The following is a 56,348-nucleotide window of genomic DNA, read 5'->3' as shown; positions in this document are numbered from 1 at the left end:
AGCAGTCCCTATGCTGGCGCGACCGGCGGCGACAGCCACCTCGACAAGCACTTCAGCGCAACCGGCACGGCAACCGCTGGCAGCGACCGCCCTCTGAGTGGCGCGCACACCGGCGACGGTGCCCACATCGGCAATACAACCGCGCCCGGCGCCGATCCGACCGATTACAACGACCGCAGCTCGGCCGACACCGGTCGCTATGACATCGGCGGCGCGGCCAAGCGCGCCGGCACCGACTACCCGGAAACCACCGCCACCACGGCACCCACCGGTGCTGGCGCGACCGGCCACGGCAGCAGCCCTGACACGCCGGAAGTGGCACCCGGCGTCGGCACCCGTGACGCCGGCCTCTGCCGCGACCGCATTTGCGTGATCCAGCGACCGAGCTGACCGCTGCTGCGCAGTACCACGGGCCGCATCACGCGGCCCGTTTTATGTCATGTCCCGACCGGGCAGCCGCACCCTGACGACGCGCAATCCATCACGGCTTAAGCCTGCTGCGACGATTGGCGCAGGGCCGGACTGCTGAGTGCTGGATGCACCTGGCGTATTCTGGCGCTTCAGGCGGCCCGAGCGCCGCCAAGCATGTAGAGGGCCACGCCATGCCTACGCTGGGAACCATCTCGTCCTGTCTGATGCTCTGCCTTGCCGCTTCGAGCGCCTGGGCCGCACAACCCGCCATGGAGCAGACGGAAGGCGACTCGAAGAGCGCCTTCGTCCTGCATGAAGGCGGCAACATGCACACCGACCAGGCGGCCCTGCGCGAGCGTCGCGCCAAGGCGTACGAAGTGGAGCTGCGCGAAGCCCATGACGAGCTGATGGCCGCCAAATACGCCATCACTCAAAAGTACCTGGCCAAGCTGCCCGCCCACGAGCGCGAAGCACTGCGGGCCGAAGTGGCCGCGCAACACGCCACCTTCGCCTACCGCTACCCCGAAGCCCACGCGCGCTTGCTGCAGAGCAATCCGCACAAGACCGAGATCAGCCAGGACTGACGGGTCCCGAGGGCAACCCGCGTAGGGTGGAAAACGGCAACGCCTTTTCCACGCGTCCACATCACCGCCCCGCGAAACGCGCGGAGTACATGGCTTCTTACCGCCCGCGCCGACCCTCGCCCAACGCCCGCCGCAGCCCGGCTCGGCCAATCACCAACGCCAGACATTCCTCCACCGCACCCAGGGCCGCATTGACCAGCGGCCTCGGTTGATAGGGCTTGCGCAGGCTCAGCCCGACCCTGGATGCGACCAGCGCCGCCGTCGCACCGAGCAACGCCGGCACCAGCACCGGCTCGCGACGGACACCCGCCAACGCGGCCGCGCTGACGCCGCCGGACAGCGCACGAAACATCATCGACGGCACGATGGTGCGATCCGGCGCAAAGGGCATCTTGTCGCCGATCATCTCGCTGGCCGCGAGCGTTGGCAGAAAGGTCTGCGCGGTGTCCGACGTCAGCAGTTGCGCGGCCTCCCCCGCCCCGGCGAGATCATCGCGCTCGCTCAACGCCCGGCTGACCAGTGTCGGCGCCAGCATGCTGCGCATGCCCGTCACTGCCCCGATCGCCAGGGCGGCCCATAACAGATTGCTCGAAGTCGACATCGTCAGATCTCCCGGTGGTTACCAATACCGACCGGGCGCCCGCCGCCAGCGTTCGGCTGCGCAGCGCAGCCAGCGACGGATGAATCGCTCGCAGTGCTCACCACTGGTAAAGCCCGTAAGCAAACACGCCAAGGCCAAAGCCCATCTGCGCCAGCAACAACGCGCGGATAGCGAAGGTGTAGCTGATCACCCGGCTCTGCCCCAGCGCATCGGCAGCGAACAGCCGGTAACTCTCGGGATACTCGGCTTCCATCTCCTTCAGCGCCGTGATGGTCAGCTCCAGCAACTGCCGGCTGCGTGCATCCACCAGCCAGAACACCTGCGCCAGCAAGACGGTAAAGGCGCCGAGCAGGATCAGCAGCCCGGGCGAGAAGCCGCGCTGCAGCGCCGCCAGCACGCCGCCATCGGCAAAGATTGCCAGCACCACGAAGAAGTTGAAGCCACGCAGGCGCTGCTCGGCATTGAGCTTGAAATGCGCCCAGACAAACTCTCGACCATCCACGCGCTTGCCCTCAGAGGAAACCAGCTGCTGAAGCGACGCCACGCGGCGCAGCGGCAGCGATCACTCAGATAAGAGCGTCGGCTCCGGCAATAAATCCCGCCGGAAGGTGCGGCGCTCAGGCCGGATCGACCAGGTCCTGCCATTCCTTGTGGCGCTCGATGTAGCTGGCGATGAACTCGCACTGCGGCACCACACGCTTGTCGCGGCGCCGTGCATCCGCCAGCGCGGCCTTGGCCAGCACACTGCCCAGCCCCTCCCCGGACAGGCTGGGGTCGACCTCGGTATGGGTAAAGACCATCCGCTCGCCCTGCTCGTTGTACTCGGCAAAGCCGAGCGGCTGGCCGTCGACCAGCAACTCATAGCGCTGCTGCGCGGCATCGTGGCGGACGCTGGCTTGTCGATCGCTCATGGTGGGCTCCCTCTCAGTTAATGACTGCGCTAGAGGTACGAGTGAGCGCAGTGTATGAGGGTTCAGGTGGCGCGACGACGAACCGGAATGTGCCGTGCGCGTTGCTCAGGGCCTTGCAAGCCCGCGCCATGCCACTGCTCCAGAGGTAGCGGCGGCAAGGTCATTTGGTAACTGATAGAGGCTTGGCAGAGCAGCAAGCCTTGAAGCTGGCGTTAGCCTCGTTTGCCGCTCGTTTGGATTTCAGCGTGACCACCCGACACGACGATCGCCTGGTTATTGCTGAATGGGCGAAGCGCCAATGCCTGCCCATACTCCTTCAGCACCTGCTCGACGGCCTCGTCGAACGGCGCATTCCGGTAATGCGGCAGCGGGTAGAAATCGACCAGCCCCAGTGCGGTGTAGGACTCCAGCTCAGGCGCCGCAGTGACGTCGTCCAGCGCCCGAATATAGTCAATGCTCGGGGCGAGTATCGCGGAGCCGGCGGATTCGCCGATATAGCACTTCCCGGCCCTGACCTGTTCCGCGATCAACCTGTCCGCGCCTGTGCGCTTCAGCTCCTGCAGCAGAAAGAACGTGTTGCCGCCGGACACATAGATGTAATCGCCACGTTCGAGCTTGCTGACGATCTCGTCCTGAGTTGCAGTTGAAACCTCGAGCTCATCGATCACCAGACCGGCTTTGATAAGCGCCTCCCTGGCCGCAACAAGGTAGGAATTGACCTCCTCGGCAAGGCTTGCCGTAGGAATCAACGTAACCGTCTTGCCGCTGCACTCGCCTTTGGTGAACGTGACAAACAAGTCCACGACTTCAGCAAAGGAGGATGTCAGGAAAATATTCATGGTTACCTCTGCGCTCGATTGAATTTGGGCTTGCTTCTTGAGAAAACGGCCGGACAGCTGATACAGACCTGCTGCGCTGCGTGGGAGTGCCGCGAGCATCATGTTCCTGCCGCCTGTACGAACTCACCCGCTACCAACCCCACGCCCGTTCGAATCAATCTACCCCGACGAACCCACCGGTCTGGTGCTGCCACAGCCGCGCATAGAGGCCACCGCGGGCGATCAGCTCGGCGTGGGTGCCGGTCTCGATCACCTGCCCCTTGTCGATCACCACCAGCCGATCCATGCGCGCGATGGTCGACAGCCGGTGGGCGATGGCGATCACCGTCTTGCCTTCCATCAGGGTATCCAGACTCTCCTGAATCGCCGCCTCGACCTCCGAATCCAGCGCCGAGGTGGCTTCGTCGAGCACCAGGATCGGCGCGTCCTTGAGCAGCACCCGGGCGATGGCGATGCGCTGCCGTTGCCCGCCGGAGAGCTTCACGCCGCGCTCGCCCACCATCGCCTCGAAGCCCTTGCCGCCCTGGCTATCGTCCAGGGTCTTGATGAACGCATCCGCGCGGGCCTTGCGCGCCGCGGCCCAGAGTTCTTCCTCTGTGGCGTCGGGCTTGCCGTAACGCAGGTTGTCGCGGATCGAACGGTGCAGCAGGGAGGTGTCCTGGGTGACCACGCCGATATTGGCGCGCAGGCTTTCCTGGCTGACCTCGGCGACGTTCTGCCCGTCGATCAGGATGCGCCCGCTTTCCAGGTCATAGAGGCGCAGCAGCAGGTTGACCAGTGTCGACTTGCCCGCGCCGGACGGCCCGACCAAGCCGATCTTCTCGCCCGGGCGAATGTCGATGCTTAGCCCGCTGATCACCCCGCCGCTTTTGCCGTAATGGAAATGCACATCCTCGAAGCGCACGCCGCCCTGCTCCACCTGCAGCGGCCTGGCGTCCTCGGGGTCGAGCACATCGCGCGGCCGGACGATGCTCTTCATGCCGTCCTGCACAGTGCCGACGTTCTCGAAGATGCCGTTGACCACCCACATGATCCACTCGGCCATGTTGTTGATGCGGATCACCAGGCCCAGCGCCAGGGCGATGGCGCCTGTGGTGATCAGCGCCTCGCTCCACAGCCACAGCGCCAGCGCGCCGGTGCCGACGATCAACAGGCCGTTCATGCAGGTGATGAGGAAATCCAGGCTGGTGATCACCCGCGACTGCAGGCGGAACTTGCCAAGCAGCTCCTGCATCGCCTCGCGGGCGTAGCTCTCCTCCTCCCGCGAATGGGCGAACAGCTTCAGCGTGGCGACGTTGCTGTAGCCGTCCACCACCCGCCCCATCACCTTCGAACGCGCCGCGGACGCCGCCGCCGAGCGCGCGCGGATACGCGGCACGAAGTACCAGAGTGCGGCGCTGTAGCCGACGATCCACAGCAGCAAGGGCACGATCAGGCGCAGGTCAGCAGCGGCGAACAGATACAGCGCGCTGCCGGCATAGACCACCACATGCCAGAGCGCATCGATCACCTGCATGGCCGAATCGCGCAGCGACGGCCCGGTCTGCATCACGCGCTGAGCGATGCGCCCGGCGAAATCGTTCTGGAAGAAGTTCAGGCTTTGCTTGAGCACGTACCGATGGTTCTGCCAGCGGATCAGATTGGTCAGCCCCGGATTGATCGCCTGATGCGTCAGCAGGTTGTGCAGGCCGAACACCAGCGGCCGGATGACCAGCGCCACCGCCGCCATCCACAGCAACTCGTTGCGGTGCTCGGCAAAGAAGGTCCGCGCGTCATCGGTCGCCTGAGCCATATCGATCAACTGGCCGAGAAAGCTGAACAGCGCCACCTCGATCAGCGCCGCGAAAAAGCCCACCACCAGCACAGCCGTCATCAGCGGCCAGACCTGCTTCAGGTAATGGGCATAGAAACGCAGCATTCCGGCCGGCGGCGCAACGTCCGGGCTGGGCTTGAAGACATCGATCAGGTTTTCGAAACGGCGGAACAACATGGGGAGGTCTGCTTTGTGGCGAGGTGGGCGAACATCGTTCGCAAATACGACCGCGCGGGCGCGGCATCCCGGTTGGACGCCCCAAGCCAGCGAGCGTTTCGCCAACCACCTGCTCTGCCCGTCGATTCGCATCGGTGGACAAGCGCAGCGTTGTCCACCCTACGCCACTCCGCCTCCTCTGCCGACCCCGCGCATGCGTAGGGTGGAAAACGGCGAAGCCTTTTCCACGCGTTACGTCCGGGCCACCTCGTTAGCCCTTCGGAATCGATTCCGCCCGCAGATACGGCAGCATATGGGTCACGTAGTCCGCCTTGCCCAGCTCGATCCCTTCCTTACGCAGGATCGAATACGCGGTCATCACATGGAAATAGAACTGCGCCAGCGTCCAGTCACGGGCGTACTGGTCCGCGGTCAGGTCGAAGATCATCCCATTCGCCAGCTCGTGGGCGATTGGCTTGTCCGCGTCCATATCCAGCGCATCGGCAGCGAGGCCTTCGAGCAGCGCCACCGTCTCATCGATCCGGGCATACGAATCGGCCAGCGAGCCTGGCCGCTCTCCAGCCTGCCGCCCCTCGTCCAGCAGCTCGTTGATCACAGCCGGAAAGGCCTCGCGTCTCAGCCGGCACACAGCCTCTCGCGCCTGCACGCAGGCAAAGCGAACCTGGGTCGACAGCGGAAACATATCCGGCGCCAGCCGCGCGGATAACAACGCCTGCGCCTCCGCTTCCGGTAGCTGGGCCTGCGCCTTCTTTAGCCAGGCGGAGAGAGTTTTGAGCATTTGCGTGAAGGTGGGAACTAGGAGGGTTGTTAGGTGCATGGGTGCTTACCATTGTGAATGGAGGTGGAAAACCTAAGACGATGAAGTCATAAGGTGCTATGAAGCTAGCCACCTGAAAATAAATCTAACCCGTTTTTCCATGAGCTGGCATCTGAACGTTAAATAGGCTTTCCAATATCCTTGGACTGAGCGCTAACTAATAACCCTTACCTTTCAAGTATTTTTCCTTTGCTATATCTATATCTATATCTATATCTTTATTTATAGATTGAGACCAACCCCGTTCGAATGCATCATATTCTGTAGATCCTAACGGGTACCTATTTTCGTATCTTCCTTTATTAGAAAAGTAGCTTTCTTTGCCTTCTTTATATGCCGCATGATCATGAATGCTGTTCATTAGCTATCACCATTTGAAACGACGGGAATCAATTGAACCATTTGAAACGCGAGTCTTCATATCGCTGAAAATGGAATCACGCATTCTCGTGCCGTCGTAATTGACACTAATTGGTAGAGAAATTGACGAGGTGTTAAGCTAACAAACTCACTCACTAATGGGCGGAGATCACCCTCCAGCAAAGATCTTATCTCTAATGGTCGATAACGTGCTGCGCTGCCAAGGTAGAACATCGCCATTAAAGAATATGCAAGATGTGGGACATCTCCAGGGCGGAGGTCTATGTAGTATCGGTAGCCCTGCTGGGTGAGTATTGGAACCACATCGAGCGCAGAATACTCAGCTAATATGTTTTTATATTTCCGGTCAAGGTTATCTCTGGTAAAAGACTTTCTGCGTTTTGCTCGATAAACGACTTGCTTGTCGCGTGGATAACCTTCCTTAAAATATGCCGATCGATTACCTTTTAGGAATCGACTAGTATCTACTTTTGCCTCTTGCTCTTTATCAAAAATTAGCTCAGTGAAAAGGAAATCTCTATTTGAGTTCACTTGGAACTCTATTTTTACCGGAAGTAATTTTCGCTTGGTGATGTGACCAAGGCTGGCATAGATGCCATGAACCTCGGGCACATGAGATAGGGCTTGTCTGAAGTCGACCTCAAGAGGAGCCTTTATTTCTCTTCCAAGTTCGGCACAGAAATGCGAAAAGACATTGAAAGCGTCCTTCATTTTCGGCTTAGCTTCTATAGTCAGCCTTTTTCCAAGCGGAAGCATTAGTCCATGATGCTCAAAAGTTGTTTCTAAATCAGCACCGCGAAGAGATAGAAACGATTTTACAAGATCAAGCATGCCGTAGTAGAAAAGTGTTCCTTGGGCAGGGAGAGGTACGCTCTGTGCTGCGCGGTAAAAATCCTCAGCAAGGGAAGCATAATAGATTGCGCGCTCAATGCGCTCACGGTTGGCACCACGCTTACCTGCAAGTTTTGTTTGCAGATGAGAACTGAGGAAAGCCCAAGGATCGCTGGATAGGACTTGCTGTTCTCCGGCCCCCAACTCTACAAATGAGTATCGAAGCCGATTATACTTGTACAGGGCTATCTCACCTTTCTCAATTACACGCGGCATAATTGTCCTTGAAAACTAAATTTTATTAACGGAGCGGACATTAGCCATCCATGCAAGCGGAGCGAACGATTTGATCCAGCCATGTGACTCATAGCTCAATTACTCGAACTTTACGTTTTTTATCTTTCGACTCACGCCACACCATTACACGAAACTGCTGTCCAATAGGTTGCTCTGGCGTAGGTTTAGGTATTCGCGGCTTCTTGTTTATAACCTTTTTAAATATTTCACTTTCGACGCCACTCAAAGGCAAATTTAACTGCTTCGCAAGTATTGGCGCATTTTCAAATAATGTTCTTAGCTCACTTGTGAAATCTGGTTCGGAGCGTAAATCCTCTCCAAATATTGCCTCAGCCTCTATCATGGCTTGCTGCGCAGTTATTTTTCCCTGCTGAACTTTTAAAAATAACCTGTTAAGTTGACCCAGCGACCCACTATGTTTTTTTATTTTTGCTTTAGTTTCTCTGCTTGTAAACGGGGCAACCGCATGATTCGCCAAATAGTCACTCGCAGCACTAATTTGACTTTGAATTGTTTGGGACCCAGCCATGAATGAGCCGTACTGTCCAATCCCAATATAGATCGCGTAAAGGCATGCAGCAACTTTTGCATTTACCTTAATTGATCCCTCTTCAATTTCTAAAACTAGTGCGTAATCAGGGACCTTTAGAACCTTCCCGATATATGACTCCCACTCATCAAACAAATTTGTTGAGTAGTGCTCAAATTCTTTCCGGGGCAGGCTCGGCACGTTGATGTATAGGTCTGTTCCCCCGAGATCAATCATGCTTCATCCATTTATTCACAAATGTCACAACTATGATTAGACGCAACTGGTGCATAAAACAACGAACAAATAAGCAGTAAAATGAAACAGGCTTATTTTCTTGTTCTTGCTGTAGCAGGTCTTTCTTGAGCACCATGCCGACATCAACGACATAGGAGCGCGCCTGCAGCATCGGGTTGGCGACGGTCTTCAGGCCGCTGCTGGTGTACAGGGTGACCTTGCCGTGGGTGGCGCTCTGGATGGTGGCGAGCTTCCAGTCCTTGACCTCGAGCACGAGGATGCCGCGCCGTGGGTGCAGCACGACAAAGTCGGGATAGCGCGCCTTGGGCCCGACCGGGACGTTGCTCCAGCAGAGGTAGTCGTCTTCGAGTAGCTTTTCCAGCCGCTCGGCGAAGCGCCGCTCGCCGGGTGTGTCGAACTGGCATTGCGAGCGGACAGGGAAAAAGCGCGCCATCTTTACCTTCCTTGGTAGCGGGCCGGTGCAGATCGTAGCGTCGCAGCGGAACCGTGATCGAGTGCGCAGTTGCTGCGCGTGATGGCACATTAGCCACTGCTTCCGTATGGGTAAAGCAGACGATGGATTAATCCTCGGTTTTCACGCCGTCGCCTGACGCGCGGTCACTGGCGCCGTATGCACTTTCCGCCCACCTACCCTGTCCACCCTGCATGGCTCAGTTGCGGAGGTGATCGTGGAAGGCATGTTTTTCAGTAGCGCAACGACGTTGATTCGCACGCTGGTGGTGGGCGTGCTGGCCTATATCAGCCTGGTGTTGCTGTTGCGTCTGTCGGGGCGGCGGACGTTGTCGAAGATGAATGCATTTGATCTGGTCGTGACGGTGGCGCTGGGTTCGACCTTCGCGACGATTCTGCTCAATCGCAATGTGTCGCTGGCCGAGGGGGTGCTGGCGTTCGCGCTGTTGATCGGGCTGCAGTATGTGGTCACCTGGTCCAGCGTGCGGGTGGCGTGGGTGCGGCGGACGGTGACGGGCGAGCCGGCGCTGCTGTTCTTTCGCGGGCGTTTTCTCGGCGATGCCATGCGCGCGGCGCGGGTGACCGAGGATGAGGTGCGGGCTGCGGCGCGCAGCCAGGGGCTGGCCGCGCTGGATGGCATCGAGGCGGTGGTGCTGGAGACCGATGGCAGTTTCAGCGTGATCACCGATGGCGCAGGCGACGGCCGTTCCACGCTGGACGGGGTGAATGTACCGGGCCCGAATGAAAAGGGCGTTTGAGGCCGTGACGCGCCTCGGCGGCGACTGATCGACGGGCCTGCCGCCGGGGGCCCGCGCCGGTCCGGTTGCCGCCACGCGGCGCTGCCGCCAGACTCGTTGCTCCTGCCAACCCTTCGATGCGACTCCCACCGATGAAAACCAACCTCGACGAAATGCTCGCCTTTATCAGCGTGGTCGACAGTGGCTCGATCAGCGCTGCGGCCGTGCAGCTGGACCAGACCGCTTCGGGCGTCAGCCGGGCGTTGAGTCGGCTGGAGGACAAGCTGGCGGTAACGCTGTTGCGCCGCACCACACGGCGCCTCGAGCTGACCGAGGAGGGCGAGGTGTTCCTGGCGCAGGCGCGGCGCATTCTGGCCAGCGTGGAGGAGGCCGAGGAACAGATGGCGCTGCGGCGGCAGACACCGGCGGGGCGTCTGCGGGTCAACACCGCTTCGCCGTTCATGCTGCACGTGATTGCGCCGCTGATCGGCGACTTTCGCGCGCGCTACCCGCAGATCGAGCTGGAGCTGTACAGCGACGATCGCATCATCGACCTGCTGGAGCGGCGCACCGATCTGGCCATCCGCATCGGCCCGCTGCCGGATTCCAGCCTGCATGCGCGGCCGCTGTGCCACACCATGCGCCGGGTGCTGGCGAGCCCGGCCTATCTGCAGCGGCATGGCGTGCCAGAGAGCGTCGAGGCGCTGGCCGGGCACAGCCTGATCGGCTTTACCGAGCCGGATCGACTCAACGACTGGCCGTTGCGCCATGCGCTGGGGGAGAGCTGGCGGATCACCCCGGCGCTGCGTGTCTCCAGCGGCGATACCGCGCGTGAACTGGCGCTGGCCGGCGAGGGGTTGGTGTGCCTGTCCGACTTCATGACCGAGAAGGATCGCCAGCGCGGCGAGCTGGTGGAGGTGCTGGCGGCGCAGCGTGTCGACGTGCGCCAGCCGATCAATGCGGTGTACTACCGCAACAGCGCGCTGGCCTCGCGCATCGCCTGCTTTATCGACTTTCTCAGCGAGCGCCTGGGCGCGTAGCCGGCCACGCCTCAACCGTTGCCGAGCATCTCGCCGACCTTGCTGGCGAAGACGTCGATGGCGAAGGGCTTGGTGATCACCGCCATGTCCGGGCCAAGAAAATCGTTGGCGGCGAAGCTTTCGGCATAGCCGGTGGCGAACAGCACCTTCAGACCGGGGCGTTGCTGGCGGGCGATATCGGCCAGTTGCCGGCCGTTCATGCCGGGCAGGCCGACGTCGGAGATCAGCAGGTCGATGCGCTGCTCGCTCTCGGTGATGCAGAGCGCTTCGCTGGCTTCGCCGGCCTCCAGGGTTTCGTAGCCCAGCTCGTTCAGCACCTCGACCACCAGCGAGCGGACCACCGGCTCATCCTCGACCACCAGGATGGTTTCGCCAGCGCCTGTGGGCGTGCGCTCGGGTTCGTGGGCGAGGGCGGTGGCTTCACCCTGATGCACTGGCAGGTAGAGGTGCACCCGCGTGCCGATGTCCGGTTCGGACTCGATCTGGATGTAGCCCTTGGCCTGCTTGATGTAGCCATACACCATCGATAGCCCGAGTCCGGTACCCTGGCCGATCGGCTTGGTGGTGAAGAACGGCTCGAAGGCTCGCGTCATGACGTTCGGTGCCATGCCGGTGCCGGTGTCGGTGACGCTGAGCAGCACGTACTCGCCGGCGCTCATGCCGCGCTTCTTCGGATCGGGCGTCTCGCCCATGGTGAAACTGGCGGTCGACAGGGTGATACGACCGCCGTAGGGCATGGCATCGCGCGCATTGATGACGAGGTTGATCAGCGCGCTTTCCAGCTGGTTGACGTCCATGCAGGCGGGCAGCAGCCCGGCGCTGAGGCGCGTCTCGATGGTGATGTTCTCGCCCGTGGTGCGATGCAGCAGATCCTCCAGCGAGGCCACCAGCTGGTTGACGTCGACCGGCTTGAGGTCGAGCGCCTGCTGCCGTGAGAAGGCCAGCAGCCGCTGGGTCAGCGCGGCGGCGCGCTGGGCGGACGTCACGGCGGCGCCGATGTAGCGCTCCAGTTCCAGCGACTCGTTGCGCTGATGACGCCGCTGCATCAGGTCGAGGCTGCCGATGATGCCGGTCAGCAGGTTGTTGAAGTCGTGGGCGATGCCGCCGGTGAGCTGGCCCACGGCTTCCATCTTCTGCGCCTGGCGCAGGGCTTCTTCGGCGCGGCTGCGCTCGGCGACCTCGGTGGCCACCCGCGCTTCGAGGGTCTCGTTGAGCTGGCGCAGGCTGTTCTCGCTGACGCGCAGGGCGTCTTCGGCACGCCGGCGGGCGCTGATGTCGGTGCAGGCGCCGGCGACATAGGCGAGCGCGCCGTTGGCATCGCGAAAGGCCTTGGCCTTGCAGGCCAGCCAGCACTCCGCGCCGGCACGCAGCAGGCGAAACTCCGCGGTGTAGTCGTCGCCCCTGGCGTAGTGAGCGAAGGCCAGCCGTACATCGGCGCGGTCTTCGGGATGGACCTGCTCGACGAAGGTATCGACGCTGGTCACCTTCAGCCCGAGCGGCAGGCGGAAGAGCTGCTCCAGCCCGCTGTCCAGGCTGAGGCTGCCATCGCTGAAGAGCCAGGTGAACGTACCAATACCGGAGCCGAGCAGCGCAGCGCGAAAGCGCTCCTCGAAATGGCTGAGACTGGCGCTGCCCTGACGCAGGACTTCCTCGGTCACGTCTTCGACCTGATGGATGATGTAGAGCACGGCGCCGTGCTCATCGAGCACCGGGACATTCAGCGGCCGCCAGTAGCGCAGCTCGAAACCGCCGCCCTGCGCCGCGGGCCGGGGGATGTCGTAGCGGGTAATCGCCATGCGGTCCGGCGCGCGGCTGCGCAGGACGCGCTCGAGCGAGTCGCGCAAAACGCTGGTGCCGAACTCGGTCGGGTCGTCCGGGTTCTTGCGGAACACGTCGAAGACCGGTCTGCCGATGCTTTCTTCCCTGCGCGTGTAGGTAGCGCGCAGCTGCGCATCGCTTGCAGCGAGGATGGTGAAATCCTGATCAGGCGCGAGGATCAGATGCAGGTTGGGGACGGCTTCGAATATCGCCTGATAGTTGAGCGTCTGCGTCATCGGACAAACGGGCCCTTTGAATGAAACCCCGGCAGGGCGGTTCGCCACCGGCCAGGGGCTGCATGGTTTGAATGAGCGTGTGTTTTCTCGCTGCGCCAGGCCGGAATCGGCTGAGTCCCGGCTCGGCCTGGCGCATTTGTCATATTCAGCAGAGGCGGCGAGAGCGACGATGGTTCCGGCCACCTGACGGAGCGCAGGCGAATACCGGAATAGGGCGACGCGCGGGCGTAGGCAGGTGCAGGTAGCGCCCGCAGGGAGATCAGGTCAGCGGTCGCGCAGCCGGCTCGGGGCAGGGCGAGGGCAGGAAGGTGTCGGGAGGTGACGGGTGATCGGAACGCCGCAAACGCCCTAAAGCGACACGGCCCTGCCCAGCGAGGTGCTGAACAGGGCCGCGGGGTTTTCTGTCACTGCGGACGCATCCGCAGGCTGACGCTTACTGGCCGAGCAGACCGGCGTTCTGCGCCGAACCGAAGGCGAAGCCGATGAATTCCTGCACGCTCATTTCGCGGCCGTTGAAGGTCACCCGGTTGTCAGCGTAATGCAGCGAGCTGACCAGGCGTTCGCCTTCCAGGCGCGACCAGCCGGTGTCCAGCGCCATGCCGCTGAACAGCTCGGTGGCGGCGTCGGTTTCCTGCTGCAGTGCCGCCTTATCGAGCTGGCCGTCAGGCTGGTTGTTCTGCGCGACCAGCCCGGCGATGTCGCGCACCAGGTCCTTGTCGATACCGGCTTCGGCCTTGAGCGAGGCGAGCATGCTGGTGATCATCGCATCCGGGGTGAAGGCTTCTGCGCTCGGCGATTGCAGGTCGAGCACGACGGACAGGCGGGCCGAGCCGTGGGCAGTCTCGAAGCCGAACTCGTCGAGGGCCAGGGTGGGTTTGTGTTCCAGCAGCTGCAGGCCATGCGCCTGCAGTTCCTGCTGCTGGGCGGCGGTCATGCCGACGAAGGATTCCTCCGGCGTGGCGCTGCTGTCGAGGATTGCCTTGTAGCTCGCGACCAGCGCCTTGAGGCTGCTTTCCTCGAGGTTGCGCAGGCTGAAGGCGAGGGCGAGGTTGCGCAAGGTCTGGCCTTTGGCGCTGACCTCGCCGATGCGGTAGGCGATGGTCTGGTCGAGGCCACGGCTGCCGCGGCTCAGCGACTCCTCGACGGAGGCCTGCTGGATGACCACGGCAGGTTCGTCGCCGGCCTTGATTTCCATGCGTTCCAGGGTGATGGCGGACGGGCCGAAGCCGAAGCCCGCGTCATAATCCTGCTTGTCGGCGCTCAGACCGATGCCGCGCAGGCTCACCTGTACCGGGTGGCCGCTGTCGCTGCGCTGCAGGTCGATGTCGACTTCCGCCAGTTCACCGTCCATGCGTACGTCGCTGCCGTCCTTGTTCGCCTCGAAGTTGAGGTTGGCCGGTGCGATGCGCACGCTGCCGTCTTCGTCCTCGATGTTCAGCGCGGCGGTGCGCAGATCGCCGGCCTGGCCGCCGTCGTAGCCGATGGTCACGTCACCCACCAGCGGCACTTCGCCGGAGGCGGCGTCGAACAGCTTTTGCGTCAGCGGCGTGCGTTCGAGTTCGAAATGGCTCTGCGCGGCGACCGGCATCAGCTGACCACGGGTCAGGCGCGAGATGGGGAAGGGGCCGTGTTCGAGGCGATCCTGCAGCAGCAGAGCGTAGTGTTCGGTGTTGCCTTCGTCGTCCGCCACTTCGATGTCGATCTGGTAACGCGCGGTGCTGGAGAGCAGGCCGCGTTCGAAGCTAAGCAGGGTGAGGCCGACCTCTGCACCGGCGCCGACGCTCATCTCGCGCAGCTTGAGGTTGGCCTGGTCGACGGCATCACGGGCGGTCGATTCGACCTGGGTGCTGGTGTAGAAGGTGGCGGCGCCGAAGAGGGCCAGAGGTACGGCAACGGCGAGTGCGAGCTTTTTCATGGAGGCATCCTGTGCGGTGGCTGGGCAGACGTCCTGTCAGCCGATGGTTGGCAAGCTGCGGCACTCTAGCAGCGCGCAGCGGCAGGCTCCAGCGCGCCGGGGCAGAGGATGGGAAGGGTGAGAACGTGGCAGCAGATTCGGGCGGGACGACGCCTGCTGCGCCTTCGCCGCCCTGCCTGCGTGGTTAATGCATGTTGTCCGATTTCGGCATGGGTATCGCCACACTGCTTTCCACACTGCCGGCCTCGGCGTCGCCTTCCTTGTAGAAGGGTTCGATTTCCTCGCGGGCCTGTTGCCAATGCTCGCTTTCCTTGCCTTCCGGCTGGCCTTCGGCTTGCCAGATTTCATAGGCGCGTTGGCGGATTCGCTCGTCGACGTTCATGTGACAACCTCCTGGTCACGGGCTCGCGAACGCGAGCCGCTAAGCAGTGGAAAGGGGGCTGCGGCGGAGGTTCCGGCGGGGCGACGAGCGCGCATGGCCAAAACGTCGCAGGCTGGATAACGCCGCGTATGGAACCGCCGGCGCTGATGCGGTCGAAGCTCTGGATAAATGGCGCCGACTGGCGTTTCATTCGCTTCGCGCCACGCCCGCCTGGGCCGGCGTACCGCCTTTTCGCACAGGACTGACCGATGAGTATCGCCGCCAACGCAGGACGCCTGCCCGACCCGCACACCCTGACCCACCTGCCACGCCTGGTGGCGCGTTACTACAGCGACCGGCCGGACCCGTCCGACCCGGCGCAGCAGGTGGCGTTCGGCACCTCCGGGCACCGCGGCTCCTCGCTCAAGGGCAGCTTCAACGAGTGGCATATCCTCGCCACCACCCAGGCGATCTGCGATTACCGCCGCCAGGAAGGCATCGACGGCCCGCTGTTCATGGGCATGGACACCCACGCGCTGTCCGAACCGGCATTCATCTCGGCGCTGGAAGTGCTGGCAGCCAACGGCATCGAGACGCGCATCGACGCCGGTTGTAGCGAAACCAACGGCGAGCCGGGCTACACGCCGACCCCGGCGATCTCCAACGCGATCCTCAGCTACAACCGCGGCCGCACCAGCGGGCTGGCCGACGGCATCGTCATCACGCCGTCGCACAACCCGCCGGGCGATGGCGGCTTCAAGTACAACCCCACCAACGGCGGCCCGGCCGACACCGGTGTGACCAAGTTGATTCAGGAACGCGCCAATGCGCTGCTGGTCGCCGGTCTCGATGGCGTCAAGCGCATGGATTACCGCCAGGCACTGAAGGCCTCGACCACCCAGCGCTTCGATTTCATCGACGCCTATGTCGGCGGGCTGGAGCGGGTGATCGACCTCGACCCCATCCGCGGCTCGGGCCTGAAGTTCGCCGTCGACCCGCTGGGCGGCGCCGGCGTGCACTACTGGCCGCGCATCGCCGAGCGCTTCGGTTTGCCGCTGGAGGTGCTGTCCACGGTGGTCGACCCGACCTTCCGCTTCATGCGCCTGGACTGGGACGGCAAGATCCGCATGGACTGCAGCTCGCCACATGCCATGGCCGGGCTGATCGAGAACAAGGACCGCTTCGACGTGGCCTTTGCCTGCGACACCGACCACGACCGCCACGGCATCGTCACCCGCTCCGGCGGGCTGATGAACCCCAACCATTACCTGGCGGTGGCCATCGAATACCTGTTCACCCATCGTCCGGGCTGGAGCGCCGAGGCCGGCATCGGCAAGACGCTGGTGTCCTCGTCGATGATCGACCGCGTCGCCGCCGGCATCGAGCGCCGCCTGGTGGAGGTACCGGTGGGCTTCAAGTGGTTCGTTGACGGTTTGATGGATGGCAGCCTCGGCTTCGGCGGTGAGGAATCGGCCGGTGCTTCGTTCCTCGACAAGCAGGGCGGCGCCTGGTCCACCGACAAGGACGGGCTGATCCTCGGCCTGCTCGCCGCGGAAATCACCGCAGTCACCGGCAAGGACCCGAGCGAGCGCTACAAGGCGCTGACCGACCGCTTCGGCGCGCCGGTGTATCAGCGCATCGACGCCGCCGCCAACCGCGAGCAGAAGGCACGCCTGGGCAAGCTCTCTGCGTCGCAGGTCAGCGCCAAGGAGCTGGCCGGCCAGCCGATCACCCGCATCCTCACCGAGGCACCGGGCAACGGCGCGGCCATCGGCGGGCTGAAGGTGGAGACGGCGAACGGCTGGTTCGCCGCACGGCCATCCGGCACCGAGGACGTCTACAAGATCTACGCCGAGAGCTTCGAAGGCGAAGCGCACCTGGCGCGCATCCAGGCCGAGGCCAAGGCGCTGGTGGATTCGGTACTGGCGGGCTGAAAGCCAAGGCCCGGCGTCAGGCGTCGGGCTCCAGCTGCTGGCGGTCACTGATGCTGACCGCCAGCTGCGCGGCTTCGATGTCGTCGGTCAGGTAGCGGCTGTTGCCATCGGCATCGGTGACCCGATAGACCATGGCGATATCCGGGTGGCGCAGATGCTCGGGAATGTCGTCGCCTTCGAGCTTGGTCACGGTCACACTCATGGCTCGGCTCCTGTTGGCGGTGTCTGTCAGGCATGTGACTGCGCCGCGGCCGATCCGATCCGCTGAAACCGGGCGCCGAGCATCCGCTGCGACGCGAGCGACCGCTCAGGGTCGCGCATCCAGTGCCTTTTCCACCTCGATTTCCAGCGCATAGGCCGGCTGTTCCACGGCGCGATGATCCAGCGTGTAGCGTCGGGCGAACTCGGCGACGCCCCAATCCAGATACTGTTCGACGTGCTTGAGCTCATGGGCCCAGAGCGCGACGTTGTCCTGCGCATCGCCGGCGTGGCGGAAGACGATGACGTCGATCAGGGTCACGGCGTTCACGTCCGGATTACGCAGCAGGGTGTTGCCGGCATTCAGCGCCACCTCGTCGCCGACGCGGTAGTGCGCGCTTTCCAGCACGGCCAACTCGAAGAAGGGTTCGAGCTGCGAGCGGATATGCAGCGGCATCGGCTCGACGCCGCCGGCCACCAGGCGATCCCGCGATTGCTGAATCCAGTTCTGCAGCGCCAGCGCGGCCATGCGCTGCACGCGGTCGTAGACGGCCTGGGTGTCGCTTGCCGAGCCGGGCACGCAGAGGCAGCTGCCGCTCAGGCAGATCGGCTGCTGGCCGGGCGGGCAGGCCGTCTGTGCCAGAGCCGGAATGCCGGCCCACACCACGCATGCGAGCAGCAGCGAGAGGCGGCGAAGAAGCGGGGTGAACGACACGCGAAGTCCTCGAAGGCGAGGGCGAGCCCCGGGCCGGTGCGCACTATAGCCGTGCGCCCGGGGCTCGCGAAGAGGGCCTTCAGATCACCGGCGATGCGGCGCTCACCACGCGCAGGGCCAGGCCTTCGTAGGGGTCGAGGTTGAAGGTCAGCTCGCAGTTCTCGGTGAGGTCACCTTCCACGCGCTCGTGGATGATGTCTACCACCGGGCCGGGCGCCACGCCGGGCAGACAGACGGTTTCGCTGATGGTCTCGGCGCTGAAGTTCAGTGCGGTGATCTGTACGCCTTTGCCGGCCGGCAGCTCGTGAACCATGATCAGCAGCCCCGGCGCCTGCACATCGGGAATCAGGATCTGCTTGCTCGCGGCGATGTCGTAGGCCTGACGCACGCTGAGGATGCGTTTGAGCTGGCAGGCGAAGGAGCCGCCGTGCTGCAGCTGCTCGGCCAGGCTGCCGTACAAGGCGCGGGCTTTCGGCAAACCTTCGGCGGACGTCGACGCCTCGGGTGCCAGGTCCGCCAGGTCATAGCCGCCGCGGTTGATCCAACGGGTATCGCCGTCGCCCATCAGGTGCTCGACCTGCTCGGGCGCCAGCGGCAGGGCGCCGACCAGATCCCAGCCGGATAGGGCGAACACGCCGGGCTGCATGGCATTGAACATCACCAGCAGGATATGCAGGCGCTGGATCTGCTCCACTTCAGCCGGGCCGATGGCGTCCAGATCGCGGATATTCAGCGCCGCCGCGATCACGCTGGCGGTGGTGCAGGCCACGCCGTTGGTGACGAACTTGAGGTTGTAGGGCGCATGCTCGCCGGTCAGCCGTTCGTACAGCTCCTCGCGGATCAGCTCGCGCAGGTGTCCGCCGGGCAGCGTCTGGCCCTTGTAGTGGTAGTGGTCGTAGGCGTGCAGCGTCCAGAAATGCACCAGTTCCAGGGTCAGCTCGTCGTGGTTCTGCAGTGCATGGATCAGCGAGGCCGGGTCGATGCCGAAGGCGTGCACCTCGCGCAGCATCATGCGCAGGAACTCGGTGTCGCCGGTCACCAGCGCGTGGTGATAGGCCGGACGGGTGATGAAGTCGTAGGACAGGTCGGCGCCGCCGTGGGACATGGCGGCGATGTCGTCGATGGTCAGGTTCAGCTCCTGGAAGCTGAAGCCACCGGCCTTGCGAATCGCGCCAGCGAGCAGCTGGTTGCCGGTGACCGACAGCGGATGGCCCTCGGACCAGGCGGTGCCATCGGCCCTTCGCTCGACACCGAGAAAGCCGTTGGCATCCAGGCGCAGCATGCGGGCGCCGGCCACATCGATGGCATGCAGAGCATCGCCAATGATCAGCTGCTGGGCAGCAAAGGTCGGATCGAGCCAGTTCAGCGACGGCTGGCCTTCCTTGAAGTAGTGCAGGTAGACCCAGCGCCTGACCTTGCCGTCGACCCCGGTGACTTCCCCGGTGACGCTCCAGTCGGTGTCCTTGATGCCGGGCTCGAAGAAGATCACCCGCTGCAACTGGCCGACGATGTAGTGCTTTTCATGCAGGCGGTCGACCACCGGCGGTTCGAGGTTGACCGAATCGCGTCCCGGCGGTACCTCGGGCAGCAGCTCCCAGTCCTCCTCGCGGATCTCCACCATGTGGTACAGCCCCGGGTAGTCGCCGTAGGCCATTTCCGCGAGGCGGAAGTCGGCGCCCTTGCCGGTGTGCGCCGGGACGATGTCGTCGATGACGATGGCGTTGTGCGCGGCGGCGACCCGGCTGAGCTGCAGCATCTGCTCTTCGGTGCCCAGCTTCGGGTCGATATCGAAGCTGATGCGGTCGAAGTTGCCATCGATGGTCGGCGTGAACTCGCGTCCGCTCAAACCACCAGAGCGCTTCATCGGGCCGTTATGGATACCTTGCACACCCAGCTCGGAGAGCGCGCTCCACAGGCGGTCGTTACCCAGCGCTTCGAGCACTGTACCGCCCTCGGGGGTGATGATGGCTGCCGGGTAGGCGGTGAACCACACCGAGCCGATGGCGCTGGCATCGCGCGGCCGCGCCTGGGCGTAGGGCCGCTGCCAGAGCCGCGCCTGGCCGGCATAGAGGCGCGACCGCTCGCGCGCCGCGTGCAACATGGACTGGTCCACCAGCCACTGGATATAGCTATCGTCTGGGGTGCTCATTCGACGTCGGTTCCCGCTGTGCTAAGGGAAATGTAGTCGTTTGAGTCGGGTGTTCCGTCATCGTTGCATCGAATCGTCCGCCGAAGTTGCCTGGGCCAGCCGCGACGACCGGGCATCCGGCGCGGTCCGTGGCCTGACGCGTCGTGGCCGACCACGCAGGCGGCGCCAGCCCAGCAGCACGCCACTGACGGCGATCGCCAGCATGCCGGCGCTGAATGCCAGCAGCAGGCCGTCACGCAGCAGCGGCCGTTGCAGCAAGGGCAGCCAGTCCCAGCTGTGCAGCAGCTTGAACACCCAGCGCACGGCACGCCGGCGCTGGTCCAGCTGTTCGATGACGGTGCCGCTGTACGGGTCGAGATGCAGCCAGGTCGCCGCCGGATCGTCGAAACGCACCCGCAGCATCGGCAGCCGTCGCGGTAGATGGCTGTAGAGGCTCGGTTCGCGGCGGGCGTAGTAGTGGAAGTCTTCCTGTTCCAGCCATTCGAAGCGCAGCTGCTGTTCGGGCCAGGCCTGGCGGACCTCGCGTTCCAGCAGGGCGCGCTCAAGGCGTTCCTGTGCCGGCTCGGAATGGGTGGCGGGCTGAATGCGTGTTTCACCCCCGGCATCGATACCGAGCAGATAGGGCTGATCGCCGAGCACCTGCCACTGCAGCTCCACCGGTTCGATACCAGCCTGGCGGAATCGGGCCAGCGCGGAGGCCAGATCCGTATCCAGCGCCTCAGTGTTTAGCGGCGCTTGCCGCAGCGCGGCGGCATCGATGGTCGAGCGCTTCTCGAACAGCCCCCAGGGCTCCATCGACAGCATGCCGCTGACCAGCCAGACCAGCAGCGCCACGCCGACCAGCAGGCCGCCAACGTGGTGCACGCGGCCAGCGCCAGCCGGGTAGGGCGAGTGCGAGCCGTTGCGGTAACGCCCGGCGAAGCGCCAGCGCAGCAGCCCGATCGCCATGCCCAGCAGCACCAGCACCGCGGCCAGCAGCGCACCGTAGACCAGCGCCACCGACCAGATCGCCTTCGGCATGGCTTCACGTAACGGGTAGAGCCAGTGCAGCCAGGCGCCCAGCAGGTTCCAGGCGCGCTCGTGGGCGGTGGCGTCGCGCACCACCAGCCCGGTATGGCTGGAAACGTACAGCAGGCGACCTTCGGCATCGTCCGCCTGCACGCGATACAGCGGTCGCTCGCGGGCCAGGGCGTGGTTGCGCGTCCAGGCATCCTCCTCGACCTGATCGAGCAAGCGCACCTCGGCGCCGTCCGCGAACTGCCGCGCGCTGGCCAGTGCCTCGGCAGCACCGATGTGCTCGATCCGCCGGCCGCCGCGCGCATCGACCGCCAGCAACGGACCGTCGCCGTAGTCCAGCAGATAGCGCGGCGAGCCTCCGGCACCCGTCAGACGCAGACTGAGCGGCGGGCGCGGGTTTGCGCTGGCGGCAAGCGCTGCGCCCGGTGCGATGCAGCAATCGGCACTCAGCGGCTGCAAGCGCGACAGGTGCTCCTCTGGCGTCAACTTGGGGTAGCCGACGAAGAGCATCACCACGCCGCTGACGATCCAGAGCAGGACAAACAGGCCGAGCCCGATACCCAGCCAGCGGTGCGCGAGATACAGATAGCGCTTCATGCGGCTCAGAAGTCCAGGGTCACGGCGGCATACAGCGAGCGGCCATCACCCGGCGCATGCAGTGTCTCCGCGCCGTCGTACCAGACGTACTCGTAGTAGCGGTCGGTGAGATTCTTCAGCTGCAGGTCGACGGCCAGCTGCTCGGTCAGTTGATAGCTGGCGCCGAGGTTGAACAGCACGTAGCCGCCGTATTTGCCCTGGGTGTTCTCGCGTTCGAGGTAGTAGTCGGTCTGGCCGTTGAGCCAGGCGCTGAGCTGCAGGTCCGGCGTCGCCTGGTAGGTGCTGCCGGCCGAGTACAGCCGCTGCGGCACGTGGTCGATCTGCTGGCCCTGACTGGCCGGCAGGCTCGGATCAGCCTTCTCGATTTCGGAGAACTGCCAGGAGTGCGCCAGCCACAGATTCAGATCGCTGGCGGGGTAGAGGTTGAGCTGGGCGTCGTAGCCCCAGCGGCGCGTCTGCCCGAGGTTTTCCGATTCACCGCTGGGGTCGTTGAGCCGGCGCCGCACCTCGTCCGTGGCCACCTGCTCCCAGTAGGCGATGCGCCCATCGATCCAGTGCGCGGGACTGAACTTGATGCCGGTCTCCCAGCCATCGTTGATCGACGGCGAGAGATCGCTGGTGCGCGGCGGCACCTTGTAGGCGGCCGCGCCGGTGCCGATCTGGAAGGTCCGGCCCCAGTTGCCATACAGGCTCAGCTGCTCGATGGGGGTGTAGATCAGGCTGATCTTCGGCTGCTCGATGCTGCCGTAGTCATTGATCGCGTAATCGTTGCCGCTCAGCTCATCGGTGAAGTCGCCCTCGATGCGGTCGACGCGAAACGCCGGGATGATCTTCAGCGACTCGACCGGCTGGATCACCGCCTGCAGGTAGGCGCCGTAGCTGTCGTAGTCGAAGCGCTGGTCGCGGGTCTGGGTCACGACCTGGCGCTCGACGGTGGTGTAGCGCTCGCTGCGGTTGCGCTGCTGCTCGGTGTCCAGGCCGCCTTCGATGGCCAGGTCATGCAGCCAGGACACGTCCGGGCGATAGGTCAGCGAGGTCCGCGCGCCGTAGTGCTTCTCCTCGCTGGTACGCCGCTGCTGTGGCGCCGATTGCGAGAAACGCACCCAGCGGTCGTCGTCCAGGGTGTTCAGCCAGACCTTGGTCGCCCAGCTGAGATCACTGGCCAGCTGGCTGTCCAGATGCAGGCTGAGCTGATTCATGCGCCGCTCGCCCATGTCGCTGGATGACAGCGCGTAGGACTGACGGGGCGAGTGCCGCGCGTCCTCGCGCGACAGGTAACCCGGCTCGTCGGCCTCGGCCTCGTAGTGCCGGGCGATCAGGCCAAGGCGCCAGTTGCCGGCGTCCGGCGTGTAGAACCATTTGCCGGACAGGCTGGTGCGCTCGCTGCCGGCATGGTCGCGGTAGCCATCGCTCTTCTGCTGACCGATGAAGTAGTTCTGCGTCCAGTTGCCGCTTTCGATGCCCTTGGCCAGCTGCAGCTCCTGGGTGTCGTAGCTGCCGTAGCGCAGCCGCGCCTTGCCGTAATCGCCGCCGATGCGCGACTGCACGGCGACGTTGCCGGCGATGTTGTACAGGCCGTAGCGCGGGTCGTTGGTGCCACGCACCACCTCGATGCCGTCGATCTCCAGCGGAAACAGCATGTCCAGATAGGGCATGTTGCCGTCGTTGCTGTTGCTCGGGATGCCGTCGATCAGCAGCTTGACCGCGTTGACTTCACCTTCGCCGTTGAAGCCGCGAAAGGACAGCTTGCCGGAGCTGGTGCCCTGGCCGAACTCGGTGAGCATCACCCCCGGCGTGCGACGAAACAGCTCCCAGCTGTAGAGCACCGGCTGCTGTTCGAGGATGTCGCCGCCGAGCAGATCGACCGAGCTGATCACGCTGCTGGTCGGCAGACCACCACCCGACTGGGTGGCGGTGACGGTGCTGCTGCCCAGCGACAGCGCGGAGGCGGCGCTATCGGCAAGGCTTGCCGGCAGATGGGCAGCGGCCAGCGCCGCAATAACAAGACGAGGCAGCGCAGGGCGCCGCGACAGGTGCGCAGGATGGTCGAGCATCTCGCATGTTCCTTGTGCAACAGACAGGGCCGCACGGCGAATGGCCGCAGGCAAACGCCAGCACCACCGTGGTCGGTGCAGGCAATTCAGGCGAAGCAACGGAGGGTGACGCCAGCGGCGTCAGGCGAGGGGTGAGGCGCGCGGGTTGAGGGCTGGCCATTGTTGCCGTGGCGACGGCCGATGGGCGCCTGCTTCGACAGCGAGGACCGGGCCGCCACGAATTTCCTGCGGTAGCAGCGGTGCGGCGCCTGGCAGCGCTGCCAGGCCCATCGAGCCGGCGCAGCAGCAGCACGGCGGCATCCCGCCATGGGTTGCCGGTTCATGCTCGCCATGCTCCGCCGACCCGTGCAGTGCGTGCGACTGCTGCAGCTGTGCCTGCATCAACGGGCAATGTCCGCTCCAGCCGAGCAGCCGCTTGCTCTCTGCCGGCAACAGGCCCGACAGCGGCATGCTCAGCAGATGGATCAGCAGGGCCAGGCTGGCGAGCCAGGCGGGAAGGCGGCGGCGTGTCATCGACGATCCGATCAGGCGCGGGTGCGAATGGCGTTCATGATAGGAACGACTCTCAGCAAAAAGAGTTGAGCAAACTCAAGAATGTTCGCTGATCGTCAGGCCTGCCGGTCAGGTTCGCTGCGCGACGCCATCGTCACGCAGCGAACGGCAGACCTCAGCGGGCGTCGAGCAGTGCCTGCGCCGCGTCGGCGGGTTGCCCGGCCAGCTGCTGGCGCTGCGCCTGCTTCTGCTGCTTGTAGGCCAGTGCCGCGGCGGGTACCGGGGTGACGGTGCCGGTTTCCATCCACTTCTTCAGCCGGTTGGCGTCGGCCATGTGGGTGTACTTGCCGAACGCATCGAGCACCACGAAGGCCACCGGCCGCTGTTTCATGGTGGTGCTCATCACCAGGCAATGCCCGGCGGCATTGGTGAAACCGGTCTTGCTCAACTGGATGTCCCAGTTGTTCTTGCGCACCAGGGCGTTGGTGTTGCGAAAGCCGAGGGTGTAGTTGGGTTTGCGGAAGGCGACGGTCTTCTCGTCGGTGGTGCTGAACTGCTGTATCAGCGCGTACTGGCGGCTGGCGCGGATCAGCTTGACCAGGTCATTGGCACTGGAGACATTGCGTTCGGACAACCCGGTGGGCTCGACATAATGTGTGCGGGTCATGCCCAGCGCCCGCGCCTTGGCGTTCATCGCCTGGATGAAGGCCGAGTAGCCACCCGGATAGTGGTGGGCGAGGCTCGCGGCGGCGCGGTTCTCGGAAGACATCAGGGTCAGCAGCAGCATCTCGCGGCGGCTGATCTCGCTGCCGATACGCACGCGGGAGAACACGCCCTGCATCTCCCTGGCATCGCGGATGGTCACCGGCAGCGCCTGATCCAGCGGCAGCTTGGCGTCCAGCACGACCATGGCGGTCATCAGTTTGGTTACCGAGGCGATCGGCACCACCATGTCTGGATTGCTGGAGTAGAGCACTTCGTTGGTCTTCAGATCGACCAGCAGGGCGCTGCCGGAGGCGAGTTCCTGAACGGCCGGCTTGGCGGCCTGGGCATGGATGGCCGGCAACGAGGCCAGGCAGGCGAACAGCAGATTGGCGAGGGTACGACGAAAGTTCACGATGGGTGTTTCCCCGCGATGGAAGGGCGAAATGCGCTGAATGCGACGTGGTAGACGTTTCGCCAGTATAGGGAATCGCCCGCAGACTCGCCTCTTTCCGATGAGCGGTTCGTCGGAAGAGCAGCGCCAGAGCGGCCGCGTAACGATCCGGCCGATGTTGCGCGCAAAGATCGGGCCGCACCTCTGCCTGTTTTCGGAGTCAAACAACCACACTTACCGAGGGGAGGTCCCACCATGTCCCGTTTCAGCAAAGCCACCACCCGCGAAGAAGTCCAACACGAGATCGACAGCCTGATGCGCGCGCTCGATGAGCTCAAGCACGATGCCGCCCACGACTCGCGCAAGCGCCTGAGCGCACTGCGTTCGCGTGCCGAGTCACTCTGGCACGACAACGACTGGGATGAGCACTATGCCGATATCTCCCGACGCACCCGCGAAGCCAGCCGTGCTGCGCGCGAATGCGCCAAGGAGCATCCGCTGGGTACCCTGGCTCTGGCCGCGGGCGCCTTTGCCGTGATCGGCTATCTGATCACCCGTCGCTGATCGGCAGCCGTCATGCTCAATGCCGAAACGCCACGGTTGAAGTTCGCCCTTTACGGCGCTCACGACGACCTTGGCAGCGCGCTGCTGGTGGAGCTGCTCAGCCGCCAGCATGAGGCCGTGGCATTGCTCGACGACCTCAATTCGATAGCCGCCCGGCCAGGTCTGCGGACCAAGCCGGGCGATCCGTTCGATGCAGTGAGCGTCAGCGAGAGCGTGGCCGGGATGGATGCGGTGGTCTGTCTGTTTCAGACGCCGCGTCTGCCGGGTGCCGATACGGTTACCGGGGAGTCGCCCCAGCGTGATTTCTACCAGGCGGTCGAGGCGCTGTTGCTCGGCCTGGAGCGCGCCAAGGTCGAGCGCCTGCTGCTGATTGCCGATTTTCCGGCGATCGAGCTGCAGCCAGAGGTCGAGGCTGCACTGCAACGACTGGTCAGCCATCCGCTGCGCTGGACGCTGGTAGACGCGCCGTCAGCCGGTAACCAGCTGACCATCGAGGCGCTGGCCGAAGCGGCTGGCAAGGGTGACGCCAATCCCTATCGGGATCTGCAGCGCATCGCCGCCGGCATCGTCGATGAACTGGAAACCCCCCAGCACATTCATCAGCGCATTCACTTCAGCGGCTAGCTAAGCTGCCGACGCAGTTCGGCGAGCACCGGCGCCGTGTCCGGGCGTACGCCGCGCCACAGTTCGAACGCCTCCGCCGCCTGCTCCACCAGCATGCCGAGCCCGTCGCGGGTGTCCGCACCCAGCGCTGCCGCCCACTGGCAGAACGCCGTGGGCCTGGCGGCGTACATCATGTCGTAGCAGAAGCTCTGACCCGGCCGGATCAGGCTGTCGGCCAGCGGTGGCAGTTCGCCGCCGAGGCTGGCCGAGGTGCCATTGATGATCAGGTCAACCGGTTCGGCAAGATCAGCGAAGGTGCTGGCGGACAGCGGCCCCAGTTCGGCGAATTCCTGCACCAGCTGTTCGGCCTTGCTCGGCGTGCGGTTGGCGATGATCAGCGCCGCGGGCTTTTGCGCCAGCAACGGCTCGAGTACGCCACGCACGGCCCCGCCAGCGCCGAGCAGCAAAATGCGCTGGCCCGCCAGCGCCACACCGGCGTTCAGCAGATCGCTTACCAGCCCGGCACCGTCGGTGTTGTCACCGAGCAGGCGCCCGTCTTCGAGCTTCTTCAGGGTATTCACCGCGCCGGCCCGACGGGCGCGCTCGGTGAGTTGATCGGCCATCCCATAGGCCTGTTCCTTGAACGGCACGGTGACGTTGGCGCCCTGGCCATCCCGGAAAAATGCCCGGGCGAACCCCGGAAAGTCGTCCAGCGGCGCCAGCAGTGCCTCGTAGCACAGCGCATGGCCGGTCTGCGCGGCGAACAGGGCGTGAATCTGCGGTGATTTGCTGTGGCCGATGGGGTTGCCGAAGACGCCGTAGCGGTCCATGGGTGAATCCTTGCGGTGTGGGGTGCGGATAGCAGTCGAAGGTCAGGGCTGCTCGGCGAGCCAGTCGCGGTCCTGCAGGAAGTATTCGGTCAGGCGCGCTTCCGGTGTGCCTGGCTCGGGATGCTTGTCATAACCCCAGGCCACTTGCGGCGGCAGCGACATCAGGATGGATTCGGTACGCCCGCCCGATTGCAGGCCGAACAGCGTGCCGCGGTCATAGACCAGGTTGTATTCGACGTAGCGGCCGCGGCGCAGCAGCTGGAACTGCCGCTCGCGCTCACCGAACGGCGTGGCCTTGCGCCGCTGGACGATGGGCAGGTAGGCGTCGAGGTAGGCATCGCCGACCGCACGCATGAAGGCGAAACTGGTGTCGAAATCCCACTGGTTCAGGTCGTCGAAGAACAGCCCGCCGACCCCGCGCGGCTCGTGGCGGTGCTTGATGTGGAAATAGCGATCGCACCATTCCTTGTAGCGCGGATAGACATCCGCACCAAACGGCGCGCAGGCGTCCCGCGCGACCCGGTGCCAGTGCACGCAGTCTTCCTCGGCGCCGTAATAAGGCGTCAGGTCGAAGCCGCCGCCGAACCACCAGACCGGTTCCTCGCCTTCCTTCTCGGCGATGAAGAAGCGCACGTTGGCATGGGACGTGGGCACATACGGATTGTGCGGGTGGATCACCAGCGACACACCAAGCGCCTCGAAGCCACGCCCGGCCAGCTCCGGGCGATGGGCGCTGGCCGACGGCGGCAGGCTGTCGCCGTGGACATGGGAGAAATTCACCCCGCCTTTCTCGATCAGCGCGCCGTTCTCGATCACGCGGGTCCGGCCACCACCGCCGCCGGGCCGCGTCCAGGCGTCCTCGGCGAAGCGCGCGCCGCCGTCTTCGGCCTCCAGCGCAGCGCAGATGCGGTCCTGCAGATCGAGCAGATAGGCTTTGACGGCTTCGGTCCTGTGGTTCACGAAATCACCTTGCGAATGACCGCACGCAGCCCTTGAGGCGCGGCTGGGCGGTGCTTGAAACGGGGTCGGCAGGCAAGCATAGCATTCAGCCGATTGACGAACGCAGCCCCGGCGGGTTGGATAGACGCTCTTTCAATGACCAGGAGCCAGACATGTCCCAGCGCATCCAATTCAGCCAGCACGGCGGTCCCGAAGTCCTGGAACAGGTCGATATGCCGCTCAGCGCGCCGGCTGCAGGCGAAGTGCGGGTGCGCAACCATGCCATCGGCCTGAACTTCATCGACACCTACTTCCGCGGCGGTCTGTATCAGCCGCCGAGCCTGCCATCCGGGCTTGGCACCGAGGGTGCCGGTGTGGTCGATGCGGTGGGTGAGGGTGTGCAGCACCTGCAGCCGGGCGACCGGGTCGCCTATGCCACCGGCCCGCTCGGCGCCTACGCCGACTATCACACGCTGCCGGCACGCCATCTGGTCAAACTGCCGGACTCCATCAGCTTCGAGCAGGCTGCCGCGGTGATGCTCAAGGGCCTCACCTGCCAGTACCTGCTGCGCCAGACCCACTCGCTGCAGGCCGGCGAGACGGTGCTGTTCCATGCCGCCGCCGGCGGTGTCGGATCGATCGCCTGTCAGTGGGCGCGCGCACTCGGCGCACAGTTGATCGGGGTGGTGGGCTCGGCGGAAAAGGCCGAGCGAGCCAAGGCCCTGGGCGCCTGGGCCACCATCGATCGTACCCGCGAGCACGTGGTGCAGCGCGTGCTGGAGCTGACCGAAGGCAGGAAGTGCCCGGTGGTCTACGACTCGGTGGGCAAGAGCAGCTGGGAAATCTCGCTGGACTGCGTCGCCCCGCGCGGCCTGCTGGTCAGCTTCGGCAACGCCTCCGGGGCAGTCACGGGGGTGAACCTGGGTGTGCTGGCGCAGAAGGGCTCGCTGTTCGTCACTCGGCCAACTCTGGCCGGTTACGCCGACACGCCGGAACGTCTGCAGGCCATGGCCGATGAATTGTTCGAGATGATCGGCAGCGGCAAGATCCAGGTCGAGATCGGCCAGCGCTACCCCCTCAGCGAAGCGGCTGAAGCCCAGCGCAAACTGGCGGCTGGGGAAACCACCGGATCGACCATTCTGCTGCCCTGACGCCGCCGCGGCTGCCTTTATAGAGGCAGCCGCACAGTGTGTTTCACCGCCGGCTCAGGCCGGACGAATCACTTCGCCCGTGCGCAGATCGCGAATGACACTGGGGTTACGTCGCCCACCCAGCTGGCCGGTGAACACGGCATCGAGCTCACGCGGGAAATACTGCTCGACCCGCAGCCGCGAACGCGCTGCTGGACGGCCGGCAGGGTTGGCGGACGTCGAGACCAGCGGGCCGGTCAACGCACACAGCCGCGTGACCAGTGGATGATCGGTCACCCGCAGCGCGACGCTGTCGTGCCGCCCGGTGATCCACTCCGGCAAGCGACCGCGATGCGGCACCAACCAGGTATTCGGCCCCGGCCAGGTAGCAGCCAGGCGGTCGAGCCAGCGCTCGGGCACATCGTCCAGCAGGAAGTCGAACTGCTCGATGCTGTCGGCGATCAGGATCAGGCCCTTCTCCACCGGCCGCTCCTTGAGCGCCAGCAGGCGCAGCACCGCCTCTTCGTCCCATGGGTCGCAACCCACGCCCCAGACCGCTTCGGTCGGGTAGGCGATCACTCCGCCGGCGCGAACCACCCGCGCCACTTGCTGCACACGCCAATCGCCGATCATGCCGACCTCTGCCTGACTGAAAAGCCGGCAGTTTACCCAAGGCATCTGCCGTCGAGCAGGGGGCTGGGCGGCCGATTCGCAACAGCCTGCAACAGACCCTCCGCATTTCGAGCGCGCAAACAACAGGGCGTGAATCGGCAGGCGCACGACAGATCTGCTGTGCGACTCAGCTCCGCCTAGCGCGAGATCACCGTCCAGAAGCCGTTGTCGCAGGCCACCAGCCCGTCGACTTCCAGTTCCGTCAGCTGCGCCAGCACCTGCCCCAGCGGCTGATCGAGCGCCATGGCCAGTGCTTCACTGCTGCGCGGCGCGGCCAGCAGTTCGCGTAGCAGGGGGTTGTCCGACTGCTTCGGCGCCGGGCCTTCGCCGTCGGGTAAGTCGACGCGCTGCCAGCCACGCAGGGCTTCGAGCACATCCTCGACCGACTCCACCAGCGCCGCGCCCTGGCGAATCAGCTGATGGCAGCCTCGGGCGCCGGGATGATGGATCGAACCGGGGATCGCGTAGACCTCCCGGCCCTGCTCGGCAGCGAGTCGCGCGGTGATCAGCGAACCGCTCGACGGGCTTGCCTCGACCACCAGCACGCCCAGCGACAGGCCACTGATGATGCGATTGCGCCGCGGAAAGTTGCTCGCCTGCGGTGGGCAGTCCAGTGGCAGCTCGGACACCAGCGCACCGCCTTCGTCGACGATCTGCTGGGCGAGGCCGACGTGACGCTGCGGATACAGCCGTTCGAGACCGGTACCGAGCACCGCGACGGTCTTGCCGCCGGCGTCCAGCGCGCCCTGATGCGCCGCACCATCAATGCCCAGCGCCAGCCCGCTGGTGATGACGAAGCCGGCACCGGCCAGGCTGCGGGAGAACGCTCGGGCATTGTCCAGGCCATTGCGCGAGGCGCGGCGGCTGCCGACCATCGCCAGCTGGGGTCGCTCGAGCAAGCCGGGATCGCCGGAAATGAACAGTAGCGGTGGCGCATCCGGCAGTTCAGCCAGCAAGGCGGGGTAGTTCGGGTCGTCCCAGCAGAGCAGATGCCGGTCCGGCTGCTCCAGCCAGGCAAGGGCGGCACTGGCACGCTCGCGGATGTCGGCGCTGCGTCGTGGCTCGGCACAACTGGCCGGCAATCCCAGCGACCGCCAGGCACTGGCCGGCGCGCTCAACGCCGACGCGGCATAGGGAAAGGCGCTCAGCAACTTGCGCAGGCGGCGTGGGCCGAGTTCGGGCAATAGATGCAGACGCAGCCGGGCTTCCAGCTCGGCAGGGGAAATGGCAGGCATGGCGAACACTCCTTGTCTCTTTGCACCGCATCCGTGCGGTGTTGTCGCAGCATGAAAAAGCCCCGCATTCGCGGGGCTCTCTTGTTTCAGGGGTTACGGACCTTGTCGCTCACCGCCAGTGAGCGGGTGGCCTGCAGTATCAGGCCGTAGCTGAGCTTGTCGTAGGTGCGGAACACCATCAGCAGGCCGGAACGCTCGTCCGGAATCTTCACGTTCTCACCCGTCACGCGGTCACGTACGGTTTCGCCGGTCTTGTAGACCGCCAGCACGTTGCCGTCCTTCAGACCGTCGCGAGCGCCCTTGTTCAGGGTGACCACGTCAAACTGGCCGATCTGGGTAACGCCGCGCGGTACATCGAGAATCACACCGTCCACCTCCGTCGCAGGCGAGCTGGGCATGAACGTCGAGTTGACCGCACGCTCCTCGCTGGCGAACAGACGATCGCCGATGCGGGCTTCCTGGGTGGTACGGGTCAGGTGCATGGTGGCGATATCGCCTTCGACTTCGACGATGTCCACGGTGCCGATGTCATCGGCGTTGATACCGAGAAATTCGCCGGTTTCCGGATCGACGTAGGTCTTGCCCTGGCGGAAGATGCCGTAGGCCGGCATGTCTTCTTCGAAGCTGCCGCGGCCGTAGATGCGGTCGCCCGCGCCGCTGACCACCCGCTCGGCGTTACCGGCGACGATGTAGGGCGCACCCTGGAACTGCTCAGCGGTGTCGATGATGCGGTTGCTCAGCAGGAAGCTGTTGATCGCTTCCAGCGGAATGGTCGGGATGGCTTCGGCCATCGGCGTGGTGCGAACGGTCGGCGACAGTTTGATGGTGCCGCGCGAGGCGCCGCGGTCGAGCACCAGACGCGGCTGGCCGTCGACGTAGACCAGACTCAGGGTGTCACCGGGATAGATCAGATGAGGGTTGGCAATCTGCGGGTTGGCATGCCACAGCTCCGGCCATTTCCACGGCTCGCGGAGGAAGCGGCCGGAAATGTCCCAGAGTGTGTCGCCCTTCACCACCGTATAACGCTCCGGATGGTTGTCCTTGAGCTGCACCGCGGCCTGGGCGAGCCCGCCGACGGCCACCAGCAGCAGGGCGAGTAGTGATTTCCTCATGTGGTGAATCCCTTTATTATGTGCCTTCACGTAAAGCGCCCTAGCGCCGCGGAACCCTTTTGGATCGCGGCATTAAGCCGTTTTCCATGCTGCTCGGCATCTTAGCAGCGGCTTTTGACTTTATTCCATAAGTGCATCACAAACGCATATGGCCATTCTGAACATCCTTGAATTTCCCGATCCGCGGCTGCGCACCATCGCCAAACCGGTGGATGTGGTCGATGACGAGATCCGTCAGCTGATCGACGACATGTTCGAGACCATGTACGAGGCTCCAGGCATCGGCCTGGCCGCGACGCAGGTCAATGTGCACAAGCGCGTGGTGGTGATGGACCTGTCCGAAGACCGGTCCGAGCCGCGAGTCTTCATCAATCCCGAATTCGAATCGCTGACCGACGAAATGGACCAGTACCAGGAAGGCTGCCTGTCGGTACCGGGCTTCTACGAGAACGTCGACCGTCCGCAGAAAGTGCGGATCAAGGCGCTGGATCGTGACGGAAAACCCTACGAGATGGTCGCCGAAGGCCTGCTCGCGGTGTGCATCCAGCACGAATGCGATCACCTCAACGGCAAGCTGTTCGTCGACTACCTCTCCAGCCTCAAGCGCGACCGGATCAAGAAGAAGCTGGAAAAGATCCATCGCCAGCAGGCTTGATCATTCCCGAATCCCGAAGGCTTGCTACGCAAGCCTTTTTTGTTAGCGAGCCCTCATGACCCAGCCTTTGCGCATCGTTTTCGCCGGCACCCCGGAATTCGCCGCTCAGCATCTGCAAGCCCTGCTCGACGCGGGCAAATCGATCGTCGCCGTCTACACCCAGCCGGATCGCCCCGCAGGCCGCGGCCAGAAGCTGATGCCCAGCCCGGTCAAGCAGCTCGCCGTGCAGCACGACATTCCGGTATTCCAGCCGCAGACGCTGCGTGACCCGGCGGCGCAGACGGAATTGGCGGACCTGCAGGCGGACCTGATGGTGGTGGTCGCCTACGGCCTGATCCTGCCTCAAGCGGTGCTCGACCTGCCGCGCCTGGGCTGCATCAACAGCCATGCCTCGCTATTGCCGCGCTGGCGTGGTGCCGCGCCGATCCAACGTGCGATCGAAGCCGGTGACAGCGAATCCGGCGTCACCGTGATGCAGATGGAAGCGGGCCTGGACACCGGTCCGATGCTGCTCAAGGTCAGCACGCCGATCACTGGCGACGACACCGGCGGCACGCTGCACGACCGTCTCGCCATTCTCGGCGCGCAGGCGGTTGTGCAGGCGATCGACGCCCTGGCCGACGGCGCGCTGACAGGGGACGTGCAGGACGATAGCCTCGCCACCTATGCGCACAAGCTGAGCAAGGACGAGGCGCGCATCGACTGGACTCGCCCGGCCGTCGAGCTGGAGCGGCTGATCCGTGCCTTCAACCCCTGGCCGATCTGCCACAGCACGCTGAATGGCGAAACGCTGAAGATTCACGCCGCACGCCTCGGCGAAGGCCAGGGCGAGCCCGGACGCATTCTCGAAGCGAGCAAGGAAGGGCTGACCGTTGCCTGCGCTGAAGGCGCATTGTCGCTGACTCGTCTGCAACTGCCCGGCGGCAAGTCGCTTGGCTTCGGCGACCTGTACAACAGCCGCCGCGAGCAGTTCGCCCCTGGCCTGGTGCTCGGTCAATGAACCCGCGCCTGGCCGCAGCCCGTGCGCTGAGTGTCGTGCTCTCGGGCAAAGCCTCGCTGGGCAGCAGCCTGCCCGAGGTACTCGGCAAGGTGGACGCGCGCGACCGCGGCCTGACCCAGGACCTGGCCTTCGGCACTGCACGCTGGTATCCGCGCCTGGCAGGTTTGGCCGACAAGCTGCTGCAGAAGCCATTCAAGGCTGCCGATCGCGATGTCGAGGCGCTGCTGCTGGTGGGGCTGTACCAGCTGTTCCATACCCGTATTCCGGCCCATGCGGCCATCGGCGAAACCGTCGGCTGCGTCGACAAGCTGAAGAAGCCCTGGGCCAAGGGCCTGCTCAACGCTGTGTTGCGACGCGCCCAGCGTGAGGGCGAAGCGCTGCTGACCGAGCTGGAACACGACCCAGTGATTCGCGTGGCCCATCCGCGCTGGCTGCAGAAGGCGCTCAAGGCGCATTGGCCCGAGCATTGGGAAGCCATCTGCGCGGCCAATAATGCCCATCCGCCGATGATGTTGCGGGTCAATCGCCGCCAGGTCAGCCGCGACGCCTATCTGGCTGAGTTGCAGGCCGCTGGAATCGACGCCCATCCGTGCGAGTTCAGTGAGGACGGCATTCGCCTGGTTGCGCCGTGCGACGTGCATCAGCTGCCGGGCTTTGCCGAAGGGCGGGTCAGCGTGCAGGACGAGGCCGCACAGCTGGCCGCCTCGCTGCTCGACCTGGCGCCGGGACAGCGCGTGCTGGACGCCTGTTGCGCACCGGGTGGCAAGACCTGTCACCTGCTCGAACGCGAGCCGCAATTGGCCGGGCTGATTGCGCTGGATCTGGAACCCAAGCGTCTGGTGCGCGTTCGGGAAAACCTCGAGCGTCTGCATTTACAGGCCGAACTGGTCGCCGACGACGCCCGCGCCACCGAGCGCTGGTGGGACGGCAAGCCGTTCCAGCGCATCCTGCTCGACGCACCCTGTTCGGCCACCGGCGTGATCCGCCGCCATCCGGACATCAAGCTGACGCGCCAGGCCGATGACATCGCCCCCCTTGCCGCGCTGCAGGGCGAGATGCTCGATGCGCTGTGGCCGACCCTGGACGTCGGCGGCATCCTGCTCTATGCCACCTGCTCGGTGCTGCCGACCGAGAACCGCGAGGTGATCGGCGCCTTCCTCGAACGCACGCCCGGCGCGCGCGAATTGGACCTCCCGGGCGGCTTCGGCCTGCAGCAGCCGCATGGTCGCCAGCTGCTGCCGCAGGAGAGCGGCCACGACGGCTTCTACTATGCCAAGCTGATCAAGATCGCGGCGCAGCCACGTGGTGTCAGTGGGTGAGTCGAAATCCCGGCGCAGTGCGCGCGGGCCCAACATGGAAGCGGCGGCAAACATCCGCCTTTCAGGAGTGATCGCGTGAAGATCATCATTCTCGGCGCCGGCCAGGTCGGCGGTACCCTCGCCGAACACCTCGCCAGCGAAGCCAACGACATCACCGTGGTCGACACCGACGGCGACCGCCTGCGCGATCTCGGTGATCGCCTGGACATCCGCACCATTCAGGGCCGCGGCTCGTTTCCCACGGTGCTGCGCCAGGCTGGGGCAGACGACGCCGACATGCTGGTGGCGGTGACCAACAGCGACGAGACCAACATGGTCGCCTGCCAGGTCGCCTACACCCTGTTCCATACGCCGACCAAGATCGCCCGCGTGCGCGAAGCGGCCTACTTGGTGCGCTCCGGTCTGTTCGCCAACGAGGCGATTCCGGTCGACGTGCTGATCAGCCCGGAACAGGTGGTCACCAACTACATCAAGCGCCTGATCGAACATCCCGGCTCGCTGCAGGTAATCGACTTCGCCGAAGGCAAGGCACAGCTGGTGGCGGTGCGCGCCTACTACGGCGGGCCGCTGGTCGGCCAGGAGCTGCGCCAACTGCGCCGTCACATGCCCAACGTCGATACCCGCGTGGCCGCCATCTTCCGTCGCAACCAGGCCATCCTGCCCCGTGGCGACACGGTGATCGAGGCCGATGACGAGGTGTTCTTCATCGCCGCCAGGGGCCATATCCGCGCGGTGATGAGCGAAATGCGCCGGCTCGACGAGAACTACAAGCGCATCGTCATCGCCGGTGGCGGCCACATCGGCGAGCGGCTGGCCGAAGCGATCGAGAGCCGTTACCAGGTGAAGATCATCGAGATGAACCCGGCGCGCTGTCGCTACCTGTCGGACACGCTGGACAGCACGATCATCCTGCAGGGCAGCGCTTCCGACCGCGACCTGCTGGTCGAGGAGAACATCAGCGAGGCGGACGTGTTCCTCGCGCTGACCAACGACGACGAGGCCAACATCATGTCGTCGCTGCTGGCCAAGCGGCTGGGCGCGCGCAAGGTGATGTGCATCATCAACAACCCGGCCTACGTCGATCTGGTTCAGGGTGGCGAGATCGACATCGCCATCAGCCCGCAGCTCGCCACCATCGGTACCCTGCTGACCCACGTACGCCGCGGCGACATCGTCAGCGCCCACTCGCTGCGCCGTGGCGCGGCCGAAGCCATCGAGGTGATCGCCCACGGCGATCCGCGTTCGAGCAAGGTGATCGGGCGCCCCATCGAGCAGATCGCGCTGCCCCCGGGTACCACCATCGGCGCGGTGATTCGCGACGACCAGGTGCTGATCGCCCATGACGACACACGGATCGAGTCCGGCGACCACGTCATCCTGTTCCTCGTCGACAAGAAGCACATTCGCGACGTCGAGCGCCTGTTCCAGGCCGGTCTGACCTTCTTCTAGCGATCATTGCTACTGCATGGACGGCCCGCCACTCGGCGGGCCGTTTCGTTTTTTCAATTACCCACGACTCCCGGCCCGATCAGCTGGAATAGACGGCATTCCCACCGATCGCCTCCATTCGATCCCGATGCCCTCCGATTTCCATTTTATGGCCAGCTTTTGTACCCTCCTGGCTTGCCGCCCGCGCGGCCTGACGATTGAGCCACGCTATCGTCGCTCGGTTTCACCGCACCATTCGTCGTCAGAAGAGTCCCTAAATGAGCTCGAGCAATTGCCCCTCCTAGACAAATAACGATCCGATTCCTCGGGTCTCTACAAGGAACAGGAGAAACTCCATGAGGAACAGCACCATCCCGACACGCTCCCGCCGGCTGCTGATCGGCTGCGCCGCCCTGGCCAGCATCGGTTTCGCCAGCCTGACCCAGGCCGATACCCTGGAAGACATCAAGGACAGCAGCAGCGTCCGCATCGGCTACGCCAATGAAACCCCCTTCGCCTACACCGCTCTCGACGGCAGTGTCACCGGCGAATCGCCAGAGATCGTGCGCAAGGTGTTCGAGCGCATGCAGATCGACACCATCAAACCGGTACTGACCGAGTGGGGCTCGCTGATCCCCGGCCTGCGCGCCGGGCGCTTCGACCTCATCGCAGCGGGCATGTACATCACCCCTGAACGCTGCAAGCAGGTGCTGTTCACCGATCCGCACTACCGCCTGCTCGACACCCTGCTGGTGGCCGAAGGCAACCCGAAGAACCTGCGCAGCTACGAAGACATCGCCAACAACCCAGACGTGAAGATCGCCATCATGTCCGGCACGGTGAACCTCGGTTATGCGCGCAAGGCCGGCATCAAGGATTCGCAGATTCTGCAGGTCCCGGATACCACCTCGCAGCTGCAGGCCGTGCGCGGTGGTCGCGCCGATGCCGCCATCGGCACCCAGCTGACCATGAAGGGGCTGGCGGACAAGGCCGGTGACGATGTCGAGGCCATCGCCGACTTCAAGGACGATCCAGCCCGTGCCGGTTACGGCGCGCTGGCCTTCCGTCCGCAGGACAAGGCGCTGCGTGACGCGGTCAATGCCGAGCTCAAGCAGTGGCTGGGCAGCGAGGAGCATCTGAAGACCATCGAGCCATTCGGCTTCGATCGCTCCAACGTCACCGACAAGACTGCCGCCGAGCTCTGCGGCGCCTGAAGCCCGTCGGGGCGGCTGGTTGGCGCCGCCGACCGCTGTCCCGCCTGTGAACGCTGACCAAGGCTGCGCCGCTGTTTGCGCAGCCTCGCTCAGCGCTCCGGAAAACCGGATAGCGCCATCATGATCGAACTGCTTCCTCTGCTGCTGCAGGGTGCCTGGGTCACCATGAAGGTGACCTTCTTCGGCTCCCTGCTGGCCATCGCCTGCGCGCTGATCGCCGCGCTGGCGCGGCTTTCGCCGGTGGCGCCATTGCGCTGGCTGGCCATCACCTACATCGAGGTCTTCCGCGGCTCGTCGCTGCTGGTGCAGCTGTTCTGGCTGTACTTCGTGCTGCCGATGCCACCGTTCAATGTCGAAATGAGCGCCTTCGCCGTGGCAGTGGTCGGCCTGGGTCTGAACATCGGTGCCTATGGGGCCGAGGTGCTGCGCGGCGCGATCCGCTCGGTACACCAGGGCCAGCACGAAGCCTGTCAGGCGCTGAACATGACGCCGCTGACACGCATGCGCCGAATCATCCTGCCGCAGGCGTTGCTCGCGGCAATTCCGCCCGGCACCAACCTGCTGATCGAGTTGCTGAAGAACACTTCGCTGGTGTCGCTGATCACCCTGTCGGATCTGGCCTTCCGCGCCCGCCAGCTGGATCAGGCGACGCTGATGACCATGGAGATCTTCGGCCTGGCGCTGGTGATCTACTTCGTCCTGGCCCAGGCGATCAACTTCGGCATGCGCCAGCTGGAACGCCGGCTGGCCCGCGGGCGGATGCGCGGAGGCCTGTCATGAATTTCTTCGACTGGCAATTCGCCCGCGAGATCCTGCCGCGCCTGCTGGATGCCTCGCTGACCACCATCGGCATCGCCCTGGCCGGTTTCGCCATTGCCGTGGTGCTCGGTTTGTTCCTCGCCATTGGCCGTCGCAGCCGCCTGCGCTGGCTATCCTGGCCGATCACCGGGCTGATCGAGTTCATCCGCAGCACACCGCTGCTGATTCAGGTGTACTTCCTGTTCTACGTGTTCCCCAACTACGGCCTCAACCTCAGCGCGATGCAGGCGGGCATCATCGGTATCGCCCTGCACTACGCCTGCTACACCGCCGAGGTGTACCGCGCCGGCCTGGATGCGGTGCCCCGTTCGCAATGGGAAGCCGTCACCGCGCTGAACATGAAGCCCTGGACCGCCTACCGCGACGTGATCCTGCCGCAGGCGTTGCGTCCGGTGCTGCCGGCGCTGGGCAACTACCTGATCTCGATTCTCAAGGACACGCCGGTGCTGTCGGCGATCACCGTGGTGGAAATCATGCAGCGGGCCAAGAACATCGGCTCCGAGAGTTTCCGCTATCTGGAGCCGATCACCATGGTCGGCCTGTTCTTCCTCATTCTCAGCCTCGGCCTCGCCTGGTGCGTGCGCCGTCTGGAAAACCGCATGGAGCTGGCCCGATGAATACGCCGATGCAGTCCACGGACACCCTGAACCCGACGCCGCAACAGCCGGAGCAGGCGCAACCTTTGGTTCGCTTCGCCGGCGTGACCAAGCGCTACGGTGAACTGACCGTGCTCGACGGGCTCGACCTGCAGATCGAGGAAGGCGAGAAGGTCGCGATCATCGGCCCCAGCGGCTCGGGCAAATCCACCCTGTTGCGGGTGCTGATGACCCTGGAAGGCATTGACGAGGGCGTGATCGAGGTCGACGGCGAGCCGCTGACGCACATGCCCGACGCCAGCGGCCAGTTGGTGCCGGCCAATGCCCGTCACCTGCGACGGGTGCGTGGCAAGGTCGGCATGGTGTTCCAGAGCTTCAACCTGTTCCCGCACATGAACGCGTTGCAGAACGTCATGGAAGCGCCGGTGCAGGTGCTCGGGCTGAGCAAGCGCGAGGCCCGCGAGCGGGCAGAGGAGCTGCTGGCCATGGTCGGCCTGGAGGACAAGCTGGAGCACTTCCCGGCGCAACTCTCCGGCGGTCAGCAACAGCGCGTGGCGATTGCCCGCGCACTGGCGATGCGGCCGAAGGTGATGCTGTTCGACGAAGTGACCTCGGCGCTGGACCCGGAACTCTGCGGCGAAGTGCTCAATGTCATCCGCCGCCTCGGCGAGGCGCACAACCTGACGATGCTGATGGTGACCCACCAGATGGGCTTTGCCCGTGAGTTCGCCGATCGGGTGTGCTTCTTCCATCAGGGCCGGATTCACGAACAGGGCAGCCCGGACGAGCTGTTCAACAACCCGCGCGAGGAACGCACCCGGGAGTTTCTCAGCGCGGTCAACGAGGCCCACTGAGCCGCTTGCGACCCAGCCCACACCAAGACGGCGAAAGCCCCGCAGCAGCTAAGACCAATGGCGTATGCTGCCGCTATTGCCCGGCGGCGGCGATGCACTAAAGTGAGGAAACGCCCCGGAGCGCTGCACCGAAAAGGTCTTCAAGATGCTCGAATCGCTGGAAAAGATGCTTTCCCAAGGCATGGACAATCCGATGCTGCGTTTCGGCCTCGGCAAGGGCTACATGGATGCCGGGCAGCCGGGGCGGGCGGCAGAGCACCTTCGCCGCTGCGTCGAACTCGATCCGAAATACTCCGCTGCCTGGAAACTGCTGGGCAAGGCGCTGCAGGCCGACGGCGACAAGCCCGGCGCCCATCAGGCGTGGGAGCGCGGAATCGCCGCGGCGAACGCCCAGGGCGACAAGCAGGCGGAAAAGGAAATGACCGTATTCCTGCGCCGGCTCGACCGGCTGACGCCCGACTGAACCGGCACGCCGCGGCCAGCGGTCAGGTTTCGTGCACGAACTGCAGGCCGACCCCTTCGGCATCCACCCGCATCACCACCATTCGCAGTTCCGGCGCCGGAATCGGCAGGTCCTGGACCTGGCCGGTCACCTCGTCGCCGGGATGCAGCACCACCAGCTCCGGATGCCGGACATAGACGCCGCCATCGGATAGATCACGGGTCTGCGCGAAGACCTCGCCAAAGGCCGGATGCGCTATGCGGATGCGGCACTTCATGTTGGTACGCGGATGCTGTCTCTGGTTTTGCATGCGCTCGTCCCTGTTGTTGTTGTTTGAGCCTGATCAGTACCAGCGCTTCTCGCCGGCGGGGCGTTTCTTGAAGCGCTTCATGGTCCACATGTACTGGCTGGGATAGGCGCGCACATACTTCTCGATCATTGCGCTCATCGCCGCTACGCCAGTTTCCGCCTCTTCGCTGTACATCCCTTCGGGTGCGGCCTCGAGGACGACCTTGTAGCCCGAACCGTCCTCCAGACGCAATGCATGAAGGAACACCCCAACCGCCTTGCCGCCGGCGAGCATGCCGGGCACGAACTTGCTGGTCAGCGCCTGGGTGGCGAAGAAGGGCACGAAGATACCACTGCCTTCGCTCGGCTCGGGGTCCGCCGGAATACCGACCGCACCACCACGCCGAACCTCCTTGATGACGCTGAGAATGCCTTCCCTGGTCGAGGGCGCGACGCGATTGCCCAGCTGCACACGCTGCTGGCGCAGCAGATCGTCCACCGCCTTCAGTTTCGGCGGTCGGTAGAAGATGATCGGCTTGCATTGCGCGCAGTAGAAATGATTGAGCACTTCCCAATTGCCCAGGTGACTGGTGATACCGACCACGCCCTTGCCCGAGGCCAGCGCCGCTTGCAGCACGTCCAGGCCGTCGACTTCGCGGACCAGTTTCAGGGTCTTTTCTGCCGGCCAGATCCAGGCGCAGGCGCTTTCGGTGAAGGTCATGCCGGTTTCACGCAGGGTGCGGCCGAGCAGGGCGTCGAGTTCCGCCGAGCTCAGCTCGGGGAAGCACTTGTGCAGGTTGATTCGCGCGACGTCCCGCGAGCCGTTCGGCAGCTTCCACATCAGCCAGCCGATCATCGAGCCCAGGCCCTGGACCATGCGCCAGGGCAGTCGAGCGAACAGTCGCAGGGAGCCGACGACGATGGCACCTTTGAGCTTTTCCACACCGCACTCCGAAATTTTCAGGTTGCCTAGTCTACCTGCAACCGTCGCCAGCTTTCAGGCGCAGCGGCGGCAACGACATACATCCTGGCAGCTCAGGCGTGCAGTGTTTCAAGCATCCCGGCCAGCTCGGCGTGGCGCTGGCAATCGGTCAGGTGGTCCATGACCATGCCGCAGGCCTGCATGTAGGCGTAGCAGATGGTCGGGCCGACGAAGCTGAAGCCGGCCTTCTTAAGCGCGCGGCTCATCGCCTCGGCCTCAGGGGAGACCGCCGGCACCTGATCGATGCGCTCGAAGCGGTTGATCTTCGGCTCGCCGCCGACGAACGACCAGACGAAACCCACCGGATCCTCCAGCTGCAACCAGGCGCGGGCATTCTGCCGCGCCGCCTTGAGCTTGAGACGGTTGCGGATGATGCCGGGGTCCAGCATGCGCTCGTCGATCTCGGCATCGCTCATGCGCGCCAGGCGTTCGGCATCGAAACCGAACAGCACCTGCCGGTAGCGCTCGCGCTTGCGCAACACGGTGATCCAGGAGAGCCCGGCCTGAAAGGCTTCGAGCAAGAGGAATTCGAACAGTACCTGCGGATCGCGGGCCGGTACGCCCCATTCGCGATCGTGGTAGTCGATGTACAGCGGGTCCGTGCCGCACCAGGCGCAACGTGGCATGTCGTCTCCTTGCGCAGGCCTCGTCCGATGGCCGAAACCATCGCAAGCGCGACCATGCGGGGGGTATACTTCGAGGCTTTCTGTCGAAGCCCAGCACAGGTGAAATTTTGAGCCAGACTACGCCTGCCGTGCGCACCTTCCAAGACCTGATCCTCGCCCTGCAAAGCTACTGGGCCGAGCAGGGTTGCGTGGTCCTGCAGCCCTATGACATGGAAATGGGCGCCGGTACATTCCACACCGCCACCTTCCTGCGCGCCATCGGTCCCGAGACCTGGAACGCCGCCTATGTTCAGCCTTCGCGCCGCCCGGCCGATGGCCGCTATGGCGAGAACCCCAACCGCCTGCAGCACTACTACCAGTTCCAGGTGGTGCTCAAGCCCAACCCGGACAACATCCAGGACCTGTACCTGGAGTCGCTACGCCGCATCGGCGTCGACACCTCGGTGCACGACGTACGCTTCGTCGAGGACAACTGGGAATCGCCGACCCTGGGCGCCTGGGGTCTGGGCTGGGAAGTCTGGCTCAACGGCATGGAAGTCACCCAGTTCACCTACTTCCAGCAGGTCGGCGGCGTGGAGTGCTACCCGGTCACCGGCGAGATCACCTACGGTCTCGAGCGCCTGGCCATGTACCTGCAGGGCGTCGACTCGGTCTACGACCTGATCTGGGCCGATGGCCCGTTCGGCACCGTGACCTACGGCGATGTGTTCCACCAGAACGAGGTGGAGCAGTCGACCTACAACTTCGAGCACGCCAATGTGCCGAAGCTGTTCGAACTCTTCGATTTCTACGAGAGCGAGGCCAACCGTCTGATGGCTGCCGAGCTGCCGCTGCCGGCCTACGAAATGGTGGTCAAGGCGTCGCACACCTTCAACCTGCTCGATGCCCGCCGTGCCATTTCGGTCACCGCGCGCCAGCAATACATCCTGCGCGTGCGCAGCCTGGCCCGCTCGATCGCCCAGAGCTACCTCCTGGCACGGGCCAAACTCGGCTTCCCCATGGCCACCCCCGAACTGCGTGACGAAGTGCTGGCCAAGCTGGAGGCTGCAGAATGAGTGCACTGGATTTTCTCGTCGAACTGGGTACCGAAGAACTGCCACCGAAGGCGCTCGCCAAGCTGGCCGAAGCTTTCTGCGCCGGTATCGAGAAGGGCCTGAAGGACGCCGGCCTGGACTTCGTGAAAGCCCAGGCCTACGCCGCGCCGCGCCGCCTGGCAGTGCTGGTCGAGCAGCTGGCGACTCAGCAGCCTGATCGCAGCATCAACCTCGACGGCCCGCCGATGCAGGCCGCCTTCGACGCCGACGGTGAGCCGACCCAGGCCGCCCTGGGCTTTGCCCGCAAGTGTGGCGTCGACCTTGCCGAGATCGATCGCAGCGGGCCGAAGCTCAAGTTCAGCCGTACCATCGAGGGCCAGCCGGCCACCCAGCTGCTGCCAGGCATCGTCGAGGCCTCGCTGAACGATCTGCCGATCCCCAAGCGCATGCGCTGGGCTGCACGCAAGGAAGAATTCGTCCGTCCGACCCAGTGGCTGGTGATGCTCTTCGGCGAGCAGGTGATCGATTGCGAGATCCTCGCCCAGCGTGCCGGGCGCGAATCCCGCGGCCACCGCTTCCACAGCCCGGGCCAGGTGCATATTTCCAAGCCTTCCAGCTATCTGGAAGACCTGCGTGGCGCCCATGTGATCGCCGACTTCGCCGAGCGCCGCGAGCTGATCGCCAAGCGCGTCGAGCAGCTGGCTGCCGAGCAGAACGGTACGGCCATCGTGCCGCCGGCGCTGCTCGATGAAGTGACCGCGCTGGTCGAGTGGCCGGTGCCGCTGGTCTGCTCGTTCGAGGAACGCTTCCTCGAAGTGCCGCAGGAAGCGCTGATCACCACCATGCAGGACAACCAGAAGTACTTCTGCCTGCTGGACGCCAACGGCAGGCTGCTGCCGCGCTTCATCACTGTGGCGAACATCGAATCGAAGGACCCGGCGCAGATCGTTTCCGGCAACGAGAAAGTCGTACGCCCGCGCCTGACCGACGCCGAGTTCTTCTTCAAGCAGGACAAGAAGCAGAAGCTCGACAGCTTCAACGAACGCCTGAAAAACGTGGTATTCCAGGCCCAGCTCGGCACCGTGTATGACAAGGCCGAGCGCGTCTCGCGCCTGGCCGGGCTGATCGCCGAGCGTACCGGCGGCGACAAGCAGCGCGCCGCGCGCGCCGGCCTGCTCTGTAAGTGCGACCTGGCCACCGAGATGGTTGGCGAGTTTCCGGAAATGCAGGGCGTTGCCGGTTACTACTACGCGCTCAACGACGGCGAGCCGGAAGATGTGGCGCTGGCGCTAAACGAGCAGTACATGCCGCGCGGTGCCGGCGGCGAGCTGCCGAGCACACTCACTGGCGCAGCTGTGGCCGTGGCGGACAAGCTCGACACCCTGGTCGGGATCTTCGGCATCGGCATGCTGCCGACCGGCTCCAAGGATCCCTACGCCCTGCGCCGCGCCGCCCTTGGCGTGCTGCGCATCCTCATCGAGAAGCAGCTGGACCTGAATCTGGTCGAGGCAGTGAACTTCGCCATCGGCCAGTTCGGTACGCAGGTCAAGTCGGCCGGCCTCGCCGATCAGGTCCTGGAGTTCATATTCGATCGCCTGCGTGCGCGCTACGAGGACGAAGGCGTCGACGTCGCTGCCTACCTGTCGGTGCGTGCCGTGCAGCCCGGTTCGGCGCTGGACTTCGACCAGCGCGTGCAGGCCGTGCAGGCGTTCCGCACATTGCCGGAAGCGGCATCCCTGGCTGCCGCCAACAAGCGCGTCTCCAACCTGCTGAGCAAGTTCGATGCGAAGCTGCCGGAAGCGGTAGAGCCACGCTGGTTCGACAACGCCACCGAGTTCTCGCTGTACTCGGCGATTCAGCAGGCCGAGCAGGCGGTACAACCGTTGGCCGCCGCGCGTCAGTACCGCGAAGCGCTGGAGCGTTTGGCGCACCTGCGTGGCCCGGTGGATGCCTTCTTCGAGGCGGTGCTGGTAAATGCCGAAGACGCTTCGGTACGTGCCAACCGTTATGCCTTGCTGGCCCGGCTGAGAGGACTGTTCCTTGGCGTTGCCGATATTTCCGCACTTGGCTAAGCCCGTGAAGCTGATCGTGCTGGACCGCGATGGGGTAATCAACGAGGACTCCGACGAGTACGTGAAGTCGCTGGAGGAGTGGATCCCCATTCCCGGGTCGCTGGAAGCCATCGCGCGGCTGTGCAAAGCCGGCTGGACGGTGGCGGTGGCCACCAACCAGTCCGGTGTCGCGCGCGGCAAGTTCGATCTGAGCACCCTCGGCGACATGCATTTCAAGATGCAGCAGCTGGTGATGGAGCAGGGCGGGCGCATCGACCTGATCGTGCACTGCCCACACGGCCCGGACGACGGCTGCAACTGCCGCAAGCCGAAGCCTGGAATGTTCCGCAGCATCGCCGAGCATTTCGGCCTGGCGGACCTGAAGGGTGTACCGGTGGTAGGCGACAGTCACCGCGATCTACACGCCGGCATGCTGCTCGGCGGCGTGCCTTATCTGGTCAGGACCGGCAAAGGCCTGCGCACCCTGGAGGGTGCTCTGCCGCCGGGCACTCGGGTCTTCGATGACCTTGCCGCTGTTGTCGATCATCTACTCGAGAGTTCTCGATGAGCCTCCTGTTACCCGTTCGTATCGCCCTGTTCTACTTCATGCTGGCGTTCACCGCGTTCGCCTGGTGCCTGGTGAGTCTGGTGTTCGCCCCGTTCATGGCGTTCCGCGCGCGCTATCGCTTCGTGGTACAGAACTGGTGTCGCTGCGCCGTGTGGTTGGGCAAGACGCTGGTTGGCCTGCGCTACGAGGTGCATGGCGCGGAAAATGTGCCGGCGCGTCCCTGCGTGATCCTGGCCAAGCACCAGAGCACCTGGGAAACCTTCTTTCTCTCGGCCTATTTCGAGCCGCTGACTCAGGTGCTCAAGCGTGAGTTGTTGCGCGTGCCGTTCTTCGGCTGGGCGATCATGCTGCTCAAGCCGATCGCCATTGATCGCGACAACCCCAAGGCAGCGCTGCGCCAGGTCGCCAAGCAGGGTCACGAGCGTCTGGAGCAGGGCGCCTGGGTGCTGATATTCCCGGAAGGCACCCGCGTACCAGTGGGTGAGCAGGGCAAGTTCTCCCGCAGCGGCGCGGCCCTGGCAGTCAACGCCGGTCTGCCAGTGCTGCCCATCGCGCACAACGCCGGCATGTTCTGGCCGAAGGCCGGTTGGGGCAAGCGTCCCGGCACTATCCATGTGGTGATCGGCCCAGCCATGTTCGCCGACAGCGAGAGCCCGCGGGCCATCGCCGAGCTCAATCAACGCGCCGAAGATTGGATCAACGCGCAAGTCAGCCAGCTCGAAGCTCAGGGTCGCCCGACCCTCTGATCACTACGCTGAGGCAGGGCAGGGACGCGCGCCTCAGCTTCACGAGTCCCCTATGCAGCAAATACCCAACCACCAGCTGGTCGCAGAATGGCTGCGCCTGCTGGACGGCTATCCTACCGAAGCGGCTATCGCACTGCAGGCCGTTGCCGAAGAAAAGAGCGCCGAGCTGGCCGAGCATTTCTATTCCCAGATGCTTGCCGATCCCCATTCGGCCAGCTTCCTGTCCCACGATCAGGTGAAGAACCGCCTCGGCAAATCGATGCAGAAGTGGATCGTCACGGTATGTTCGTCGACGGCCCATAGCGACCTCGACGCCGTCATCGACCTGCAGCGAAAGGTCGGCGACATCCACGCCCGCATCGAGATTCCGGTCAGCCTGGTGCTGCGCGGCTCCCGCTCGCTCAAGGGCCGCCTGCGCCAGTTGCTGGAACAGCGAGATCTCGCCGAGCCAGTGCGACGCAAAGCGGCCCGCATGGGTTCCGACCTGATCGACTTGGCGGTGGAGATCATCTGCTTCGCCTATTCCCAGTCTCACGATCGCAACTCCCGCGCCGAGGAGGCCTATCGGCTGTTCTCCGTCTCGCAGAACATCGGCGTCGAAAAAGAGCGACAGCGCGCGGCACTGCTTGATTGGGAGAATCAGCTGATGTTCGACCTGGCGATCGGCAACCTGACCGGCGCGCTGCCGCAACTGGCGGGTTCCGAGTTCGGCCTGTGGTTCCGCCACAAGGCCTCCCACGCGTTCCAGGGTTCACCGGAAAGCGCCAGTATCCTCGACTATATCGAGCGCATCGATCAGGAGCTCAAAGCCATTGGCGGGCTGCAGGACGCCAGTGCGCGGCTGGGCAAGCTGCATCAGATCCGCGAACAGACCCGCTCGATCAAGTTTTTGCTCGACAGCCTGTTCGAACAGGCCAACGACCTGGAGGCCGGCCGAGACGTGCTGACGCGGCTACTCAACCGCAAGTTCCTGCCGGTGGTGATGGCCAAGGAAGTGCTTTACGCGCGCCAGTCGAACAACACCTTCGGCGTGCTCGCCATCGATGTCGACCACTTCAAGCGCATCAACGACACCCATGGCCATGACGGCGGTGACCAGATTCTGCAGCAGGTCGGTGCGCTGCTGGCCAGCAACACCCGCGGTGGCGACTATGCGTTCCGCCTGGGCGGCGAAGAGTTCCTGCTGGTACTAGTGGACATAGATGCCAACAAGGCGTTTGCCGCGGCAGAGAAGTTGCGCGAGCGCATCGCCCGTGAGCAGTTCCGTCTATCCAATGGAGCAGTTCTGCAGGTCACCGTCAGCATCGGTATGGCAGTGCATGACGGCCATCCGGATTACGAACGTCTGCTGCAACAAGCCGATCAGGCGCTGTATCAGGCAAAACACGAAGGGCGCAATCGCTGCGTGCTTCACAGTCCGGCGCTCGCCTAGCAAACGGCACGCAATGAAAAAGGGGAGCAACCTCGCGGCTGCTCCCCTTCTTTATTGCGCTTCGATTCAGGCCGGCGCGGACGACCGGATCAGGTGATCGAAGGCGCTCAGCGAGGCCTTGGCGCCTTCACCGACGGCGATCACGATCTGCTTGTACGGCACCGTGGTCACGTCACCGGCGGCGAACACACCGGGAATGCTGGTCTGGCCCTTGGCGTCGACGATGATCTCGCCGAAGCGCGACAGCTCCAGGGTGCCCTTGAGCCACTCGCTGTTGGGCAGCAGGCCGATCTGCACGAAGATGCCTTCCAGCTCGACGTTGTGCAGCTCGTCGTTAGTGCGGTCCTTGTAGACCAGGCCGGTGACCTTCTGGCCGTCGCCCTGGACCTCGGTGGTCTGCGCCATCTTCAGCACGCGGACGTTGGGCAGGCTGTTGAGCTTGCGCTGCAGCACGGCATCGGCACGCAGTTCCTCGCCGAACTCGAGCAGGGTCACATGAGCGACGATACCGGCCAGGTCGATGGCCGCTTCGACACCAGAGTTGCCGCCGCCAATCACCGCCACGCGCTTGCCCTTGAACAGCGGGCCGTCGCAGTGCGGACAGTAGGCGACGCCACGGCCGCGGTATTCCTGCTCGCCCGGCACGTTCATTTCGCGCCAGCGCGCGCCGGTGGCGAGGATCAGGGTCTTGGCCTTGAGCTCGCCGCCGTTCTCGAACTGCACGCGGTGCAGGCCGTCTTCGCCGGCCGGGATCAGCTGGCTGGCGCGCTGCAGGTTCATGATGTCGACCTCGTACTCGCGCACATGCTCTTCCAGCGCGCGGGCCAGTTTCGGGCCTTCGGTTTCCTTCACCGAGATGAAGTTCTCGATGGCCATGGTGTCCAGCACCTGACCGCCGAAGCGCTCGGCTGCGACACCGGTGCGGATGCCCTTGCGCGCCGCGTAGATGGCCGCTGCGGCGCCAGCCGGGCCACCGCCGACCACCAGCACGTCGAAGGCGTCCTTGGCCTTGAGCTTCTCGGCGTCACGGGCGCTGGAGCCGGTATCGAGCTTGGCGAGGATCTCTTCCTCACTCATGCGACCCTGGGTGAACAGCTCGCCGTTGAGGTAGATGCTCGGCACCGACATGATCTGGCGCGCTTCGACCTCGTCCTGGAACAGTGCGCCGTCGATGGCCACATGCTTGATGTTCGGGTTGAGCACGGCCATCAGGTTCAGCGCCTGAACCACGTCAGGGCAGTTCTGGCAGGACAGCGAGAAGTAGGTTTCGAAGCTGTAGTCGCCATCCAGCGCCCTGATCTGCTCGATCACTTCCGGTGCAGTCTTCGACGGATGACCGCCGACCTGCAGCAGGGCCAGGACCAGCGAGGTGAATTCGTGACCCATAGGGATGCCGGCAAAACGCAGGCTGATGTTGCCGCCGATGCGGTTGAGCGAGAACGACGGCTTGCGCGCATCGTTGCCATCGGTCTTGAGGGTGATCTTGTCGCTGAGCTCGGCGATGTCCTGCAGCAGGCTCAGCAGCTCCCGGGATTTCTCGCCGTCATCGAGGGACGCGACGATCTCGAAGGGCTGGGTGACCTTCTCCAGGTAGGCTTTCAACTGGGTCTTGAGATTGGTGTCCAACATTGGCAACTGTCCTCGTGAACTATGGTGGCCCGGAGGGCTCGGTCAGGTGATGAATCTCGAATGAAGCAACCTTACGCCGGAAGGGGTCTATTTCGAAATTGATTAAAACAGTCAGTTCGATTTAGACAACCTATCCCTAAAAACAAAAACCCCGACCTTGTGAGTCGGGGTTGTGTTTTGTTGCCTTGGTCTGGAACGGCGGCGAATCAGAAGTCCAGATTAGACACTGCCAGAGCGTTGGTTTCGATGAAGTCGCGACGCGGTTCAACTGCATCGCCCATTAGGGTATTGAAGATCTGATCTGCACCAATGGCATCTTCGATCGTCACTTTCAACATGCGCCGTACGTTTGGATCCATGGTGGTTTCCCACAGTTGATCCGGGTTCATCTCGCCCAGTCCCTTGTATCGCTGAACGCTGTGGCGGCGCGTGCCTTCGGTCATCAACCATTCCAGCGCTTGCTTGAAGGTGGATACCTGCTTTTTGCGCTCACCGCGCTGAACATAGGCTCCCTCTTCGAGCAGGCTGTTCAGCTTCTCACCGAGAGCAGTTACCGTCCGGTAATCGTTGCTGGCGAAGAAATCACGGTTGAAGGTGATGTAGCTGGCCAGGCCGTGGGAGCTAATCTCGACTTCCGGTAGCCACAGGTGGCGCTCTTTGTCTTCACGCAAGCTGACGTTGTAGATCAAACCGGAGCGTTCACCGACCTTGAGTTGCGCGCTGTACTGCTCCAGCCAGGCCTGCATCGCGGTGTGATCGGCCAACTGCTCTACTGAAACACGCGGCAGGTAGATGAAGTGTTCAGTCAACTCCAACGGATACAGACGCGATAGGCGCTGCAGAGTTTTCATCACCGTACGGTAATCGTTGACCAGCTTCTCCAGCGCTCCACCAGAAAGGCCTGGGGCATGCTCATTGACGTGCAGGCTGGCGTCTTCCAGGGCCGACTGGGTGAGGTATTCCTCCATCGCCTCGTCGTCCTTGATGTACTGCTCCTGCTTGCCACGCTTGACCTTATAGAGCGGCGGCTGGGCGATATATACATAGCCGCGCTCGATCAGCTCAGGCAGCTGGCGGAAGAAGAAGGTCAACAGCAGCGTCCGGATGTGCGAACCGTCGACGTCGGCGTCGGTCATGATGATGATGTTGTGATAGCGCAGCTTGTCGATGTTGTACTCTTCACGCCCGATACCACAGCCCAGAGCAGTAATCAGGGTGCCCACTTCCTGGGATGAGATCATCTTGTCGAAACGCGCCTTCTCGACGTTAAGGATCTTGCCCTTGAGCGGCAAAATTGCTTGAGTCTTGCGGTTACGACCTTGCTTGGCCGAGCCACCCGCAGAATCACCCTCCACTATGTAGAGTTCGGAAAGCGCGGGATCCTTTTCCTGGCAGTCAGCAAGTTTGCCCGGCAGGCCGGCGATATCCAGAGCGCCTTTACGACGGGTCATTTCCCGAGCCTTGCGCGCAGCCTCGCGAGCACGGGCGGCGTCGATCATCTTGCCGACCACGGCCTTGGCCTCGCCCGGATGCTCGAGGAGGAAATCACCGAAGTACTTGCCCATCTCCTGTTCCACGGCCGTTTTCACTTCCGAGGAAACCAGTTTGTCCTTGGTCTGCGAGCTGAACTTAGGATCCGGAACCTTCACCGAAATGATCGCAGTCAGGCCTTCGCGGGCATCGTCGCCGGTAGTGGCGATCTTGTGCTTCTTGGCCAGGCCTTCCTGCTCAATGTAGGAATTCAAGTTTCGCGTCAGCGCGGAGCGGAAGCCGGCCAGGTGAGTACCGCCGTCACGCTGAGGAATATTGTTGGTAAAGCAGAGAATGTTCTCGTTAAAGCTGTCGTTCCACTGCAGCGCCACCTCGACACCAACGCCGTCGTCACGCTGAACGTTGAAGTGAAACACCTCGTTGACGGGGGTTTTGTTTGTGTTCAGGTAAGCAACGAACGCGCTCAGACCGCCCTCGTACTTGAACAGCTCTTCCTTGGCGGTACGCTCGTCCCGCAGGACGATACCGACACCCGAGTTCAGGAATGACAGTTCGCGCAGACGCTTGGCCAGAATATCCCAGCTGAAATGGATGTTCTGGAAGGTCTCGGACGACGGCTTGAAGTGAATCTGTGTACCCGAGGTATCAGTTTCACCTACCGGAGCCAAAGGTGCCTGGGGCACGCCATGACGGTAGAGCTGTTCCCAGACCTTGCCCTCGCGGCGGATGGTCAGCATCAACTCCTCGGACAGCGCGTTGACCACCGAAACACCCACGCCGTGGAGTCCACCGGATACCTTGTAGGAGTTGTCATCGAACTTACCGCCGGCGTGCAACACGGTCATGATGACCTCTGCCGCCGAAACACCTTCCTCATGGATATCCACCGGAATGCCGCGACCGTTGTCGCGAACGGTGATGGATTCATCGGTATGGATGGTGATGGAGATGTCGCTGCAATGCCCGGCCAGCGCTTCGTCGATCGAGTTATCGACGACCTCGAAGACCATGTGATGCAAACCGGTGCCGTCGTCGGTATCGCCGATGTACATGCCAGGGCGCTTGCGCACTGCATCAAGGCCTTTGAGTACCTTGATGCTCGACGAATCGTACGTGTGGTTTTCGCTCATGCCTTCACTCCCGAGGGGCCGTGGATCTGGGTAATTTGCCCATGTTCCACGTGAAACATTGAGACTGGCGTCTGTTCATGCCAGCCTTCTTGCAAAATGGATGAATCTACGCAGGTGATAAACACCTGACAGTTAAGTTGCTCAAGCAACTTGCACAGCGCCAACCTATGTTGGGCGTCCAGTTCGGACGGCAGGTCGTCGACAAGATAGATGCACTGACCGCGCTTGGTTTCGCTAACCAGATGGCCCTGAGCAATACGCAATGCACACACCACCAATTTCTGCTGGCCGCGCGATAGCACTTCAGCCGCGTTGTGATTGCCAACCTTCAATCGCAGATCCGCACGCTGCGGCCCGGATTGGGTGTGCCCTAATGACCTATCCCGTTCCAGCGAAGACACCAGCACATCAGTCAAGGAGCGGTCTTTATCCCATCCCCTGTAATAACTCAGCCTCAGGCCGTCCAAGTCGAGCAAGGCCGCGAGGGTCGATTCAAATACAGGTTTAAGTGCCTGAATATAGGCCCGTCGATATCCGTCAATTTCATCACTTGCCAGCGTCAGTTCCCGGCTCCAGGCCGCATCCGAAGCGCCGTCCAGTGTACCATGCCGCAGCCACGAGTTCCGTTGCCGGAGCGCCTGCTGCATGCGTAGCCAGGCTGGCATGAACCGATGTTCCACGTGGAACACGCCCCAATCAAGAAACTGCCTACGTAATTTCGGTGCGCCTTCGAGAAGGCGGAAACTATCTGGATTGATCAGTTGCAAAGGCAGCGTATCGGCAAGCTCCGCGGCTGACCTGACCCCCTGTCCATCGATACGGATCCGGACGTCACCGCTACGATCCCGGGAAACCCCCAACGCACGACTGTGCTGATCTGGCAGATCAACTTGACCAAAAACGGTGCACGCTGATTGTTCATAGGTGATGACGGGGTTCAGCCGAATGCTACGAAACGAGCGCGCCAGCCCGAGCAGGTGAATGGCTTCGAGCAGGCTGGTTTTTCCGCTACCGTTATCGCCGAAGAGGATGTTGATTCGAGAGGAGGGAGATAACGTCACCGGGTGCAGATTGCGGACCCCGGTGACGGAAAGGCGACTGAGGGACATGAAGCTGGTTTACAGACGCATCGGCATCACGACATATGCGGAATCGTCGTTATCGAATTCCTGAACCAGAGCACTGCTGTTCGCGTCAGACAGAATCAGACGCACCTGTTCGGTGGTCATCACGCCCAGCACATCGAGCAGATAGCTGACATTGAAACCGATCTCCAACGAACTGCCGTTGTAGTCCACCGCAACCTCTTCCTCAGCTTCTTCCTGTTCGGGGTTGTTCGCCTGAATCTTCAACAGCCCACTTTCCAGCTGCAGACGAATTCCGCGGTACTTTTCGTTGGAGAGAATCGCCGTGCGACTGAACGCTTCACGCAGCAACTGACGATCTCCCACCACAAGCTTGTCACCACCACGCGGCAGCACGCGCTCATAGTCCGGGAACTTGCCATCCACCAGCTTGGAGGTGAAGGTGAACTCGCCAGTGGTGGCGCGAATATGGTGCTGGCCCAGAACGATGCTGACCTCGGCGTCCTGATCATTGAGCAGCCGCGCGAGCTCGAGGATACCCTTACGCGGCACGATGACCTGATGCCGATCGGGTTGCTCGATCCCCGCCTGCATCGAGCACATCGCCAGGCGGTGGCCGTCCGTCGCTACCGCGCGCAGCATTCCGCTTGAAACCTCGATGAGCATACCGTTGAGGTAGTAGCGAACGTCCTGCTGCGCCATGGCAAAGCTGCTGCGCTCGATCAGCTTGCGCAGCTTGCCCTGTTCGACGGTGAAGGAAAGCGAACCTGGGCCTTCTTCAACCGTAGGGAAGTCATTGGCCGGCAAAGTTGAAAGGGTAAAGCGGCTGCGCCCGGACTTGATAACAACCTTCTGATCATCGAGACGGATATTGATCAGCGCATCGCTCGGCAGGCTCTTGCAAATGTCCATGAGTTTGCGCGCCGGAACGGTGATCTCGCCTGGCTCGGCGGCCTCTTCAAGGGCAACACGCCCGACCAGTTCGACTTCGAGATCGGTACCGGTCAACGACAATTGCTGTCCTTGCACCACAAGCAATACGTTGGACAGCACCGGCAAGGTCTGACGGCGCTCAACGACGCCAGCAACCAGCTGCAGGGGTTTCAACAGGGCTTCGCGCTGAATGGAGAAATGCATGGTCTGGTCCCTTGCCTATAGATTAGGTCGCACTCAGGTTGTCAAAGTTCGCAGCAAATTCTTGTAATCTTCACGTATATCCGCGTCAGTTTCCCGTAGTTCGGCGATCTTACGGCAAGCATGCAGAACCGTGGTGTGATCCCGCCCACCGAACGCGTCGCCGATCTCCGGGAGGCTGTGGTTGGTCAGCTCCTTGGACAGGGCCATGGCCACCTGCCGCGGTCGGGCGACCGATCGTGATCGCCGCTTCGACAGCAAGTCGGAGATCTTGATCTTGTAGTACTCGGCCACGGTGCGCTGGATATTGTCGACGCTGACCAGCTTATCCTGCAACGCCAGCAAGTCCTTCAGCGATTCGCGAATCAGTTCGATCGTGATATCGCGCCCCATGAAGTGAGCATGGGCGATGACCCGCTTCAGCGCTCCTTCGAGTTCACGGACGTTCGAACGGATCCGCTGGGCAATGAAGAAAGCCGCGTCGTGGGGCAGGTCCACCTTCGCCTGGTCCGCCTTCTTCATCAGGATCGCTACACGAGTCTCAAGCTCGGGCGGCTCGACGGCAACGGTCAGCCCCCAGCCAAAACGCGATTTCAGACGTTCCTCAAGGCCGTCGATTTCCTTGGGATAGCGGTCACTGGTGAGGATGACCTGCTGGCCACCTTCGAGCAGCGCGTTGAAGGTGTGAAAGAACTCTTCTTGCGAACGCTCTTTTTTGGCGAAGAACTGGATATCGTCGATCAGCAGCGCATCGACCGAGCGATAGAAGCGCTTGAACTCGTTGATGGCATTGAGCTGCAGTGCCTTGACCATATCGGCCACGAAGCGCTCGGAGTGCAGGTAAACCACTTTGGCGTTGGGGTTCTTCTTCAGCAGGTGATTACCCACTGCATGCATCAGGTGAGTCTTACCCAGGCCAACACCGCCGTACAGAAAAAGCGGGTTGTAGCCATGCTTGGGATTGTCGGCAACCTGCCAGGCAGCGGCTCGCGCCAACTGGTTGGATTTGCCCTCGACGAAATTTTCGAAGGTAAAGGTCCGGTTCAGGTAGCTGGTGTGCTTGAGCCCACCCTCGACCTGCACGGTACGCTCGACACGCGGCTGCTCGGGTTCACTGGTGTCAGCCGACAACGGCTCGAAGCGTGGCGCCTGCATGGCCGGCGCAGGCGCGCTTACAGCCATTGGCTGTGGCTGAGCACGTGCAGCAGCAGCCGAAGGAAGAGCGGCGGATGACGTCCGTTTACTGCCTATAAGGAGAGAAAGCGCCGGAGCGATTCCGCTTGAACGCTCCGACAGCAGTTCCAACAATCGGGAAAGGTACTTTTCGTTGACCCAGTCGAGCACGAAGCGATTGGGCGCATAGACGCGCAGCTCATCACCATCGCCTTCCACCTGTAGTGGACGAATCCATGTGTTGAATTGCTGAGCAGGCAGTTCATCGCGCAAAAGCTCAACACACTGCTGCCAAAGTTCCACCGACAC

Annotated in this window: 55 protein-coding genes (1 of these 55 running past the window's edge); 22 read left to right on the top strand and 33 right to left on the bottom strand. The window is 63.5% G+C overall.

The annotated features are described in order from the left end of the window. Positions 1-390 carry the 3' end of a hypothetical protein gene (locus tag LLJ08_RS00275; protein ID WP_046617367.1) on the top strand. 420 nt of this gene lie to the left of the window's left edge, so 390 of the gene's 810 nt are visible here — the last part of the coding sequence; its start codon lies off the left edge, out of view; the stop codon is at positions 388-390. Positions 391-602: 212 nt separating this feature from the next. Then, positions 603-995, top strand: a complete 393-nt coding sequence (locus tag LLJ08_RS00270; protein ID WP_046617500.1) for a hypothetical protein — start codon at positions 603-605, stop codon at positions 993-995. A 97-nt stretch (positions 996-1,092) separates the two neighbouring features. On the opposite strand, the gene LLJ08_RS00265 is transcribed toward LLJ08_RS00270, so the two are convergent. From LLJ08_RS00265 to LLJ08_RS00220, 10 genes are all read right to left on the bottom strand, one after another. Continuing rightward, complete coding sequence (locus tag LLJ08_RS00265; RefSeq protein WP_228207914.1) at positions 1,093-1,596, bottom strand: DUF4126 family protein; 504 nt, start codon at positions 1,594-1,596, stop codon at positions 1,093-1,095. A 97-nt stretch (positions 1,597-1,693) separates the two neighbouring features. Further along, the gene (locus tag LLJ08_RS00260; RefSeq protein WP_038655767.1) at positions 1,694-2,098 is read right to left on the bottom strand and encodes a hypothetical protein; all 405 of its coding nucleotides are present in this window, start codon (positions 2,096-2,098) and stop codon (positions 1,694-1,696) included. A gap of 115 nt (positions 2,099-2,213) precedes the next feature. Continuing rightward, positions 2,214-2,507 (bottom strand): GNAT family N-acetyltransferase, encoded by a 294-nt coding sequence (locus LLJ08_RS00255; RefSeq protein WP_228207912.1) that lies wholly within the window; start codon positions 2,505-2,507, stop codon positions 2,214-2,216. A 212-nt stretch (positions 2,508-2,719) separates the two neighbouring features. After that, a complete protein-coding gene (locus LLJ08_RS00250; RefSeq protein WP_228207911.1) occupies positions 2,720-3,448 on the bottom strand; it encodes a Type 1 glutamine amidotransferase-like domain-containing protein in 729 nt (242 codons plus the stop codon). A gap of 52 nt (positions 3,449-3,500) precedes the next feature. After that, positions 3,501-5,336 (bottom strand): ABC transporter ATP-binding protein, encoded by a 1,836-nt coding sequence (locus LLJ08_RS00245; RefSeq protein ID WP_228207910.1) that lies wholly within the window; start codon positions 5,334-5,336, stop codon positions 3,501-3,503. Between the two features lie 250 nt (positions 5,337-5,586). Then, positions 5,587-6,114: a DUF1993 family protein gene (locus LLJ08_RS00240; RefSeq protein WP_256445890.1), complete on the bottom strand. Its 528-nt coding sequence runs from the start codon at positions 6,112-6,114 to the stop codon at positions 5,587-5,589. Positions 6,115-6,310: 196 nt separating this feature from the next. Continuing rightward, positions 6,311-6,514 (bottom strand): hypothetical protein, encoded by a 204-nt coding sequence (locus LLJ08_RS00235; protein ID WP_228207908.1) that lies wholly within the window; start codon positions 6,512-6,514, stop codon positions 6,311-6,313. 56 nt (positions 6,515-6,570) lie between these two features. Continuing rightward, the gene (locus LLJ08_RS00230) at positions 6,571-7,641 is read right to left on the bottom strand and encodes a YaaC family protein (protein WP_084799395.1); all 1,071 of its coding nucleotides are present in this window, start codon (positions 7,639-7,641) and stop codon (positions 6,571-6,573) included. Positions 7,642-7,729: 88 nt separating this feature from the next. Next, entirely contained in the window at positions 7,730-8,428 is a 699-nt protein-coding gene (locus tag LLJ08_RS00225) for a hypothetical protein (protein ID WP_228207907.1), read from the bottom strand. Further along, entirely contained in the window at positions 8,421-8,882 is a 462-nt protein-coding gene (locus tag LLJ08_RS00220; protein WP_228207906.1) for a nuclease-related domain-containing protein, read from the bottom strand. The genes LLJ08_RS00225 and LLJ08_RS00220 overlap by 8 nt, the downstream gene beginning before the upstream one ends. 235 nt (positions 8,883-9,117) lie before the next feature. On the opposite strand from LLJ08_RS00220, the gene LLJ08_RS00215 reads away from it, so the two are divergent. Both LLJ08_RS00215 and LLJ08_RS00210 read left to right on the top strand, forming a co-directional pair. After that, positions 9,118-9,657 (top strand): DUF421 domain-containing protein, encoded by a 540-nt coding sequence (locus tag LLJ08_RS00215; protein ID WP_228208969.1) that lies wholly within the window; start codon positions 9,118-9,120, stop codon positions 9,655-9,657. A 131-nt stretch (positions 9,658-9,788) separates the two neighbouring features. Then, positions 9,789-10,676, top strand: coding sequence for a LysR substrate-binding domain-containing protein (locus tag LLJ08_RS00210; RefSeq protein ID WP_228207905.1), 888 nt, complete (start codon positions 9,789-9,791; stop codon positions 10,674-10,676). Positions 10,677-10,687: 11 nt separating this feature from the next. On the opposite strand, the gene LLJ08_RS00205 is transcribed toward LLJ08_RS00210, so the two are convergent. The 3 genes from LLJ08_RS00205 to LLJ08_RS00195 all read right to left on the bottom strand — a co-directional run bounded on the left by LLJ08_RS00205 (position 10,688) and on the right by LLJ08_RS00195 (position 15,027). Next, a complete protein-coding gene (locus LLJ08_RS00205; RefSeq protein ID WP_228207904.1) occupies positions 10,688-12,730 on the bottom strand; it encodes an ATP-binding protein in 2,043 nt (680 codons plus the stop codon). A gap of 433 nt (positions 12,731-13,163) precedes the next feature. Continuing rightward, on the bottom strand, positions 13,164-14,645 hold the full coding sequence (locus LLJ08_RS00200) for a YdgA family protein (RefSeq protein ID WP_228207903.1): 1,482 nt from the start codon (positions 14,643-14,645) through the stop codon (positions 13,164-13,166). 184 nt (positions 14,646-14,829) lie between these two features. After that, a complete protein-coding gene (locus LLJ08_RS00195; RefSeq protein ID WP_023446418.1) occupies positions 14,830-15,027 on the bottom strand; it encodes a DUF2934 domain-containing protein in 198 nt (65 codons plus the stop codon). 248 nt (positions 15,028-15,275) lie between these two features. Between LLJ08_RS00195 and pgm the strand changes: the two genes are divergently transcribed. Then, on the top strand, positions 15,276-16,940 hold the full coding sequence (pgm, locus tag LLJ08_RS00190) for a phosphoglucomutase (alpha-D-glucose-1,6-bisphosphate-dependent) (RefSeq protein WP_228207902.1): 1,665 nt from the start codon (positions 15,276-15,278) through the stop codon (positions 16,938-16,940). Between the two features lie 16 nt (positions 16,941-16,956). Here pgm and LLJ08_RS00185 read toward each other — a convergent pair whose 3' ends face one another. The 7 genes from LLJ08_RS00185 to pbpG all read right to left on the bottom strand — a co-directional run bounded on the left by LLJ08_RS00185 (position 16,957) and on the right by pbpG (position 25,279). Continuing rightward, positions 16,957-17,142 (bottom strand): hypothetical protein, encoded by a 186-nt coding sequence (locus LLJ08_RS00185; protein WP_228207901.1) that lies wholly within the window; start codon positions 17,140-17,142, stop codon positions 16,957-16,959. A gap of 105 nt (positions 17,143-17,247) precedes the next feature. Beyond that, complete coding sequence (locus tag LLJ08_RS00180; RefSeq protein WP_419585751.1) at positions 17,248-17,853, bottom strand: eCIS core domain-containing protein; 606 nt, start codon at positions 17,851-17,853, stop codon at positions 17,248-17,250. 79 nt (positions 17,854-17,932) lie between these two features. After that, positions 17,933-20,002: a maltose alpha-D-glucosyltransferase gene (gene treS / locus LLJ08_RS00175; RefSeq protein WP_228207900.1), complete on the bottom strand. Its 2,070-nt coding sequence runs from the start codon at positions 20,000-20,002 to the stop codon at positions 17,933-17,935. Between the two features lie 57 nt (positions 20,003-20,059). Then, positions 20,060-21,616 (bottom strand): PepSY domain-containing protein, encoded by a 1,557-nt coding sequence (locus LLJ08_RS00170; protein ID WP_228207899.1) that lies wholly within the window; start codon positions 21,614-21,616, stop codon positions 20,060-20,062. Between the two features lie 5 nt (positions 21,617-21,621). Further along, positions 21,622-23,670, bottom strand: a complete 2,049-nt coding sequence (locus tag LLJ08_RS00165; RefSeq protein ID WP_228207898.1) for a TonB-dependent receptor — start codon at positions 23,668-23,670, stop codon at positions 21,622-21,624. A 120-nt stretch (positions 23,671-23,790) separates the two neighbouring features. Next, the gene (locus tag LLJ08_RS00160) at positions 23,791-24,183 is read right to left on the bottom strand and encodes a DUF2946 family protein (RefSeq protein WP_046621973.1); all 393 of its coding nucleotides are present in this window, start codon (positions 24,181-24,183) and stop codon (positions 23,791-23,793) included. 154 nt (positions 24,184-24,337) lie between these two features. Further along, positions 24,338-25,279, bottom strand: a complete 942-nt coding sequence (gene pbpG, locus LLJ08_RS00155) for a D-alanyl-D-alanine endopeptidase (RefSeq protein ID WP_228207897.1) — start codon at positions 25,277-25,279, stop codon at positions 24,338-24,340. A gap of 234 nt (positions 25,280-25,513) precedes the next feature. Between pbpG and LLJ08_RS00150 the strand changes: the two genes are divergently transcribed. Next, positions 25,514-25,822 carry an ElaB/YgaM/YqjD family protein gene (locus LLJ08_RS00150; protein ID WP_003282345.1) on the top strand — a complete coding sequence of 103 codons (309 nt, stop codon included), beginning with the start codon at positions 25,514-25,516 and terminating at the stop codon, positions 25,820-25,822. A 12-nt stretch (positions 25,823-25,834) separates the two neighbouring features. Then, entirely contained in the window at positions 25,835-26,446 is a 612-nt protein-coding gene (locus tag LLJ08_RS00145) for an NAD(P)-dependent oxidoreductase (RefSeq protein WP_042925902.1), read from the top strand. Here the strand turns inward: LLJ08_RS00145 and aroE are convergent. Together aroE and hemF are read right to left on the bottom strand one after the other, a co-directional pair. After that, a complete protein-coding gene (gene aroE / locus LLJ08_RS00140) occupies positions 26,443-27,255 on the bottom strand; it encodes a shikimate dehydrogenase (RefSeq protein WP_014818513.1) in 813 nt (270 codons plus the stop codon). The genes LLJ08_RS00145 and aroE overlap by 4 nt on opposite strands. 42 nt (positions 27,256-27,297) lie before the next feature. Beyond that, a complete protein-coding gene (gene hemF, locus LLJ08_RS00135; RefSeq protein WP_041013095.1) occupies positions 27,298-28,215 on the bottom strand; it encodes an oxygen-dependent coproporphyrinogen oxidase in 918 nt (305 codons plus the stop codon). A 152-nt stretch (positions 28,216-28,367) separates the two neighbouring features. Here hemF and LLJ08_RS00130 point away from each other — a divergent pair, with 152 nt between their 5' ends. Next, the gene (locus tag LLJ08_RS00130) at positions 28,368-29,345 is read left to right on the top strand and encodes an NADPH:quinone reductase (RefSeq protein WP_228207896.1); all 978 of its coding nucleotides are present in this window, start codon (positions 28,368-28,370) and stop codon (positions 29,343-29,345) included. A gap of 54 nt (positions 29,346-29,399) precedes the next feature. Here LLJ08_RS00130 and tsaC read toward each other — a convergent pair whose 3' ends face one another. From tsaC to LLJ08_RS00115, 3 genes are all read right to left on the bottom strand, one after another. Then, positions 29,400-29,957: an L-threonylcarbamoyladenylate synthase type 1 TsaC gene (gene tsaC, locus LLJ08_RS00125; protein ID WP_228207895.1), complete on the bottom strand. Its 558-nt coding sequence runs from the start codon at positions 29,955-29,957 to the stop codon at positions 29,400-29,402. Between the two features lie 176 nt (positions 29,958-30,133). Beyond that, positions 30,134-31,231: a DNA-processing protein DprA gene (dprA, locus tag LLJ08_RS00120; RefSeq protein ID WP_228207894.1), complete on the bottom strand. Its 1,098-nt coding sequence runs from the start codon at positions 31,229-31,231 to the stop codon at positions 30,134-30,136. A gap of 86 nt (positions 31,232-31,317) precedes the next feature. Then, positions 31,318-32,343 carry a LysM peptidoglycan-binding domain-containing protein gene (locus tag LLJ08_RS00115; protein WP_014818508.1) on the bottom strand — a complete coding sequence of 342 codons (1,026 nt, stop codon included), beginning with the start codon at positions 32,341-32,343 and terminating at the stop codon, positions 31,318-31,320. Between the two features lie 148 nt (positions 32,344-32,491). Between LLJ08_RS00115 and def the strand changes: the two genes are divergently transcribed. The 9 genes from def to LLJ08_RS00070 all read left to right on the top strand — a co-directional run bounded on the left by def (position 32,492) and on the right by LLJ08_RS00070 (position 40,691). Beyond that, on the top strand, positions 32,492-32,998 hold the full coding sequence (def, locus tag LLJ08_RS00110) for a peptide deformylase (RefSeq protein ID WP_014818507.1): 507 nt from the start codon (positions 32,492-32,494) through the stop codon (positions 32,996-32,998). Between the two features lie 55 nt (positions 32,999-33,053). After that, a complete protein-coding gene (gene fmt / locus LLJ08_RS00105; protein ID WP_228207893.1) occupies positions 33,054-33,998 on the top strand; it encodes a methionyl-tRNA formyltransferase in 945 nt (314 codons plus the stop codon). Continuing rightward, positions 33,995-35,317 (top strand): 16S rRNA (cytosine(967)-C(5))-methyltransferase RsmB, encoded by a 1,323-nt coding sequence (rsmB, locus tag LLJ08_RS00100; RefSeq protein ID WP_104098671.1) that lies wholly within the window; start codon positions 33,995-33,997, stop codon positions 35,315-35,317. The genes fmt and rsmB overlap by 4 nt, the downstream gene beginning before the upstream one ends. Before the next feature lie 75 nt (positions 35,318-35,392). Next, positions 35,393-36,766: a Trk system potassium transporter TrkA gene (gene trkA, locus LLJ08_RS00095; RefSeq protein WP_014818504.1), complete on the top strand. Its 1,374-nt coding sequence runs from the start codon at positions 35,393-35,395 to the stop codon at positions 36,764-36,766. Positions 36,767-37,101: 335 nt separating this feature from the next. Continuing rightward, positions 37,102-37,959, top strand: coding sequence for an ectoine/hydroxyectoine ABC transporter substrate-binding protein EhuB (gene ehuB / locus LLJ08_RS00090; RefSeq protein ID WP_228207892.1), 858 nt, complete (start codon positions 37,102-37,104; stop codon positions 37,957-37,959). Positions 37,960-38,079: 120 nt separating this feature from the next. After that, positions 38,080-38,739: an ectoine/hydroxyectoine ABC transporter permease subunit EhuC gene (ehuC, locus tag LLJ08_RS00085; RefSeq protein WP_228207891.1), complete on the top strand. Its 660-nt coding sequence runs from the start codon at positions 38,080-38,082 to the stop codon at positions 38,737-38,739. Next, positions 38,736-39,395: an ectoine/hydroxyectoine ABC transporter permease subunit EhuD gene (gene ehuD, locus LLJ08_RS00080; RefSeq protein WP_008569079.1), complete on the top strand. Its 660-nt coding sequence runs from the start codon at positions 38,736-38,738 to the stop codon at positions 39,393-39,395. The genes ehuC and ehuD overlap by 4 nt, the downstream gene beginning before the upstream one ends. Then, positions 39,392-40,228: an ectoine/hydroxyectoine ABC transporter ATP-binding protein EhuA gene (gene ehuA / locus LLJ08_RS00075; RefSeq protein WP_041013091.1), complete on the top strand. Its 837-nt coding sequence runs from the start codon at positions 39,392-39,394 to the stop codon at positions 40,226-40,228. The genes ehuD and ehuA overlap by 4 nt, the downstream gene beginning before the upstream one ends. Before the next feature lie 145 nt (positions 40,229-40,373). Then, positions 40,374-40,691, top strand: a complete 318-nt coding sequence (locus tag LLJ08_RS00070) for a tetratricopeptide repeat protein (protein WP_014818499.1) — start codon at positions 40,374-40,376, stop codon at positions 40,689-40,691. 22 nt (positions 40,692-40,713) lie between these two features. Here the strand turns inward: LLJ08_RS00070 and LLJ08_RS00065 are convergent, their stop codons facing one another. From LLJ08_RS00065 to LLJ08_RS00055, 3 genes are all read right to left on the bottom strand, one after another. Then, entirely contained in the window at positions 40,714-40,980 is a 267-nt protein-coding gene (locus LLJ08_RS00065; protein WP_014818498.1) for a PilZ domain-containing protein, read from the bottom strand. 33 nt (positions 40,981-41,013) lie between these two features. Continuing rightward, positions 41,014-41,901, bottom strand: coding sequence for a lysophospholipid acyltransferase (locus tag LLJ08_RS00060; protein ID WP_228207890.1), 888 nt, complete (start codon positions 41,899-41,901; stop codon positions 41,014-41,016). A 92-nt stretch (positions 41,902-41,993) separates the two neighbouring features. Then, a complete protein-coding gene (locus LLJ08_RS00055; protein WP_104098669.1) occupies positions 41,994-42,566 on the bottom strand; it encodes a DNA-3-methyladenine glycosylase I in 573 nt (190 codons plus the stop codon). A 107-nt stretch (positions 42,567-42,673) separates the two neighbouring features. Between LLJ08_RS00055 and glyQ the strand changes: the two genes are divergently transcribed. The 5 genes from glyQ to LLJ08_RS00030 are packed head-to-tail and all read left to right on the top strand — an operon-like array spanning position 42,674 to position 48,397. Continuing rightward, positions 42,674-43,621, top strand: coding sequence for a glycine--tRNA ligase subunit alpha (glyQ, locus tag LLJ08_RS00050; protein ID WP_003284253.1), 948 nt, complete (start codon positions 42,674-42,676; stop codon positions 43,619-43,621). Then, positions 43,618-45,672: a glycine--tRNA ligase subunit beta gene (gene glyS / locus LLJ08_RS00045; RefSeq protein WP_041013088.1), complete on the top strand. Its 2,055-nt coding sequence runs from the start codon at positions 43,618-43,620 to the stop codon at positions 45,670-45,672. Before glyQ ends, glyS begins: the two co-directional genes overlap by 4 nt. A 4-nt stretch (positions 45,673-45,676) precedes the next feature. Beyond that, positions 45,677-46,219: a D-glycero-beta-D-manno-heptose 1,7-bisphosphate 7-phosphatase gene (gene gmhB / locus LLJ08_RS00040; RefSeq protein WP_042925917.1), complete on the top strand. Its 543-nt coding sequence runs from the start codon at positions 45,677-45,679 to the stop codon at positions 46,217-46,219. Then, positions 46,216-46,965: a lysophospholipid acyltransferase family protein gene (locus LLJ08_RS00035; RefSeq protein WP_042925918.1), complete on the top strand. Its 750-nt coding sequence runs from the start codon at positions 46,216-46,218 to the stop codon at positions 46,963-46,965. The genes gmhB and LLJ08_RS00035 overlap by 4 nt, the downstream gene beginning before the upstream one ends. A 52-nt stretch (positions 46,966-47,017) precedes the next feature. Continuing rightward, positions 47,018-48,397 (top strand): GGDEF domain-containing protein, encoded by a 1,380-nt coding sequence (locus LLJ08_RS00030; protein WP_042925919.1) that lies wholly within the window; start codon positions 47,018-47,020, stop codon positions 48,395-48,397. A 66-nt stretch (positions 48,398-48,463) separates the two neighbouring features. Here the strand turns inward: LLJ08_RS00030 and ahpF are convergent, their stop codons facing one another. The 5 genes from ahpF to dnaA all read right to left on the bottom strand — a co-directional run bounded on the left by ahpF (position 48,464) and on the right by dnaA (position 56,348). Next, positions 48,464-50,026, bottom strand: coding sequence for an alkyl hydroperoxide reductase subunit F (gene ahpF / locus LLJ08_RS00025; protein WP_228207889.1), 1,563 nt, complete (start codon positions 50,024-50,026; stop codon positions 48,464-48,466). Positions 50,027-50,232: 206 nt separating this feature from the next. Then, on the bottom strand, positions 50,233-52,647 hold the full coding sequence (gyrB, locus tag LLJ08_RS00020) for a DNA topoisomerase (ATP-hydrolyzing) subunit B (protein WP_023446448.1): 2,415 nt from the start codon (positions 52,645-52,647) through the stop codon (positions 50,233-50,235). Then, positions 52,644-53,756 (bottom strand): DNA replication/repair protein RecF, encoded by a 1,113-nt coding sequence (gene recF / locus LLJ08_RS00015; RefSeq protein ID WP_228207888.1) that lies wholly within the window; start codon positions 53,754-53,756, stop codon positions 52,644-52,646. Before recF ends, gyrB begins: the two co-directional genes overlap by 4 nt. Before the next feature lie 9 nt (positions 53,757-53,765). Beyond that, complete coding sequence (dnaN, locus tag LLJ08_RS00010) at positions 53,766-54,869, bottom strand: DNA polymerase III subunit beta (protein WP_014818479.1); 1,104 nt, start codon at positions 54,867-54,869, stop codon at positions 53,766-53,768. A 33-nt stretch (positions 54,870-54,902) separates the two neighbouring features. Continuing rightward, on the bottom strand, positions 54,903-56,348 hold the full coding sequence (gene dnaA, locus LLJ08_RS00005) for a chromosomal replication initiator protein DnaA (RefSeq protein WP_045666536.1): 1,446 nt from the start codon (positions 56,346-56,348) through the stop codon (positions 54,903-54,905).

The organism is Stutzerimonas chloritidismutans, from assembly GCF_020783375.1.
In the GTDB taxonomy this organism is placed as follows: domain Bacteria; phylum Pseudomonadota; class Gammaproteobacteria; order Pseudomonadales; family Pseudomonadaceae; genus Stutzerimonas; species Stutzerimonas kunmingensis.
Note: the sequence above shows the minus strand (reverse complement) of the source record. Positions and strands in the feature narration are given on the sequence as shown.

Bases quoted from the DNA above. Each gene is read 5' to 3' on its own strand.
- LLJ08_RS00270 (WP_046617500.1), top strand. From the start codon at position 603: ATGCCTACGCTGGGAACCATCTCGTCCTGTCTGATGCTCTGCCTTGCC.
- LLJ08_RS00265 (WP_228207914.1), bottom strand. From the start codon at position 1,596: ATGTCGACTTCGAGCAATCTGTTATGGGCCGCCCTGGCGATCGGGGCA.
- LLJ08_RS00255 (WP_228207912.1), bottom strand. From the start codon at position 2,507: ATGAGCGATCGACAAGCCAGCGTCCGCCACGATGCCGCGCAGCAGCGC.
- LLJ08_RS00250 (WP_228207911.1), bottom strand. From the start codon at position 3,448: ATGATGCTCGCGGCACTCCCACGCAGCGCAGCAGGTCTGTATCAGCTG.
- LLJ08_RS00245 (WP_228207910.1), bottom strand. From the start codon at position 5,336: ATGTTGTTCCGCCGTTTCGAAAACCTGATCGATGTCTTCAAGCCCAGC.
- LLJ08_RS00240 (WP_256445890.1), bottom strand. From the start codon at position 6,114: ATGCTCAAAACTCTCTCCGCCTGGCTAAAGAAGGCGCAGGCCCAGCTA.
- LLJ08_RS00235 (WP_228207908.1), bottom strand. From the start codon at position 6,514: ATGAACAGCATTCATGATCATGCGGCATATAAAGAAGGCAAAGAAAGC.
- LLJ08_RS00230 (WP_084799395.1), bottom strand. From the start codon at position 7,641: ATGCCGCGTGTAATTGAGAAAGGTGAGATAGCCCTGTACAAGTATAAT.
- LLJ08_RS00225 (WP_228207907.1), bottom strand. From the start codon at position 8,428: ATGATTGATCTCGGGGGAACAGACCTATACATCAACGTGCCGAGCCTG.
- LLJ08_RS00220 (WP_228207906.1), bottom strand. From the start codon at position 8,882: ATGGCGCGCTTTTTCCCTGTCCGCTCGCAATGCCAGTTCGACACACCC.
- LLJ08_RS00210 (WP_228207905.1), top strand. From the start codon at position 9,789: ATGAAAACCAACCTCGACGAAATGCTCGCCTTTATCAGCGTGGTCGAC.
- LLJ08_RS00205 (WP_228207904.1), bottom strand. From the start codon at position 12,730: ATGACGCAGACGCTCAACTATCAGGCGATATTCGAAGCCGTCCCCAAC.
- LLJ08_RS00200 (WP_228207903.1), bottom strand. From the start codon at position 14,645: ATGAAAAAGCTCGCACTCGCCGTTGCCGTACCTCTGGCCCTCTTCGGC.
- LLJ08_RS00195 (WP_023446418.1), bottom strand. From the start codon at position 15,027: ATGAACGTCGACGAGCGAATCCGCCAACGCGCCTATGAAATCTGGCAA.
- pgm (WP_228207902.1), top strand. From the start codon at position 15,276: ATGAGTATCGCCGCCAACGCAGGACGCCTGCCCGACCCGCACACCCTG.
- LLJ08_RS00185 (WP_228207901.1), bottom strand. From the start codon at position 17,142: ATGAGTGTGACCGTGACCAAGCTCGAAGGCGACGACATTCCCGAGCAT.
- treS (WP_228207900.1), bottom strand. From the start codon at position 20,002: ATGAGCACCCCAGACGATAGCTATATCCAGTGGCTGGTGGACCAGTCC.
- LLJ08_RS00170 (WP_228207899.1), bottom strand. From the start codon at position 21,616: ATGAAGCGCTATCTGTATCTCGCGCACCGCTGGCTGGGTATCGGGCTC.
- LLJ08_RS00165 (WP_228207898.1), bottom strand. From the start codon at position 23,670: ATGCTCGACCATCCTGCGCACCTGTCGCGGCGCCCTGCGCTGCCTCGT.
- LLJ08_RS00160 (WP_046621973.1), bottom strand. From the start codon at position 24,183: ATGACACGCCGCCGCCTTCCCGCCTGGCTCGCCAGCCTGGCCCTGCTG.
- LLJ08_RS00150 (WP_003282345.1), top strand. From the start codon at position 25,514: ATGTCCCGTTTCAGCAAAGCCACCACCCGCGAAGAAGTCCAACACGAG.
- LLJ08_RS00145 (WP_042925902.1), top strand. From the start codon at position 25,835: ATGCTCAATGCCGAAACGCCACGGTTGAAGTTCGCCCTTTACGGCGCT.
- aroE (WP_014818513.1), bottom strand. From the start codon at position 27,255: ATGGACCGCTACGGCGTCTTCGGCAACCCCATCGGCCACAGCAAATCA.
- LLJ08_RS00130 (WP_228207896.1), top strand. From the start codon at position 28,368: ATGTCCCAGCGCATCCAATTCAGCCAGCACGGCGGTCCCGAAGTCCTG.
- tsaC (WP_228207895.1), bottom strand. From the start codon at position 29,957: ATGATCGGCGATTGGCGTGTGCAGCAAGTGGCGCGGGTGGTTCGCGCC.
- dprA (WP_228207894.1), bottom strand. From the start codon at position 31,231: ATGCCTGCCATTTCCCCTGCCGAGCTGGAAGCCCGGCTGCGTCTGCAT.
- LLJ08_RS00115 (WP_014818508.1), bottom strand. From the start codon at position 32,343: ATGAGGAAATCACTACTCGCCCTGCTGCTGGTGGCCGTCGGCGGGCTC.
- def (WP_014818507.1), top strand. From the start codon at position 32,492: ATGGCCATTCTGAACATCCTTGAATTTCCCGATCCGCGGCTGCGCACC.
- fmt (WP_228207893.1), top strand. From the start codon at position 33,054: ATGACCCAGCCTTTGCGCATCGTTTTCGCCGGCACCCCGGAATTCGCC.
- rsmB (WP_104098671.1), top strand. From the start codon at position 33,995: ATGAACCCGCGCCTGGCCGCAGCCCGTGCGCTGAGTGTCGTGCTCTCG.
- ehuB (WP_228207892.1), top strand. From the start codon at position 37,102: ATGAGGAACAGCACCATCCCGACACGCTCCCGCCGGCTGCTGATCGGC.
- ehuC (WP_228207891.1), top strand. From the start codon at position 38,080: ATGATCGAACTGCTTCCTCTGCTGCTGCAGGGTGCCTGGGTCACCATG.
- ehuD (WP_008569079.1), top strand. From the start codon at position 38,736: ATGAATTTCTTCGACTGGCAATTCGCCCGCGAGATCCTGCCGCGCCTG.
- ehuA (WP_041013091.1), top strand. From the start codon at position 39,392: ATGAATACGCCGATGCAGTCCACGGACACCCTGAACCCGACGCCGCAA.
- LLJ08_RS00070 (WP_014818499.1), top strand. From the start codon at position 40,374: ATGCTCGAATCGCTGGAAAAGATGCTTTCCCAAGGCATGGACAATCCG.
- LLJ08_RS00065 (WP_014818498.1), bottom strand. From the start codon at position 40,980: ATGCAAAACCAGAGACAGCATCCGCGTACCAACATGAAGTGCCGCATC.
- LLJ08_RS00055 (WP_104098669.1), bottom strand. From the start codon at position 42,566: ATGCCACGTTGCGCCTGGTGCGGCACGGACCCGCTGTACATCGACTAC.
- glyS (WP_041013088.1), top strand. From the start codon at position 43,618: ATGAGTGCACTGGATTTTCTCGTCGAACTGGGTACCGAAGAACTGCCA.
- LLJ08_RS00035 (WP_042925918.1), top strand. From the start codon at position 46,216: ATGAGCCTCCTGTTACCCGTTCGTATCGCCCTGTTCTACTTCATGCTG.
- LLJ08_RS00030 (WP_042925919.1), top strand. From the start codon at position 47,018: ATGCAGCAAATACCCAACCACCAGCTGGTCGCAGAATGGCTGCGCCTG.
- ahpF (WP_228207889.1), bottom strand. From the start codon at position 50,026: ATGTTGGACACCAATCTCAAGACCCAGTTGAAAGCCTACCTGGAGAAG.
- gyrB (WP_023446448.1), bottom strand. From the start codon at position 52,647: ATGAGCGAAAACCACACGTACGATTCGTCGAGCATCAAGGTACTCAAA.
- recF (WP_228207888.1), bottom strand. From the start codon at position 53,756: ATGTCCCTCAGTCGCCTTTCCGTCACCGGGGTCCGCAATCTGCACCCG.
- dnaN (WP_014818479.1), bottom strand. From the start codon at position 54,869: ATGCATTTCTCCATTCAGCGCGAAGCCCTGTTGAAACCCCTGCAGCTG.